At 71.3% G+C, this 57,011-nt stretch carries 50 protein-coding genes and 1 pseudogene (1 of these 51 running past the window's edge); 30 read left to right on the plus strand and 21 right to left on the minus strand.

Translation table 11 applies throughout. The annotated features are described in order from the left end of the window. The first annotated feature begins 814 nt into the window (after positions 1-814). The 3 genes from ACFOY2_RS18725 to ACFOY2_RS18735 all read left to right on the plus strand — a co-directional run bounded on the left by ACFOY2_RS18725 (position 815) and on the right by ACFOY2_RS18735 (position 3,350). On the plus strand, positions 815-1,648 hold the full coding sequence (locus ACFOY2_RS18725) for a helix-turn-helix domain-containing protein (protein WP_379529329.1): 834 nt from the start codon (positions 815-817) through the stop codon (positions 1,646-1,648). Continuing rightward, positions 1,645-1,875, plus strand: coding sequence for a DUF397 domain-containing protein (locus tag ACFOY2_RS18730; protein WP_379529330.1), 231 nt, complete (start codon positions 1,645-1,647; stop codon positions 1,873-1,875). Before ACFOY2_RS18725 ends, ACFOY2_RS18730 begins: the two co-directional genes overlap by 4 nt. Positions 1,876-2,162: 287 nt before the next feature. Continuing rightward, complete coding sequence (locus ACFOY2_RS18735) at positions 2,163-3,350, plus strand: protein-L-isoaspartate O-methyltransferase family protein (protein ID WP_379529331.1); 1,188 nt, start codon at positions 2,163-2,165, stop codon at positions 3,348-3,350. Positions 3,351-3,445: 95 nt separating this feature from the next. On the opposite strand, the pseudogene ACFOY2_RS18740 reads toward ACFOY2_RS18735, so the two are convergent. Continuing rightward, positions 3,446-3,841: pseudogene (locus tag ACFOY2_RS18740) on the minus strand (transposase); the annotation flags it as partial. 88 nt (positions 3,842-3,929) lie between these two features. Between ACFOY2_RS18740 and ACFOY2_RS18745 the strand changes: the two are divergent. Then, entirely contained in the window at positions 3,930-4,319 is a 390-nt protein-coding gene (locus tag ACFOY2_RS18745) for a hypothetical protein (RefSeq protein WP_379529333.1), read from the plus strand. Between the two features lie 185 nt (positions 4,320-4,504). Here the strand turns inward: ACFOY2_RS18745 and ACFOY2_RS18750 are convergent, their stop codons facing one another. Further along, a complete protein-coding gene (locus tag ACFOY2_RS18750; RefSeq protein ID WP_379529334.1) occupies positions 4,505-5,302 on the minus strand; it encodes a FadR/GntR family transcriptional regulator in 798 nt (265 codons plus the stop codon). A 78-nt stretch (positions 5,303-5,380) separates the two neighbouring features. On the opposite strand from ACFOY2_RS18750, the gene ACFOY2_RS18755 reads away from it, so the two are divergent. From ACFOY2_RS18755 to pucD, 6 genes are read left to right on the plus strand one after another with little or no spacing between them, the layout of a single operon-like run. Then, complete coding sequence (locus ACFOY2_RS18755) at positions 5,381-6,403, plus strand: LLM class flavin-dependent oxidoreductase (RefSeq protein WP_379529335.1); 1,023 nt, start codon at positions 5,381-5,383, stop codon at positions 6,401-6,403. Continuing rightward, positions 6,400-7,581, plus strand: coding sequence for a peptidase dimerization domain-containing protein (locus tag ACFOY2_RS18760; RefSeq protein WP_379529336.1), 1,182 nt, complete (start codon positions 6,400-6,402; stop codon positions 7,579-7,581). The genes ACFOY2_RS18755 and ACFOY2_RS18760 overlap by 4 nt, the downstream gene beginning before the upstream one ends. A gap of 5 nt (positions 7,582-7,586) precedes the next feature. After that, positions 7,587-8,855, plus strand: a complete 1,269-nt coding sequence (locus tag ACFOY2_RS18765) for an MFS transporter (RefSeq protein WP_379529337.1) — start codon at positions 7,587-7,589, stop codon at positions 8,853-8,855. Then, positions 8,852-9,721, plus strand: a complete 870-nt coding sequence (locus ACFOY2_RS18770; RefSeq protein WP_379529338.1) for an FAD binding domain-containing protein — start codon at positions 8,852-8,854, stop codon at positions 9,719-9,721. The genes ACFOY2_RS18765 and ACFOY2_RS18770 overlap by 4 nt, the downstream gene beginning before the upstream one ends. Continuing rightward, positions 9,718-10,182, plus strand: coding sequence for a (2Fe-2S)-binding protein (locus tag ACFOY2_RS18775; protein WP_379529339.1), 465 nt, complete (start codon positions 9,718-9,720; stop codon positions 10,180-10,182). The genes ACFOY2_RS18770 and ACFOY2_RS18775 overlap by 4 nt, the downstream gene beginning before the upstream one ends. Beyond that, positions 10,179-12,491 carry a xanthine dehydrogenase subunit D gene (gene pucD / locus ACFOY2_RS18780; protein ID WP_379529340.1) on the plus strand — a complete coding sequence of 771 codons (2,313 nt, stop codon included), beginning with the start codon at positions 10,179-10,181 and terminating at the stop codon, positions 12,489-12,491. The genes ACFOY2_RS18775 and pucD overlap by 4 nt, the downstream gene beginning before the upstream one ends. Before the next feature lie 145 nt (positions 12,492-12,636). On the opposite strand, the gene ACFOY2_RS18785 is transcribed toward pucD, so the two are convergent. From ACFOY2_RS18785 to ACFOY2_RS18800, 4 genes are read right to left on the minus strand one after another with little or no spacing between them, the layout of a single operon-like run. Further along, positions 12,637-13,659 (minus strand): FecCD family ABC transporter permease, encoded by a 1,023-nt coding sequence (locus ACFOY2_RS18785; protein ID WP_379529341.1) that lies wholly within the window; start codon positions 13,657-13,659, stop codon positions 12,637-12,639. Continuing rightward, positions 13,659-14,669 (minus strand): FecCD family ABC transporter permease, encoded by a 1,011-nt coding sequence (locus tag ACFOY2_RS18790; RefSeq protein WP_379529342.1) that lies wholly within the window; start codon positions 14,667-14,669, stop codon positions 13,659-13,661. The genes ACFOY2_RS18785 and ACFOY2_RS18790 overlap by 1 nt, the downstream gene beginning before the upstream one ends. Further along, positions 14,666-15,685: an iron-siderophore ABC transporter substrate-binding protein gene (locus tag ACFOY2_RS18795; protein ID WP_379529343.1), complete on the minus strand. Its 1,020-nt coding sequence runs from the start codon at positions 15,683-15,685 to the stop codon at positions 14,666-14,668. Before ACFOY2_RS18795 ends, ACFOY2_RS18790 begins: the two co-directional genes overlap by 4 nt. 11 nt (positions 15,686-15,696) lie before the next feature. Next, positions 15,697-16,575, minus strand: coding sequence for a siderophore-interacting protein (locus ACFOY2_RS18800; RefSeq protein ID WP_379529344.1), 879 nt, complete (start codon positions 16,573-16,575; stop codon positions 15,697-15,699). A 134-nt stretch (positions 16,576-16,709) separates the two neighbouring features. Here ACFOY2_RS18800 and ACFOY2_RS18805 point away from each other — a divergent pair, with 134 nt between their 5' ends. The 4 genes from ACFOY2_RS18805 to ACFOY2_RS18820 all read left to right on the plus strand — a co-directional run bounded on the left by ACFOY2_RS18805 (position 16,710) and on the right by ACFOY2_RS18820 (position 21,390). Continuing rightward, the gene (locus ACFOY2_RS18805; RefSeq protein WP_379529345.1) at positions 16,710-17,123 is read left to right on the plus strand and encodes an ArsR/SmtB family transcription factor; all 414 of its coding nucleotides are present in this window, start codon (positions 16,710-16,712) and stop codon (positions 17,121-17,123) included. After that, the gene (locus ACFOY2_RS18810) at positions 17,123-18,022 is read left to right on the plus strand and encodes a cation diffusion facilitator family transporter (protein ID WP_379529346.1); all 900 of its coding nucleotides are present in this window, start codon (positions 17,123-17,125) and stop codon (positions 18,020-18,022) included. The genes ACFOY2_RS18805 and ACFOY2_RS18810 overlap by 1 nt, the downstream gene beginning before the upstream one ends. 110 nt (positions 18,023-18,132) lie before the next feature. After that, a complete protein-coding gene (locus tag ACFOY2_RS18815) occupies positions 18,133-19,320 on the plus strand; it encodes a DUF1266 domain-containing protein (protein WP_379529347.1) in 1,188 nt (395 codons plus the stop codon). A gap of 156 nt (positions 19,321-19,476) precedes the next feature. Continuing rightward, positions 19,477-21,390: a S41 family peptidase gene (locus ACFOY2_RS18820; protein WP_379529348.1), complete on the plus strand. Its 1,914-nt coding sequence runs from the start codon at positions 19,477-19,479 to the stop codon at positions 21,388-21,390. A 189-nt stretch (positions 21,391-21,579) separates the two neighbouring features. Here ACFOY2_RS18820 and ACFOY2_RS18825 read toward each other — a convergent pair whose 3' ends face one another. The 4 genes from ACFOY2_RS18825 to ACFOY2_RS18840 form a co-directional block, all read right to left on the minus strand. Continuing rightward, the gene (locus ACFOY2_RS18825; RefSeq protein ID WP_379529349.1) at positions 21,580-22,386 is read right to left on the minus strand and encodes a peptidoglycan recognition protein family protein; all 807 of its coding nucleotides are present in this window, start codon (positions 22,384-22,386) and stop codon (positions 21,580-21,582) included. A 285-nt stretch (positions 22,387-22,671) separates the two neighbouring features. After that, on the minus strand, positions 22,672-23,880 hold the full coding sequence (locus ACFOY2_RS18830) for a lanthionine synthetase C family protein (RefSeq protein ID WP_379529350.1): 1,209 nt from the start codon (positions 23,878-23,880) through the stop codon (positions 22,672-22,674). After that, positions 23,877-24,038, minus strand: a complete 162-nt coding sequence (locus ACFOY2_RS18835) for a hypothetical protein (protein WP_379529351.1) — start codon at positions 24,036-24,038, stop codon at positions 23,877-23,879. Before ACFOY2_RS18835 ends, ACFOY2_RS18830 begins: the two co-directional genes overlap by 4 nt. Before the next feature lie 522 nt (positions 24,039-24,560). Next, entirely contained in the window at positions 24,561-24,950 is a 390-nt protein-coding gene (locus tag ACFOY2_RS18840; RefSeq protein ID WP_379529352.1) for a hypothetical protein, read from the minus strand. Positions 24,951-25,099: 149 nt separating this feature from the next. On the opposite strand from ACFOY2_RS18840, the gene ACFOY2_RS18845 reads away from it, so the two are divergent. From ACFOY2_RS18845 to ACFOY2_RS18860, 4 genes are all read left to right on the plus strand, one after another. Then, positions 25,100-26,641, plus strand: coding sequence for an AMP-binding protein (locus ACFOY2_RS18845; RefSeq protein WP_379529353.1), 1,542 nt, complete (start codon positions 25,100-25,102; stop codon positions 26,639-26,641). Positions 26,642-26,724: 83 nt separating this feature from the next. After that, on the plus strand, positions 26,725-27,921 hold the full coding sequence (locus tag ACFOY2_RS18850) for a cytochrome P450 (RefSeq protein ID WP_379529354.1): 1,197 nt from the start codon (positions 26,725-26,727) through the stop codon (positions 27,919-27,921). A gap of 32 nt (positions 27,922-27,953) precedes the next feature. Next, on the plus strand, positions 27,954-28,586 hold the full coding sequence (locus ACFOY2_RS18855) for a TetR/AcrR family transcriptional regulator (RefSeq protein WP_379529355.1): 633 nt from the start codon (positions 27,954-27,956) through the stop codon (positions 28,584-28,586). Positions 28,587-28,687: 101 nt separating this feature from the next. Then, a complete protein-coding gene (locus ACFOY2_RS18860; RefSeq protein WP_379529356.1) occupies positions 28,688-29,893 on the plus strand; it encodes a sialidase family protein in 1,206 nt (401 codons plus the stop codon). Between the two features lie 10 nt (positions 29,894-29,903). Here ACFOY2_RS18860 and ACFOY2_RS18865 read toward each other — a convergent pair whose 3' ends face one another. The 5 genes from ACFOY2_RS18865 to ACFOY2_RS18885 all read right to left on the minus strand — a co-directional run bounded on the left by ACFOY2_RS18865 (position 29,904) and on the right by ACFOY2_RS18885 (position 33,865). Beyond that, a complete protein-coding gene (locus ACFOY2_RS18865; RefSeq protein ID WP_379529357.1) occupies positions 29,904-30,035 on the minus strand; it encodes a hypothetical protein in 132 nt (43 codons plus the stop codon). A 177-nt stretch (positions 30,036-30,212) separates the two neighbouring features. After that, positions 30,213-31,139 carry a hypothetical protein gene (locus ACFOY2_RS18870; protein WP_379529358.1) on the minus strand — a complete coding sequence of 309 codons (927 nt, stop codon included), beginning with the start codon at positions 31,137-31,139 and terminating at the stop codon, positions 30,213-30,215. Continuing rightward, positions 31,132-31,884, minus strand: coding sequence for an ATP-binding cassette domain-containing protein (locus ACFOY2_RS18875; RefSeq protein WP_379529359.1), 753 nt, complete (start codon positions 31,882-31,884; stop codon positions 31,132-31,134). The genes ACFOY2_RS18870 and ACFOY2_RS18875 overlap by 8 nt, the downstream gene beginning before the upstream one ends. After that, a complete protein-coding gene (locus ACFOY2_RS18880) occupies positions 31,881-32,873 on the minus strand; it encodes an ABC transporter permease (protein WP_379529360.1) in 993 nt (330 codons plus the stop codon). Before ACFOY2_RS18880 ends, ACFOY2_RS18875 begins: the two co-directional genes overlap by 4 nt. Next, positions 32,870-33,865: a sugar ABC transporter substrate-binding protein gene (locus ACFOY2_RS18885; protein WP_379529361.1), complete on the minus strand. Its 996-nt coding sequence runs from the start codon at positions 33,863-33,865 to the stop codon at positions 32,870-32,872. The genes ACFOY2_RS18880 and ACFOY2_RS18885 overlap by 4 nt, the downstream gene beginning before the upstream one ends. Before the next feature lie 160 nt (positions 33,866-34,025). On the opposite strand from ACFOY2_RS18885, the gene ACFOY2_RS18890 reads away from it, so the two are divergent. The 11 genes from ACFOY2_RS18890 to ACFOY2_RS18940 all read left to right on the plus strand — a co-directional run bounded on the left by ACFOY2_RS18890 (position 34,026) and on the right by ACFOY2_RS18940 (position 46,514). Continuing rightward, the gene (locus ACFOY2_RS18890; protein ID WP_379529362.1) at positions 34,026-35,708 is read left to right on the plus strand and encodes a thiamine pyrophosphate-binding protein; all 1,683 of its coding nucleotides are present in this window, start codon (positions 34,026-34,028) and stop codon (positions 35,706-35,708) included. 2 nt (positions 35,709-35,710) lie between these two features. Continuing rightward, a complete protein-coding gene (locus tag ACFOY2_RS18895; RefSeq protein ID WP_379529363.1) occupies positions 35,711-36,895 on the plus strand; it encodes a CaiB/BaiF CoA transferase family protein in 1,185 nt (394 codons plus the stop codon). Between the two features lie 34 nt (positions 36,896-36,929). Next, positions 36,930-37,637: a GntR family transcriptional regulator gene (locus ACFOY2_RS18900; RefSeq protein ID WP_379529364.1), complete on the plus strand. Its 708-nt coding sequence runs from the start codon at positions 36,930-36,932 to the stop codon at positions 37,635-37,637. Continuing rightward, the gene (locus ACFOY2_RS18905; protein WP_379529365.1) at positions 37,634-39,136 is read left to right on the plus strand and encodes a xylulokinase; all 1,503 of its coding nucleotides are present in this window, start codon (positions 37,634-37,636) and stop codon (positions 39,134-39,136) included. The genes ACFOY2_RS18900 and ACFOY2_RS18905 overlap by 4 nt, the downstream gene beginning before the upstream one ends. Positions 39,137-39,242: 106 nt before the next feature. Then, positions 39,243-40,568 carry an MFS transporter gene (locus tag ACFOY2_RS18910; protein ID WP_379529366.1) on the plus strand — a complete coding sequence of 442 codons (1,326 nt, stop codon included), beginning with the start codon at positions 39,243-39,245 and terminating at the stop codon, positions 40,566-40,568. Beyond that, on the plus strand, positions 40,565-41,536 hold the full coding sequence (locus ACFOY2_RS18915) for a hypothetical protein (RefSeq protein ID WP_379529367.1): 972 nt from the start codon (positions 40,565-40,567) through the stop codon (positions 41,534-41,536). Before ACFOY2_RS18910 ends, ACFOY2_RS18915 begins: the two co-directional genes overlap by 4 nt. Continuing rightward, positions 41,533-42,678 carry a CaiB/BaiF CoA transferase family protein gene (locus ACFOY2_RS18920; RefSeq protein ID WP_379529368.1) on the plus strand — a complete coding sequence of 382 codons (1,146 nt, stop codon included), beginning with the start codon at positions 41,533-41,535 and terminating at the stop codon, positions 42,676-42,678. Before ACFOY2_RS18915 ends, ACFOY2_RS18920 begins: the two co-directional genes overlap by 4 nt. 121 nt (positions 42,679-42,799) lie before the next feature. Beyond that, positions 42,800-44,557: a 3-oxosteroid 1-dehydrogenase gene (gene kstD / locus ACFOY2_RS18925; protein WP_379529369.1), complete on the plus strand. Its 1,758-nt coding sequence runs from the start codon at positions 42,800-42,802 to the stop codon at positions 44,555-44,557. A gap of 71 nt (positions 44,558-44,628) precedes the next feature. Then, entirely contained in the window at positions 44,629-45,177 is a 549-nt protein-coding gene (locus ACFOY2_RS18930) for an RNA polymerase sigma factor (protein ID WP_379529370.1), read from the plus strand. Then, the gene (locus ACFOY2_RS18935; RefSeq protein ID WP_379529371.1) at positions 45,174-46,019 is read left to right on the plus strand and encodes a hypothetical protein; all 846 of its coding nucleotides are present in this window, start codon (positions 45,174-45,176) and stop codon (positions 46,017-46,019) included. The genes ACFOY2_RS18930 and ACFOY2_RS18935 overlap by 4 nt, the downstream gene beginning before the upstream one ends. Positions 46,020-46,085: 66 nt before the next feature. Continuing rightward, on the plus strand, positions 46,086-46,514 hold the full coding sequence (locus tag ACFOY2_RS18940; RefSeq protein WP_379529372.1) for a MarR family winged helix-turn-helix transcriptional regulator: 429 nt from the start codon (positions 46,086-46,088) through the stop codon (positions 46,512-46,514). Between the two features lie 4 nt (positions 46,515-46,518). Here the strand turns inward: ACFOY2_RS18940 and ACFOY2_RS18945 are convergent, their stop codons facing one another. Further along, positions 46,519-47,820, minus strand: coding sequence for a mannitol dehydrogenase family protein (locus ACFOY2_RS18945; RefSeq protein ID WP_379529373.1), 1,302 nt, complete (start codon positions 47,818-47,820; stop codon positions 46,519-46,521). Between the two features lie 289 nt (positions 47,821-48,109). Here ACFOY2_RS18945 and ACFOY2_RS18950 point away from each other — a divergent pair, with 289 nt between their 5' ends. Continuing rightward, positions 48,110-50,140, plus strand: a complete 2,031-nt coding sequence (locus ACFOY2_RS18950; RefSeq protein ID WP_379529374.1) for a WD40 repeat domain-containing protein — start codon at positions 48,110-48,112, stop codon at positions 50,138-50,140. Positions 50,141-50,162: 22 nt separating this feature from the next. Here the strand turns inward: ACFOY2_RS18950 and ACFOY2_RS18955 are convergent, their stop codons facing one another. From ACFOY2_RS18955 to ACFOY2_RS18975, 5 genes are all read right to left on the minus strand, one after another. After that, positions 50,163-51,107, minus strand: coding sequence for a phosphotransferase family protein (locus tag ACFOY2_RS18955; protein ID WP_379529375.1), 945 nt, complete (start codon positions 51,105-51,107; stop codon positions 50,163-50,165). 123 nt (positions 51,108-51,230) lie between these two features. Continuing rightward, positions 51,231-52,496: an amidohydrolase gene (locus ACFOY2_RS18960; protein WP_379529376.1), complete on the minus strand. Its 1,266-nt coding sequence runs from the start codon at positions 52,494-52,496 to the stop codon at positions 51,231-51,233. Further along, positions 52,493-54,643 carry a hydantoinase B/oxoprolinase family protein gene (locus ACFOY2_RS18965; RefSeq protein ID WP_379529377.1) on the minus strand — a complete coding sequence of 717 codons (2,151 nt, stop codon included), beginning with the start codon at positions 54,641-54,643 and terminating at the stop codon, positions 52,493-52,495. Before ACFOY2_RS18965 ends, ACFOY2_RS18960 begins: the two co-directional genes overlap by 4 nt. A 2-nt stretch (positions 54,644-54,645) precedes the next feature. Continuing rightward, positions 54,646-56,991, minus strand: coding sequence for a hydantoinase/oxoprolinase family protein (locus ACFOY2_RS18970; RefSeq protein WP_379529378.1), 2,346 nt, complete (start codon positions 56,989-56,991; stop codon positions 54,646-54,648). Beyond that, positions 56,988-57,011, minus strand: the 3' portion of a protein-coding gene (locus ACFOY2_RS18975) for an ABC transporter permease (RefSeq protein WP_379529379.1). It continues 777 nt past the right edge of the window; 24 of the gene's 801 nt are visible here — the last part of the coding sequence; its start codon lies beyond the right edge, outside the window; the stop codon is at positions 56,988-56,990. The genes ACFOY2_RS18970 and ACFOY2_RS18975 overlap by 4 nt, the downstream gene beginning before the upstream one ends.

The following is a 57,011-nucleotide window of genomic DNA, read 5'->3' on the forward strand; positions in this document are numbered from 1 at the left end:
TCACCTTTCAGATTCGGGTAAGCCATCAGGCCCAGGAACCTCCCTTCAGTTCCTCCCGGCTCAACCGGGGATACAACAGAGCGCCTCGTGGCGCACTGGCGTTCGAGGTCAACTCGCTAACGATCAACTGCGCGTTGTCCACGTCCTGGTGCCCCGCACCCGACAGGATCGCTGCGACGATGCGCCGAGTCACCGGTACCACCCACGTCTCACCGGGGAAGACCATCTCGCTCAGAAACCGCTCCGTCACTGCGCCTCCTGCCAGATCTGTGAAACCGCGTCCTCGTCGTACGCAGCCACCCACCGGCCGCGACCATGCCCCCATGTGAAGATCCAGTTCTCACCTCTCAGCGCGGCCCGCACCCGCAAAGCCCCCCGCGCCCGAGGAATGGATATGTACGGCTCGTCCTTTCGAGGACACTGCACCGCCAGCGCTACCCCGAGCCGAGACAGATCCCACGTCAGTCGCATTAAGTGAACAAACCGTTCCTCATCGTGATCGATGTAGTGCATGCGTAGACCTCCCTTGCTAATTGGGGCAAGAGACTGCTTCTCGGGTCTGGTCGCCCGCCTTCAAGTGCCTCTCTGCCGGAACGAGGGCCAAATGGCCTGCGCTCCGACCTCGGAGAGGCAGCTTCAACGAGCTACGGCAATGATGCATCTCGCCGCATGCAATTGGCAATATCCATAATGGATGAGTCAGTTTGCTTGTTGCTCGCAGGTGCGCGACCCTCGTAGGGTTCGCGAACTTGAGGCCGATGTCCGTGCAGCTTGGGGTGGACCAATGACAGGTGAAAGTGGAAGCAGCCCCACCGTGAGGCGACGCCGGCTGGCGGCCGAGTTGAGGCGTCTACGCAAGGAATCCACTCTCACCGCCGAGCAGGTTGCCGAACGGCTGGAGGTGTCCCAGTCGTCGATCAGTCGCATAGAGAGCGGCCGTCGAGGCATCAAAGCGTCCGATCTCCGGCTACTCCTGGAGATCTACGGCGTTGACCACACCAAAGCAGAGGAACTACTCACGCTCGCGCGCCAGTCCCGCCAGAAAGGTTGGTGGCAAACTTACGGAGACGTCCTTCCAGAGTGGTTCCAGGTCTTGATCGGACTGGAAGTCGAGGCAGAAGGACGGCGATCGTACGACGTGGAATTGATTCCCGGCCTGCTCCAAACAGCCGACTACTACCGCGCATACCTTGCCACCCAGCCAACCAGTTTCAGCGCGGCCGAGATCGATCGAAAGATCGCGTTCAGAATGGCCCGGCAAGAGCGGATGCTTCAGGACGAGACCCGCAAGCTCTCCTTTGTCCTCAACGAGGCGAGTCTGCGGTGGGTCGCGGCAGCCGCAAGCACGGGCCCCCAGGCCCAGCTCAAGCGACTGATCGAGCTGTCCCAGCTTCCGCATCTGACCTTGCAGATTCTCCCGTTCGACGCAGCTATGCACGCTGGGATGGGCGGCGGCTTCGTCATCCTGAGCTTCACATCCCCCGACCCCGACGTGGTCTACATCGAGAACGAGGTCAGTGGTCTCTATCTTGAAGAACCGGCCGATGTAGACAGGTATAACCTGGTCTATGACCATTTAATAGCGAAGGCTCTCAACCCGGGACAGAGCCGGAGCTTTATCGCGAAGCTAGGCAAGGAAGCGTCATGAACGATACCCCCAGCATCGATGGTGACCCAACGCCTCTCATTTGGCGCAAGTCGAGCTTGAGCAACGCCAGCGGCGACTGCGTAGAGATCGCAACGTTGCCCAATGGCGGAGTTGCCGTGCGTGACAGCAAGAACCCTCAAGGGCCACACCTTCGGTTCAGCGCGTCCGAGTGGGGCGCTTTCATCGGGGGGGCGAAGGCAGGCGAATTCGACTCGCCGTCTGCCTAAACAGTGCGTCAGCCGAAGAGCGCCCGATCGTCTGTACGGCGATCGGGCGTGTTCGTGTGTGTTTGAGGGAAGCCAAAAGAGGCTGGATTACGTCTTGGCCAGGGGCTCCGCTGCGGAGTAATGGTCTCGCGCTCCAGGCGGCAGGGCTGTAGCCGACGCGGCGGAGGTGATCATTCCGTCTGCCCCTCGGCCGAACGTCTCGCCATATCCCCGCCCCCGCCGTAGTCCCCTGCCGCCCGTCTCGCCACCGTATTAAGGCACGGTCAGGCACTGGAGAAAGGCCCTTCATGGTCGAGATCGCGCAGCCGGACGCGCAGATGGTCAAGCAGCTGTCTGCGCGTCTGGTCGAGGACCTGCGCGCCCGGGGGCGGCTCACCACCCGCGAGTGGGAGCAGGCCCTGTACGCGGTTCCCCGATACCGGTTCGTGCCCGCCACGGCTTGGGTCGTGGCCAACCATGCCGGCGCGCCGACGGGCCTCATCGACGCGAGCAAGGACCGCGACGGCTGGCTGGAGGCGATCTACTCCGACACCTCCGTGATCCTGCAGGAGGACGACGGGGCAGGCGATCCGACGGCCGGAACAGGGAACTTCACCTCCTCGGTGTCGGCACCCGGCATCGTCGTGCCGTTCCTTGAGCTGCTGGAGCCCCAGCCCGGCGACCGGGTCCTGGACGTGGGCACGGGATCGGGCTGGACAGCCGCACTGCTGTCGTGGCGGGCGGGCCAGGACGGGGTCACGTCCATCGAAGTAGACCCCGAGGTCGCGGGTCAGGCGGAGGCCAACCTGCGGGCGGCCGGGTTCGCCCCCCACCTGCTCGTCGGCGACGGCCTCAAGGGATGCCCAGACCGGGCCCCGTTCGACCACGTGCACGTCACGGCCGGGGCAAGCCGGATCCCCATCGCCTGGATCGAACAGACCAGGCCGGGTGGGACGATCGTGCTGCCGTGGCACGTCGGCGGGCGCGTCGGCCATATGGTGCGGCTCACGGTCACAGGCGAGTCCACGGCCGTCGGCTCGTTCCACGGACCGGCCAGCTACATGATGGTCCGCTCCCAGCGGTACAACACGACCTGGAACGCCCACCACGACGGCGAGGCCGACCGAACCACCACGCGCATCGATCCTCGCAGGGTGATCGAAGCGGACGCCGGCGCGTCGCTCATGAGCGCGGCGCTCGCGCCCCGAATCGGCTGGCACGCCAAGACCGGGCCGACCGGCACGTCACTGATGCTGTTCGAGCTGGACGATCAGAACGGCTCATGGGCGGCGTGCTACCGGCAGCCCGGCCGCGATGACAATGAGGTACTCCAATACGGTGAGCGGCAATTGTGGGATGAGGTCGCCGACGCGTATCTGCAGTGGCTGGCACTGGGCAGTCCCGGCGCCGAACGCTTCGGCCTCACCGTGAACCCGGACGGGGTACACGTGTGGCTCGACCACCCTGGCGGCCCGTCGTGGAGCCTGCCCACATAGCGACATCAGCCCTCTTGCCGCTGTGTGTCCCCCCAGTGCATGCAGCGGGTGAGTACCCTATCCTTCAGCACCTGCTCGAAACGCCAAGATGATCTATTCCAAGCAGTCAGTGATCGTAGGGCGGTTTGTCCGGTGGCGTCGTTGTGCCAGATCGCGGCGGTCAGCGCGAGGATGCGTTGCATGACGCGGGCTATGACCCCTCCGGGTGTGCGCCCTCGGTGCCGTTCGAGGTCAAGCTGTCCTTTGAAGGTCTCGTTGATCGATTCGATGACCTGCCGCAGTGGCTTGAACAGGGCTGCAGGCCGTTCCCGTTCACCTTTACGGGCCGGCCGCAGCAACTGGACTCCACGCTCGGACAGTTCGCGTTCGAAACCACGGCCGAAGTAGTTCTTGTCGCCGATGAGAGTCTGTCGGGGGCGCTCTCGCAGAAGCTCGCATTCGGCTGCCAGGAGGTCAAGGAGGGTCTCGCGTTCGTCGGCCTTGGCCCCGGTGTCCACGCCGTTCGCCATAAGACGATCTTGGACGCCCTCGTTCTCGTCTCCGCAGGCACCCCTTGGACCACACCACCAGGAGGAATCAGTGTCATACCCGCAACTGCTCACCCCCGAGGAGAAGCTCGCCGACGCGAAGAAGCTGTTGAGCCTCCCGCGTATCGTCGTGATCTGCGGCTCCACCCGTTTCATGACCGAGATGAACGAGGCCGATCTGCGGGAGACCAAAGTCGGAAAGATTGTCGTCAAACCGGGCTGTGACATGAAGTCGGCGCACGAACTTTGGTCCGATCCTGTCGAGGCCGAGGCGCTGAAGGTTCGACTCGACGATCTGCACCGGGCGAAGATCCGGCTTGCTGATGAGGTGCTCGTAGTCGGCGACTACATCGGAGACAGCACCCGAGCCGAAATCGCCTACGCCCGGTCGCTGGGCAAGCCCGTGCGGTTCACGCACCCCGAAGTCGACCCTGACGCCTGACCGCCCACCCCCACACCCTCCGCAGGCACCCCTTGGAACTGATCATCTGGGGCTGATCAGCCCGCGCTCGATTTCGTCGTGCCCCCGACATTCACGTGCGGGTTCGGCAGGCAACCTCCTGGAGATCTCTTGCCGGTCGGCCCCAGTGCCCCATCCTGGCCCCGGACGACCGCCGGCGGGCTCGGTCAGGTGAAGTTGGCGAGGATGGTGGCGTAGTCGAGCATTTGCCCGGCCGCCTGGCGTCCCGTTTCCACCGTGCCCGCCGCCTTGACCTCGCCGTAAAGCGCCCCGATGTGCTGCACCACGGCTTCTCGCACCGCTGCGGCGTCGCGTTTGACGAGGCCGGCGAGCATGGCGCGGTGGTGGGGGTCGAAGCGTTCGTCGGCATGGCCGAGTGCGAGCGTGTGCGCCCGGAACTCCCTCATCTGCGGCACCAGCGCCAGGTACATCTGCAGGAGCAGGTCGTTGTGCGCCGCGCGGATCAGGCTCTCGTGGACCTGCTCGTCGGTGTGCACCAGCACGTCGAGGTCGCCCTTGCGGCGGGCCGCCTCGTGTTCGCGGCAGCGGGCGGCCACCGCGTCGATGTCGGCCTGGGTGGCGCGAACGCAGGCCAGGCCCGACGCTGCCAGTTCAAGCCCGATCCTGGCCTCGAGGACCTCGCCGATGGCCGGGCCCTGGGTGGCGCTCCAGTGCACGAACTGCGGCGTCGGCTCCGGCTCCGTGCGGTGCCGGACGAACGTGCCGCGCCCCCGCACCACGTCGAGCACGCCCAGCGTGTGGAGTTTGCGGATGGCCTCGCGCAGCGAACTGCGGCCGACCTGGAGTTGGCGGGCCAGCTCGGGCTCTGAGGGCAGCCGGTCGCCGGGACGCAGGGTGCCGGAGTCGATCTCGGCCAGCAACTGCTCGGCGATGACGTCGGGCAGGGGGGTGCGAGCGAGCGGCTCGTACCGAACAACCTGGTCATGTGTCTGCTCGGTGCTCACCGGATCATTCTGCCATATCCGTTGACTGATGTCAGACAACAGACTAGTTTGCCTGGTTAATCCGGAAGGGGTGATCTCGTGATCAAGGTCGGTGTCCGCTTCCCGCCCGCCACCAGGGCGGATCAGATCGCCGAGGAGGTGCGGCGGGCCGAACGCCACGGGTTCGACGTCGCCTGGATCGCCGACTCCCAGCTGTTGTGGCGTGACGTGTACGCGGCGATGGCGGTCGCCGCCACCAGGACGGAACGCATCGCGCTCGCCACCGCCGTGACCAACGTCGTCACCCGGCACCCGACCGTGGTGGCCTCCGGCATCAACACGGTGGCGGAACTGGCCCCCGGGCGCGTCATCCTGGGCCTGGGCACCGGCGACAGCTCGGTCAAGCCCATGGGCGCACGTCCCTCGAAGCGGGCCGAGCTCCGGGCGGCGATCGAGCAGATCCGCGCCCTGCTGGGCGGCGGCGAATGGCAGTACGGCGAGCGCCGCCTGCGCCTGCGTGACGCCGGAGGTCCGGTGCCCGTGCACATCGCGGCCAGCGGACCGCGGACGCTGGAGCTGGCCGGGGAGATCGCCGACGGCGTGGTCACCCTGGCCGGGATCTCGCCGGAAACCCTCGCCCAGACCAGGCAGGCAGTGCTCAAGGGCGCTGAGAGCCGCCCGCAGGGGGAGGGCGGCTTCGAATTCACTGTCGGGGCGTTCTGCAAGGTCACCGACGACCTCGAACGCGACGCCGCCGTGCTCAAGCCCATATGCCTGCACATGGCCACCATCGGCGGCCAGGACTTCCTGCGGATCGCGGGCATCGACCTGGCTCCGCCGCCGCACATCCCCGAGGTCTATCCGGACATGGTCCACGCCGAGGACTGGGAGCTGGCCATCCGGCACGCGTCCAAGTGGGTGACGGACGAGATGGCGGTACGGTTCGCGCGCACGTTCTGTCTGTTCGGCACCGTGGACGACATCGTGGAGCGGGCCAGGCGGGCGGTCGAACTCGGCGCCACCGGCTTCTACCTTCGGCACGTCGGCAACTACACGCTGCCGAGCGAGCTGATCGAGAGCTTCGGCGGCGACGTCCTCCCACGCCTGCGGGAGCTGACATGAGCGGCGAGCGGGGTGCCGGCGTGAGCGGTGAGTACGTCGTGGACGTGCTGGCCGAGTTGGCCCGTGTGCCCTCCGCTGTCCCCCTGGGCGCCGACACGCTGATCGCGCCCGACCACCCCATCCTGGTCAACTACGTCCGCAACCACCTGCGTCCGATGTTCGTGGAGACGGGTGCGGGCGACATCATCGACCTGCCTGCGGGCCAGTTCGCCGTCCGGTTCGGCGACGGCGACGGCCCTGTGCTGGCGCTCATGGCCTACACCCCGACCCAGCACCACAACCTGATGACCGACCCCTGGTCGGGCGAGATCAGGGAGTTCGACGGCGAGCCCTGTCTGTACGGCCAGGGCGTGTCGCAGAACAAGGCCCACCAGGCGTGCCTGCTGGACCTGGCGCGCTGGCTCGTCCAGGAGCGGGTGGAGCTGCACGGGACGCTGCTGCTGTGCGTGAACAACGAGGGCCGCAGCAGCCACGACTGTTCGCGGGCCATCCTCGACGCCCTCCCGCACCGCCCCGACCTGGTCATCCAGCTCTTCTGCACGGGGTTCGAGGTGTCGGTCGGCAATCGCGGCCGGGTGGACGTGATCGTCGACATCACCGGCACCGCGACCCACTCGTCGTCCCCGCCGGATCAGGGCCGGGTCATCGACGTCGCCGCCGACGTGGTGACAAGGCTGCGCGAGCTCGACGCGGTCGTCAAGGCCCGCGCCAAGCACCCGCGACTCGGCCGCGAGCAGGTGGTGCCGTACCTGGTCAGCTACGAGCCGCTGGCCCCGCACACGCTGCCCGCCACCGCGCGCATCACCGTCGACCGGCGGCTGCTGCCGGGCACCGACCCGCAGCAGGCGGCCGAGGAGATCGCGGCGGCGCTGGCGGGGATCGACGGCTGCCGGGTCAGGCCGGGGGTGACGATGCTGCCCGCCTACCTGCCGCCCGAGCGCCGCGACGTGCTGGCCGCGCTCGACTCCGCCGTCCGCGACCGTCTGGGGGAGGTCAGGCACGGCGTCTACGGGGGGTCGTTCGACGCGGGAGGACCGTCGGAGCGCGGCATTCCCACCGTCATGTTCGGGGTGCCCGCCGAGGGAGACCTGCTCGGCGACGACTTCGTCCGGCTGTCCGCCGTACGAGACGAGGCCGCCGTGCTTCGTCAGACCGTCACCCGCTTCCTGAGGAAGTGACCGCCATGGCCCAACCGTCAAGCTCCACCCGGGTCGTCCTGGCCAGCCTGGCCGGGACCACGATCGAGTGGTACGAGTTCTTCATCTACGGCACCGCCTCGGTGCTGGTGTTCGACAAGTTGTTCTTCCCCAGTTACGACGACATGGTCGGCACGCTGTTGTCGCTGTCGACGTTCGCGCTGGCGTTCGTGGCCAGGCCCATCGGCGGCGCGCTGTTCGGGCACTTCGGCGACCGGCTGGGCCGCAAGTCGATGCTGGTCGTCACCCTCTGCCTGATGGGCGGCGCGACGCTCTGCATCGGCCTGCTGCCCACCTATGAGGCGATCGGGGTGGCCGCGCCGGTCCTGCTCGTGCTGCTGCGTGTGGTGCAGGGCCTGTCGCTGGGCGGCGAATACGGCGGCGCCGTGCTCATGAGCGTCGAGCACGCGGCCCAGAGCCGGCGCGGATTCTTCGGCGCCCTGGTGAACACCGGCGCCGCGTGGGGTCTGCTGCTCGCCAACCTGGTGTTCCTGCTCACCTCGCAGCTCTCCGACGACGCCTTCCTGTCCTGGGGCTGGCGGGTGCCGTTCCTGCTGAGCGCGGTGCTGGTCGGCCTCGGCCTGCTCATCAGGCTCAAGCTGGCCGAGAGCCCCGACTTCCAGGAGGTCAGGGAGCGCGGCGAGGTCAGGCGGGCGCCGATCGCCGAGGTGCTGTCGAAGCACTGGCCGCGCGTGCTGCTCATGTGCCTGGCCTACATCCCGGCCGGCGCCACCTTCTACATCGCCACCGTCTACTCCCTCAGCTACGGCGAGAAGCAGCTCGGCCTGGATCGCGACCTGATCCTTGAGCTGGTGCTGCTGGTCAACGCGTTCACGATCGTGGCCATCCCGTTCTTCGGCTGGCTGTCGGACCGGGTGGACCGCAAGCGCATCTTCTGGACGAGCATCGTGGTGATGGCGGCGCTGCCGTTCGTGTGGTTCCCGGCGTTCCAGAGCGGCTCCTTCGGGCTGATGTTGCTCGGGTTCGTGCTGCTGTTCATCCCGTATGCCGCCAACTACGGCACGATGCCGACGTTCTTCGCCCACGTCTTCCCGCCCGCGGTGCGCTACACGGGCATGTCGGTCGGCTACACGCTCGGCACGGTGTTCGGCAGCGGCCTGGCCCCGATCATCGCCACCTGGCTGCTCGACAGCACGGGCACCTGGGTCGCGATCGCGCTCTACATGACCGGAGTGGGCGTGGTGGGGACGGTGGCGGCGCTGTTCCTGTCAGAACGCGAAAGGGTGACGGCGTGAGACGGTTCCTGACGGCGGCGGACCTGCGGGAGGCGTGCGAGCTGAGGGCCGCCCACCCGGAGGCCACGCTGATCGCCGGCGGCACGGACGTCATGGTCGGGCTCAACTTCGGCCACTGGACGGCCTCGGCGCTGCTCGACCTGTCCCGGGTGCCCGAGTTGCGCGAGTGGTCGCGCGACGGCGACACGGTCAGGCTCGGCGCCGGCGTGCCGTACACGCGGATCGTCGAGGAGCTCGGCGGCGAGCTGCCGGGGCTGGCGCGGGCCGCGCGCACGGTCGGCTCGGCGCAGATCCGCAACCGGGCGACCGTCGGCGGGAACGTCGGGACGGCCTCCCCGGCCGGCGACGCGCTGCCGCCGCTGCTGGCCGCCCGCGCCTCGATCGAGCTGGCCTCGGTGCGCGGTGAGCGCTCGGTGCCGGCCCGCGAGTTCTTCCTCGGACCCGGGCGCTCCGCGCTGGCCGGCGACGAGATCGTGACCGCGGTGCGGGTGCCTGTGGGCACGGGGCAGTTCGCCAAGCTCGGGCCGCGCAACGCGATGGTGATCGCGGTCGCGTCCGTGGCGGTGACGCTGGACGGGCAGCGCCGGCTGGCGGGCTGCGCCGTCGGCTCGGCCGCGCCGACGCCGGTCGCCGCTTCGCACGCCGAGGAGTTCGCCGCCGCCGAGCTGGACTGGGACGGCGGCCGCCCGCCCGGCCCGGCGCTGCTGGCCAGGTTCGGCGAGCTGGCGGCGCGGGCCACCGCCCCCATCGACGACGTGCGCGGCAGCGCCGATTACCGCCGGCACGCCGTGGCCGTGCTCGCCCGGCGCACCCTGGCATGGGCCTGGCAGGAACACCGAGTCAACACTGGAGGAGCTGACGGATGAGGGTCGATCTGGAGGTGAACGGGGTTCGCCGGAGCCTCGACGGGGTGGAGCCGACCGAGAGCCTGCTCTTCCTGCTGCGCGAGCGGGCAGGTCTTCCGGGCTCCAAGAACGCCTGCGAGCAGGGCGAATGCGGCTCGTGCACGGTCTACCTCGACGACGTTCCCGTCTGCGCCTGCCTGGTCGCGGCGGGGCAGGCCGAGGGGCTGCGGGTGCGTACCGTCGAGGGGCTGGCCGACGGCGACCGGCTCGATCCGGTGCAGGAGGCGTTCGTGGCGGCGGGGGCCGTGCAGTGCGGGTTCTGCACGTCGGGGCTGCTGGTCGCCGTGCACGACCTGCTGGCCAGGCACGATGACCCGGACGAGCCGGAGATCCGCGAGGCGCTGGCCGGCAACCTGTGCCGCTGCACCGGCTACGAGAAGATCTTCGAGGCGGTACGCCTGGCCGCGAGGCGGTCCCGATGACCACGACGCGACCCGACACATCCGACGGCGTCGCCCGGCCTGTCACGGCGGACGGTGTCGGCGTCTCGGCGCGGCGGCCTGACGCGGTGTCCAAGGTACGCGGCGACTTCGTGTACTCCTCCGACCTGTGGCACGACGAGATGGTGTGGGGCGCGACCGTCCGCAGCCCGCACCCGCACGCGCGGGTCCTGTCCGTGGACGCCTCCGCCGCGCTGGCCATGTCCGGCGTGCACGCGGTGCTCACCGCCGCCGATGTGCCCGGCGTCAACCGGTACGGGCTCGAACGGCGCGACCAGCCGGTCCTGGCCGATGATGTCGTCCGCTACGTCGGCGAGCCGGTCGCGGTCGTCGCCGCCGACACGCCCGAGCTGGCCCGCCGCGCCGCCGCCCGCGTCCGCGTCGCCTACGCCGAGCTGCCCGCGGTCACCGACCCGACACGGGCACTGGCGGGGCCCGGCCTGCACGAGGGCGGCAACCTCGTCCGCCACCTGCGCATCCGCCGCGGCACCCCACGCCCGGCGGACGTCGTCGTGACCGGAGAGTACGAGGTGGGCATGCAGGACCAGGCCTTCCTCGGCCCTGAATCGTGCCTGGCCGTGCCCGCAGGGGACGGCGTGGACCTGTACTGCTCGACGCAGTGGTTGCACATCGACCAGGACCAGCTCGCCGACTGCCTGGCGCTGCCGAAGGAGAGCGTGCGGCTGACGCTGTCGGGCGTGGGCGGCGCGTTCGGCGGCAGGGAGGACCTGAGCGTGCAGGCCCACGCCTGCATGCTGGCGCTGCGACTGGGCCGCCCGGTGAAGATGAGCTACGGGCGCGAGGAGTCGTTCTCCGGACATGTGCACCGCCACCCGGCCAGGATGCGTTACGAGCACGGCGCGACCAACGACGGCAAGCTCGTCTACGTCAAGGTCGACATTCTGCTGGACGGCGGCGCGTACGCCTCCACCTCGGCCGCCGTGACGGGGAACGCGGGCTGCTTCGCGATCGGCCCCTACGAGGTGCCGGCCGTCGAGGTGGACTGCCGCGCGGTCTACACCAACAACCCGCCCGCGGGCGCGATGCGCGGCTTCGGCGCCGTGCAGGTCTGCTTCGGCCACGAGTCGCAGATGGACAAGCTGGCGGCGGCGCTCGACATGGACCCCGTCGAGCTGCGGCTGCGCAACGCCGTGGACACCGGCTCGGTGATGGCCACAGGACAGCGGGTCGAGGGGCCCGCGCCGGTGGCGGAGTTGCTGCGCCGCGTCGCGGGCAAACCGCTGCCGCCGCCGGCCTCCGACGACCTGCGGCTGCTGCCGGGCGGCACGTCGAACGCCACCCGCGCCGAGCACCTTGTGCGCGGCGTCGGCTACGGGCTGTCGGTGAAGAACATCTGCAAGTCGGCGGGCTACGACGACTACGGCACGGCCCGGGTGCGGATCTACGCCCACGAGGGCGAACCGGCCGCCGAGGTGCACACCGCCGCAGCCGAAGTCGGGCAGGGACTGGTGACCGTGCAGGCGCAGATCGCCAGGACCGAGCTGGAGGTCAGGCGGGTGACGATCCTGCCCGCCGACACGGCGGTCGGCGACGCCGGCACCTCCTCGGCCTCGCGGCAGACGTGGATGTCGGGTGGCGCCGTCCGCGCGGCCTGCCTCGCCGTGCGGGCCGCGCTGCTGGAACGGGCCGCCGCCCGGTTCGGCGAGCCCGCGCGGGACCTCGTCTACGGGCCCGTGGTGACCGCTCCGTCCGGCCGCTGCGTCACCCTGGCGGAGCTGCTGGAGGACGGCGACGTCGACGAGACCGCCGTCTTCCGTCACCGGCGTACCCAGGTGCTCGATCCGGAGACCGGGCAGGGCGACGCCCACGTGGCCTACGCCTTCGCCGCGCACCGGGCCGTGGTGGACGTGGATCCGGAGCTGGGCTCGGTGCGCGTGGTGGAGATCGCCTGCGCGCAGGACGTCGGGAAGGCCATCAACCCGGTGGCGGTCGAGGGGCAGATGCACGGCGGCATCGCGCAGGGGCTCGGGCTGGCCGTGATGGAGGAGATCCAGGTGCGTGAGGGCCGCATACTCAACCCGTCCTTCACCGACTACCTGATCCCGACCACGATGGACATGCCGCCGACCGCGCTCGACATCCTGGAACTGCCCAGGGCCGACTCGCCGTACGGGCTGACCGGGGTGGGGGAGCCGCCGCTGTTGTCGGCGCCGGCCGCGATCGCGGCGGCGATCAGGGACGCGGTCGGGGTCGCGCTCGACCGCATCCCGATCACGCCGGAGACCGTCGCCACCGCCGTCCTCGACTATTGCCCCGACCCGATCCCCTGACCAACCCCAACCTTGACCAGGCCCGACCTTGACCAGGCCCGACTCCGACCGGCCCGACCCTGACCAACCCCGGTCCCGATCGGGACCGCCCTGATCAAGACCGGGCCGACCAAGAAGCCGGCGGCGGGTGCGTCCCCGCAGGTGGTCAGCGGCGGCGGGAGCGGGCCAGGAGCCACAGCAGCAGGGGTGCGCCCAGTACGCCGGTGACCACCCCGACGGGCAGTTCCACGTCCGGGATCAGCAGCCGGGCGACCAGGTCGGCCGCCACCACGATGAACGCCCCCGCCAGCCCGGCCGCCAGCGGCGGCGGCCAGGCGGTGCGGGCCAGCCGCTGCGCGATCTGCGGCGCGGCCAGCGCCACGAACGCCACGGGCCCAGCCGCAGCCGTCCCGAACGCGACCAGGGCCACGCCTGCCGCCAGCAGCGTCAGCCGGGCGGCCTGCACGGGGGTTCCGAGCACGACGGCGACCTCGTCGCCGAGTTGCAGCACCCGCGTCCAGCGCCCCAGCATCAGCGTGACGGGCATGAGGACGGCCAGGGCGAGCGCGAGCGGCCCCACGTGCCCCCAGTCGCGACCGTTGAGGTTGCCGAACAGCCAGCCGAGCGCCTGGTGCGCCTGGAAGTCGCCGCTGGTGACCATCAGGTATTCGGTGGCGCTCGTGCACATCCACGACACGCCCACGCCGACCAGGACGATCCGGTATCCGGTGGTGCCGCGCCGCCAGGCCAGCAGGTACGTCAGCAGCGCGACGGCCACCGCCCCCGCGAACCCCAGCACCTGCAGCCCGCCGCCGAAGCCGAGCACGATCGCGGCCACGACGGCCAGGCCCGCGCCCTGCGTGACGCCGATCATGTCGGGGCTGGCCAGGGGGTTGCGCGTCATCGTCTGGAACAGCGCGCCCGACGCGCCGAAGGCGACGCCCGCCAGCAGCCCGGTGAGCGCCCTGGGCAGGCGCAGCTCGCGGACGACGAACAGGGTGCCCTGGTCGCCGGCGCCGACCAGCGACTGGATCACCTCGCCGAGGCCGAGCGGCACTTCGCCGAGCCCGACGCCCAGGCAGAACGCCAGGAACGTGGCCGAGGCCAGGCCCAGGCAGACCAGGATGAGCCGGGGCCGCAGCACGCCGGAGACGGGCGGCACCGACAGGCGGAAGGTGAGCTGGCTCATCAGATCTCCGCCAGCCGTCTGCGGCGGGCCAGCACCACGAAGAAGGGACCGCCGATGAGTGCCACCAGCAGCCCGGCCTGCACCTCGGTGGGCGGGGCCACGATCCGGCCCACGACGTCGGCGGCCAGCAGCAGGCACGGCCCGATCAGCACCGCCAGCGGCAGCAGCAGGCGGTGGTCGGTCTCGGCCCGGCCGTACCTGGCGACGAGCCGCGCCAGGTGCGGCACCACGAGCCCGACGAACACGACGGGCCCGATGGCCGCCACGGCGGCGCCGGTCAGCAGCATCACGGCCGCCGCGGCGCGCAGCCTGATCAGGCCGACGCTGCGGCCGAGCCCTCTGGCGACGTCGTCGCCGAGCGCGAGGCTGTTGAGCGCGGGCCCGCAGGTGAGCGCGAGCGCCGTCCCGGCCAGCACGAACGGCAGCAACTGCGGCAGCAGGTCGGTGCCCGTGCCGGACAGCGACCCCGCCGACCAGAACCGGTACCTGCTCAGCGACTCGGGGTCGACGAGCACGAACGCGCTGGGCACCGAGCTCAGCAGGAACGTCACCGCGACCCCGGCCAGCGCCAGCTTGACCGGCGTCATCCCGTCGCGGCCCAGCCCGGCCAGTCCGTAGACGACGACGCCGGCCACCAGCGCCCCCGCGAAGGCGAACCAGACGAACCCGGTCAGCGCCGTGATGCCGAACAGGCCGATGGACAGCACCACGGCGAACGCGGCGCCGGCGCTGACGCCGAGCACGCCGGGGTCGGCGAGCGGGTTGCGGGTCAGCGCCTGCATGAGGGCGCCCGACAGGCCGAGCGCCGCCCCGGCCAGGACGCCGATCAGCGTGCGCGGCACCCGTACCGACCAGATGACGTCGAGGGTGTCGCGGTCGGTGACCGTTCCCGCCAGCGCGCCGACCACCTGGTCCAGGGGGAGTGCGCGGGCGCCGAGCGCGAGTGAGAGCAGGCAGACCAGGACGAGCGCCCCGGTGGCCAGCGCGAGCGGCCGGGCCGGCCGGATCACGAGGGGAGCTCGACCTTGGTCGCCGGGTCGCCGTCCACTGCGGCGGCCAGCCGGGGCACGAGGGTGTCGAGCACGTACGGCAGGCTCAGCACGGTGAGGAAAGCGACGGCGTTGCTGGGGTCGGTGTTCTCGGGCAGGTAGACCTCCCTGCCTTCCTTGACCACGTCGAGCGCCTTGTAGACGTTGTCGCCGTGCAGCGTGGCCTGGCCCTTGGCGAGGTCGGCCACGCTCCAGACGATCACGCCGGTGTCGAGGAGGTCGAGGCGTTCCCTGCTGATGTTCGCGCCGAACTTGTCGCCGATGGCCTGGTCGAGGCCGCTCGGGAGCTGGAAGCCGAGCGAGCCGAGCAGGCGCGAGCGCGGGTCCTGGCTGCCGAAGACGAAGTAGCCCTCGTAGACGGTGGCCATCAGGCCGCTCTTGCCCTTGAACTCGGGGTGCTCCTGCGCCGTCTGCGCGATCTTGCCCTCGACCTGCTTGACCAGGGCGTCGGCTTGGGAGGCGCGGCCGACGGCGGTGCCGACCTTCCTGGTGATCTCCTGCCACGGGATGCCGTAGTCGATGTACTCCTTCGGCTGGGCCACGGTCGGGGCGATCTTGGACAGCGTGCTGTACTGCTCCTGGGTGAGCCCTGAGTACAGGCCCAGGATGAGGTCCGGCTTGAGGGCGGCGATCTTCTCGAACTGGGGGCCGCCGCCGGTGTCCTTGAGGACCTGTGGCAGGGCGGCAGAGCCGAGCTTGTCCTTGGCCCAGGGGCCGATCGCGCCCGGATAGCCGCCGAACCATTCCGTGGTCGCGACCGGTGTCACGCCGAGGGCGAGCAGCGCGTCCTGCTCCAGCAGCCCGACGGTGACGATCCGCTTCGGGGCGGCGGGGACGGTGGTCTGGCCGTATTTGTGCGTCATCGTGACGGGAGACCCGGCGGCGTCGTCCGCGGGGTCGGTGGGGGCCGGGGCCGTCGAGCCGCAGCCGGCGACGGCGGTCAGCACGAGCGCCACGACGGCGATCGTTCGTCTCAAGGGGAAGCTCCTCACTCGTTGTGCTCGGCCCGGCCCTGCCGCCAGTAGCCCATGAAGGCCACGGCGCGCCGGTCCATGCCCCGTTCCGCGACCAGGTGCCGCCGCAGGGCCTTGATCACGGCCGCCTCGCCGGCCAGCCAGGCGTACAGCGGCTCCCGCACGGCCCGTTCCTCGGGAACCTCCCAGAGCTCCTCCACATCGACGTCCACGTCGTCGAAGGAGTCGGGCGCGGGCAGCGGCGGCAGCAGCCGTTCCGCGGCCGCGCGTACGGCGGGCAGCAGCAGGTCGCCGCGCTCGCGGCCGTCCCTGGCCAGCCACTCGACCCGGACGCCGCCGGCCGTGCGGACGTCGAGGAAGTCCTCCTCGCAGGGCACCTCCATCGCGGCCACGCCCTCGAACCCGGCAGGCAGCCGTTCGAGGATGGCGCAGATCGCGGGCACCGCCGTCTCGTCGCCGGCGATCAGCACCCGTCTGGTGCCCTCCGGCGGCTGGAAGACCACGTTCCCGTGCGGCGCCGGGTGCCTGGAGTCGGCCCCGAACAGCACCGCGACGTCGTCCGGCCGCACGTCCTTGACCCATCGTGCGACGGGGCCGTCGCCGCCGGGGTGCAGGACCACGTCGATGTCGACCTCGCACGCGTCCTGGCGGACCAGCCTGGCCGTGTACGTGCGCAGGGGGTTGCGCCTGCCGTCGTCGAGCCCGCGCCAGCGCGGGAACCAGCCGGGCCCGGTAGGCAGGTGGGCCAGGCCGTGCTCGGGCAGCGGCAGGATCAGCTTGATCCGCTGGTCGTACCCGTTGTCGGCGAACACCCGCAGGTCCTCGCCCGCGAACGTCACACGCAGGAACGAGGGGCTCAACCGTTCCAGCCGGGCCACGCGCACGTCGAACATGCGAAAAGGCTCCACCAAACCCGCCCTCCAACCTTGATTTTAGGCGAGGCTAACCTAACTTATTGCCTTCGCCAAGACCAAAGCGGACGATTCCTCTTGACGGGCCGCTCCTGTCGGGCGCTACAGTTTGATATATGAATAGCTCTTCAGATGAAACCGTGTTGACGTTGGACGGGTGCGCCGTCCGGGTGGTCGACGCCGACCGCGTCACCTCGGTGTGCGAGCGGATGCCCGCCTCCGAAGACCTCGCCGACACGGCCGAGGTCTTCGGCCTGCTGTCGGACCCGAACCGGCTGCGGCTGCTGGTGGCGCTGCTGGACGGCGAGCTGTGCGTGTGCGACCTGGCCGCGGTGACCGGGCAGAGCGAGTCGGGCGTCTCCCACGCGCTGCGCCTGCTGCGGGCGCACCGCGTCGTCGTCGCCAGGAGGGCCGGACGGATGGCGTACTACCGGCTGGCGGACCCGCACGTGCGGATGTTGCTGGACCTGGCGCTCGCCCACACCGAGCACACCGAGGCCATGCACCCGGAACGGGACGGAGGCCGCTGATGGGCGCGGGACACGGCCACGGGCACGCGAGCGGCCGGCACCGGTGGCGGCTGGCGGTCTCCTTCGCCCTGATCGGCGGGTTCTTCGTCGTCGAACTCGTCTATGCGCTGACGTCGGGCTCGCTGGCCCTGCTGTCGGACGCCGGGCACATGGCGGCCGACGTCGTCACCCTCGGCGCCGCGTTGATCGCCACCCGCATCGCCACCCGCCCCGACTCCACCGGCCGGCGCAGCTACGGCTCCTACCGCGCCGAGGTGTTCGCGTCGCTGCTGGCCGTGCTCATGATGCTGGGCGTCGCGATCTACGTCGTCACCGAGGCCGTCGGCCGCATCGGCGGCACCGCCGAGGTCTCCTCGGGGCCCATGCTCGTCGTCGGCGCCCTCGGCCTGGTCGTCAACCTGATCGCCCTGGCCCTGCTGCGGGCCGGCGCGGGCGAGAGCCTCAACGTCAAGGGCGCCTACATGGAGGTCGTCGCCGACACCGCCGGCTCGGTGGGCGTCATCGTGGCCGGGTGGCTGGTGGCCTCGACCGGGCAGCCGTTCTGGGACACGGCCGTGGCGCTCGCGATCGGCGCCTTCGTCGCCGTGCGCGCGATCTCGCTCGGCCGCCAGGTCTTCGCCGTGCTCGGCCAGCACGTGCCAGAAGGGCTGGACGCCGCCGTGGTGGCCGCCGACCTGTCGGCCATCCAGGGTGTGCGCGGCGTGCACGACCTGCACCTGTGGACGCTCACCTCCGGCATGAACGTGGCCACCGCCCACCTGGTCACCGGCGACCCCGGCGACCACCACGCCGTTCTCGACCAGGCCCGCGAGGTGCTCCTGCGGCGCCATGGCGTCGCCCACGCCACGCTTCAGGTCGAGCCCGCCGACCACACCGGCTGCGACGAACTCGGCTGGTGAGGGCGGTCCCGCCGCCGGAGTTGACCGGGAGTCTCCAGATGGGGGCGCAGGATGGCGGGACCGTCCAATCCAATGTCAGACATATCGCCCTTTCGCTAGGGTTCGCCCCCATGGGAATGCCGATCAGAAACGTGCCAGGCCAGGGGCCTGCCTGGGTGCCGCCGACCGACGTGGAGCGGGCGCTGTTCGACGCCAAGGCGCGCGGCGACTGGGACGCCTACATCATGGTCCTCATGGGCGCGGGCACCTTCTCCTACAAGCCGAAGGACCTGGTCGATCGCCGCAAGCTGGTCGTGAACTGGCTGACGGAGAAGAATCCGGAAGACAAGGACAGCCTGGTCGTCTACACGCGCGGCGAGCTGCCCAGACGGCGGCATGACGCCGTTGCGTGCGCGGTCTCGCTGCCGTTCCCGCCGGAGGAGTGGTGGGGCTCGGAGTTGCAGGGGCTGCTGGTCAATCCGGGCAGCCCGTCGGGGGCGTACTTCCCGGACGCCAAACGCAGCCGCAGGCATTGGAAGTCGCTGAAGAAGAACGTCCCGATGAAGGGGCACGACGCCGACCAGTTGCTCACCAAGTACACCGGGGCGCTGCACGGGGCCGTCGCCCACGGGCTGGCCTGCGGCGCTCACCTCGCCGTGCACAACGGGGTCATCTGGAACGAGATCGGCGACGTCTACCTCAACTACCAGGACGACGTGGAGACCCTGCGCGAGGCATGGGGCGTCACCGACCGGCGCAACTGGCAGGTGCAGGTGATGGCGCTGCTGGAGGGGCGCAACAGCCCGAACGAGCCGGAGCTGCTGCTGCGGCTGCGCGACGAGCTCGCCCGGCAGTACCCGGGCTCGCACCGGGACCCGTCCCTCTGGCAGCAGGCGGCGGCGGACGCCTTCGCCCAGCAGGGTCTGGGGCAGGAGGGCATCGCCTTCCTGATCGGGTTGATCGGGAAGATCAGCCGTTACGAGGAGCGTTTCCGCGCCGACGGCATCCTGCCGCCCGACGGGTACGTGACCTCGGCGTTCGGCTACGACTTCGGACGGGCGGTGAACTTCGCGCGATGGGGGCTGAGCGCCCGCCTCGCCGAGCCCGCCGAGGTGGAACAGGTCGTGATCAAGGCCGGTGAGCTGGCCCGGCAGGTCTACCGGACGTGGGAGGAGTATTCGGCCGGGTACATCCTGGGGCGGGTGCTGCGCTTCGACGAGGAGTCGTTCGGGCACATGTACGACTCCGCGCTCACGCCGCACCGCGTCCTCACCCAGGATCCGGCCAGCCCGTGGCGCAACATCCCGTTCACGGGCTGAGCTCAGCCCTGGCCCGTCATGTCAGCAGAAAGCTCCACATCGCCGGCTCCACAGCCCTGACTAGGGAAATTCCTAGGCCGAATCCCGGGGCGCGGCCCGTCACGCCGTGCGATTCTGAGGCGTTTCATCGGCGCCGACGAAGTGGGTGGGGAAGAAATGACCGAGGCATCGGGCCGGATGGCGCAACAACTCGCCAAGTCAGTCGAGCTCCCGGACTTCCTGCGTACGGCGGGCACGCTGACGCCGGCCGACCGGCAGGTACTCGTCCAGCAGGCGCTGGTTCTCATCGAGCAGAACTACGTGCACCTGCCGCTCAAGATCGCCATGCACGCGGTCAATCCGGTGCAGCGGCTCCGCCTGCTCGGCCTGCGGCTCAGCCGTCAGAGCGACGCCACCATGGACGCGGAGTGGCGCTTCCACGCCGAGATGTCGGAGATCTTCCACTCGGTACGCGACCTGCACACCAACTACCTGCTCCCGCAGCCGTTCGCCGGCAAGATCGCGTACCTGCCGTACCAGATCGAGGAGTACTACGACCAGGGCACGCGCCACTACGTGGTGACCAGGGTCGTCGAGGGCTTCTCCGCCCAGGGGTTCGGGCCGGGCGTGGAGGTCACCCACTGGAACGGCATCCCGATCGAGCGGGCCGTGGACGTCAACGCGGCGCGCTACGCGGGCGGCAACCCGGCGGCCCGCCACTCGCGCGGCCTGCAGTCGCTGACCATCCGCCCGCTTCGCATCCACATACCGCCCGACGAGTCCTGGGTCACGCTCAGCTACGTCAACGCCGACGGCATCGCGCAGGAACTACGGGAGAAGTGGCGCATCACCGACAACCTCCCGCCCTTCGTCAACGCCGACGAGCTCAGCTCCGCCGCCGTGGCTCAGGGGCTCGACCTCGGCACCGACGAGATCGGCCGCGCCGTCAGGATGTTGTACGTCCCGCAGGCCATCACCTCGCAGGAAAGCGCCGACGTCGCCGAGCTCACCACCGAACCCGCGGCGGGAGCGGCCGAGGTGCCGACGTCCATGCCGGGGATCTTCCGCGCCAGGAGCGTGGTCACGGCGTCCGGCACGTTCGGCCACATCCGCGTGTTCAGCTTCAACGTCAACGACCCCGACGGGTTCGTGCGCGAGTTCATCCGCCTCATCGGGCTGCTCCCGCAGGACGGTCTCATCCTGGACGTTCGCGGCAACGGCGGCGGGCACATCTACGCCAGCGAGTTCATGCTGCAGACCCTCACACCCGACGCCATCACCCCGGAGCCGACCCAGTTCATCACGACGCCGCTGAACGTCCGCATCTGCAAGCAGCACCAGGAGAACCCCACCCAGCAGATCGACCTCGGCCCCTGGGCCCCGTCGATGAACCAGGCCCTGGAGACCGGCGCCGTCTACTCGGGCGGCTTCGCCATCACCCCCGCCGACGGGGCCAACGCCATCGGGCAGCGGTACTTCGGGCCGGTCGTCCTGATCACCGACGCGCGCTGCTACTCGGCGACGGACATCTTCGCCGCCGGCTTCCAGGACCACCAGATCGGGCCCGTCCTCGGGGTCGACGACAACACCGGCGCCGGCGGGGCCAACGTCTGGACCCACCAACTGCTCAAGGCCCTGCTCGAACTGCCCACGCCCGTGCCCGACAGCCCGTACAAGCAGCTGCCGGGGGAGGCGAACATGCGGGTGTCGATCCGGCGTACGCTCCGGGTGAACTCCCTGGCCGGCACGCCCGTGGAGGACCTCGGCATCGTGCCCGACCACCGCTACCACCTGACCCGCCGCGACCTCCTCCAGGACAACGCCGATCTGCTCGAACGGGCGGGGCAACTGCTCTCCGGGCTGCCGGTGCGCCGGCTCGACGTGGAGATCTCCGGCGACTCTCTCACCCTGCGCACCCACCTCCTGGACCGCGCCGACCTCTACCTGGACGGCCGGCCCCGGCTGTCCGCGGACGTGGGGGAGTCCGGGGTCGTGACGGTCACCGTGCCCGGGCTCGGGGCGGCGGGGGTGGTACGCGTGGAAGGCTTCCAGTCCGGCCACTTCGTCGCCGCCCGCACCGTCACGGCCTGACCCGGGAACGAGGGGCCTCACCCGGGGGCGAGCATGCTCCCGGGACGATGGAGGGATTCGTCCCGGGCGGCGATGCGCGGAGCCGCCCCCGGGTGGGGCGGAGGGGTGTCCCACCCCGGGCTGTGGAGGGGCGCCCGGGGTGGGGGCGGAGGGGGGTGTCACAGGCGGCGACGCGCCGCGGTAACGGGGTCAGACCCGCAGGAGGGACGGCCAGGTCTTGGGGCCGATGATGCCGTCGTCGGAGATGCCCTCGTCGCGCTGGAACAGCCGTACCACGTCCACGAGCCCGTCATCGCAGCGGGTCGACTTCAGCCACCCCTCCAGCCCGTCCTCGACGGCCTCGTAAACGGCCGGGGGCACGTGGCCGCGGGCGAACAGGCATCCCCTGACGGTCTTGACGTCGTAGTTGTCGTCACCGAGCCGGATCATTGGCAGGGCCTTCACGATCTCCTCCGTCCAGGACGGCGCGGGCCCGCCCTCGATGAGGGCGGCGACGGCCGCCCGGAACTCGTTCATGTCGATGGCGTGGGGGTCGGGCTTGGCCGTGTTGACCTCGCGGTGCGCCTTCACCCGTGAGGCGGGAAGCCGGAACTCCCTGCACAGCTCCGCGCACAGCCGGACATAGGCCTCCTTCTGCACTTCGGGCCACGGCTGGGTGCCGTCGTTCTCGGCTTCGATGCCGAGCGAACTGGAGTTGGCGTGCGCGGCCGAGGTCGAGGGCGCGTTGTGCCAGCACCGTCCGGCGGCGATGACGTAGATGTGGCCGGACCTGCCGAGCCCGAACTGGGACAGCGGCCCGTCGAGCCCCGGCCGGCCGTCGCGCACCACGGCCAGCGAGGGGTAGTCACCCCCGCCCGGCGGCCCCGCCGTGTGGTGGCAGACGATGCCCTTGACCTCGGGCTGCGGCCCGTGGCCGCGGGACTGCCATCCGGCGACCTCTGTCACGGGGTGACCGGTGCGCCGGGCGACGTCCGCGAGCTGCGTCAAGTAAGGCATCAGGGACCTCCGTTGAGCGTTTCGATGAGTTTCACATCCCCGGGTTGACGAAAAGTAGTCGAGTTATTGCAGTGAGTGATCATCGCTGGATGTGCTGTTTGCCTTTGACGCCCCTAAAACGGGGCTTACAGATCTCTACCACGCGTTGCGCATGGGATTCCGGAGAATCGTGCAGGTCATCGTGGCGGATGGTCCGGTGGGGGCACCGGCCGCACCCCCGCCTGAAACCGCCCGCCCGCGCCACTTCCGGAGGACGGGTGGCCGCGCCCGCCGTTTCGCGGGAGGTCAGTTCAGCAGCAGGGCGGCGTCCCAGCCGGTCGAGGGGGGTTCGCCGCCGGCGTGGCAGTGCAGCGCGAGCGCGATCCCGGCCGCGCCTTCGAGCAGGCCGACCCGGTCGAGCGGGGCCTCGGCGCCGTCCGTGGCGGCGTAGTCGAAACCGAAGGGCGCCTGTGGCCTGAACGCGTCGACGACGCGGCGGGCGAGCCCGTCGGCCGCCTCAAGGAGCGCTGTGTCGCCGGACTCGCGCGCCACACGGGAGGTGATGTGGAGCATCCCGGCCCAGCCGTGGCACAGGCTCGCGTCGACCATGCCCCAGGTGTCCCACGGACGGGCGAGGGCGGCGCGCAGCGCGCGGACGGCGGCCTGCCGCCACTCGGGCCGGCCGAGGGCGTCCCCCGCCAGGAAGAGCGCCCGCGCGACGCCGCCGGCGCCGGAACACCACGCGGGCCTGATGGGCGGGGCCTGCGGGACGGCGCCGTCGAGCTCCTGCCGCAGCGTCACGGCCGGCGGCCACGACCAGCCGTCGGCCCAGCCGAGCAGCCAGGTGACGATGCGCTCGATGGCCCGCTCGTGCCCCGGCAGCCGGTACCCCTCGCGGTAGGCCAGGGCGAGCAGCGCCAGCGGGCCGGGGATGCCATGGGCGAGGCCGAGGTTGAAGTGGCCGTCGCCGTTCGGCTCGCCTCTGACGCAGGCGTGCGGGACCAGCCAGCCGGGCACGGGCCGCCCGTCCACGGTGATCGGCTCGGTCAGGGCGATCAGGTAGGAGATCGGCTCGGTGTCGCCGTAGGCGAGAGCCAGGCGTCCCAGGCCGCTGAGGCCCTCGATGACGTCGTACGCGGCGAACCGCACCGCCCTCGAGGTCGTCTCCGCCTCGACCCGCTGCTTGATCAGCGCCCGTACGGCCGGTTCGGCCCTGCTCAGCAGGCCGCCGTGGTCGCCGGGACGTGAGGCCGCCGCCCGCGCCGCGAACAGCAGCGCCGGCAGCCCGTCGACCAGCCCATGACGGCCCGGCCGGGCCTGGGCGGCGGCGGCCAGGAACGCCTGGGCCTCCTCGCGGCGGCCCAGTTCGCTGTGCAGGAGCGCGACGCCGAGACAACCCTCGTTCAGCGACATCGGATGCCACGCCACCGCGTTGGCCAGCTTGGCCACCTGCGCGGGGTCGGCCAGCCGCCCCGCCACCTCTTCGACGATCTCCGCCGCCCGCGCCGCCGTCATCGGCCGAGCCTCGCGCGCTCGCGGGGCGTTTGGACGGCGTCCCGCACGACGACCTCGACGGTGGTGGGCCTGGGGATGGTGTGCGTGATCGCCTGGAACGCGCGACGTTGTTCGGCGCGGGCGACATCGGTCGTCACGAGTCCTGCCACGTCGGTCATCCTGCTTCCCTCGTATCGCAATCGGCCGACAATTGGTGCTTGGACCAGGTTGACTCAGGACGTTACCATCGCTTTTCTCATCCGTAAAAGACTTTCAACTTCATCGAAGCGTGTACGCGCCGGCATCGGGGTTCTTCCATGGGGAAATCGGTTCATGGAAAGGAAGATGAAGTGAGGTCATCGGCCGGGTCGACCTCGCCTGCGGGGCAGGTCTCATGGAGTGGAACGCGAGATTGCGGCACGTGTTCGCCCACTTACGGAGCCAAGCCTCCCGGATGTGCCTTCGATCGCCGGTGCGTGCCGGGCCGCCGCCCTGTGGCGAACGTGGTCTCGTTCCCGCTCTGTACCGAATTATGCGAAATAGTGCCAAATTTCGGGCGGCAACTCATCGGCCATCGAATGCACCGAGAAAGTATGGCTGAGGGTATTGACAATACGTGCGGTCTTTTCTCTGGCGGCGCCGCAGGAAAGCGCGGTCGTCGAGCGTGGCACGCCCGACGACCGCATACGGGTGATGTTTCGTCACACGTGGGTTACCAGGAGCGTGACCCCCATTTCGCCGCCGCAGTCCACGAAGACCGGTCCGACGCCGTTGCCGATCGTGGAGCGGAGCGTCGCGGTGGCCTTGAACCCCTTGGGGTTGTCGTCCAGGATGCGGACGTCCTCCAGGATCGACTTGCTCTGGATGCCGCCGATGACGGCCTTGAGGCCCGTGCCGCCGCCGCAGTGGCCGGTGATCGTCAGTTTCTCGCCCCGCTTGGCGGTCGGGTTGGGGCTGACCTCGACGACCGCCCTGGCGCCCTTCGGCGGGCGCTTGGCACTCGCCTCGGCTTCGGTGGCGGATGCGGAGGCGGCGGTCGCCCCGGTTGCCAGGACTGCGACGGCGATCATCGCGAGCAGTTTCTTGGTCATGAGGACTCCTTCGAGTTCGGGAGAGCGAGTGTGCCGCTTCGATCGGTGAGTAGCAGGGGTGATCGCCGAGGGTTCTGATCCGGCGGGGATGTGATGGAGATCACGGGATCGTACGATCGAGACAGCGCCCACGCGTCCCGGGAGGGTCGATGCCCGCTCTGTCCTTCGAGCCGATGACCCCGACGAGCTTCCTCGAACGTTCCGCGACCGTGTTCGCGCACCGGCCGGCGGTCGTGGACGGCGATCTCCTGCTCACCTACGCCGAGTTGTGGGAACGCGTCCAGTCGCTGGCCGGAGGGCTGGCCGCGGCGGGTGTGCGGCCGGGTGACCGGGTGGCGGTGCTGGCCGCCAACGGCCACCTGCCGTTGGAGGCGGTCTTCGGCATCCCGGCGGCCGGCGCCGTCATGGTGCCGATGAACATCCGCCTGTCCTCCGGCGAGCTCGCCTACATCCTCGACCACGCCGAGGTGTCGCTGCTGCTGCACGACGACGAGCACGCCCCGCTCGCCCGCGCGGCCTCGGCGGCCAGCGGGGCGCGCCCGCGCACGGTGCCCTCCCGCGAGTACGAGGCGCTGATCGCCGGCTCGCCGCCGCTGCTGGTCAGGGTGGAGGACGAGTTGTCGCCGCTGTCGATCAACTACACGAGCGGGACGACCGGCCGTCCGAAGGGCGTCGTCTACCACCACAGGGGCGCCTATCTGCAGGCGCTGGCCATGGCCATGCACACCGGGCTGAACGCCTCCAGCGGCTACCTGTGGACGCTGCCGATGTTCCACTGCCACGGCTGGTGTTTTCCCTGGGCGGTCACGCTGGCAGGGGCGCGCCACGTCTGCCTGCGCAAGGTCGAGTCGGCGTCGGCCTGGCGGCTGATCGGCGAGCACCGCGTCACCCACCTGTGCGGGGCCCCGACGGTGCTGACGTCGCTGCTGGCCCATCCCGACGCGCCCGCCGAGGCGTTGGAGCCGCGGCTGCTGGCCTGCGTCGGCGGCGCGCCGCCGAGCCCGGCGCTGCTGGGACGGGCGCTGCGGGCGGGCGTCGAGGTGATCCACCTGTACGGGCTGACCGAGACCTACGGCCCGGCCGTCATCTGCCAGCCGCAGCCCGAGTGGGGCGGCCTCGGCGCGGAGGACCTGGCCGCGCTGACCGCACGGCAGGGCGTGGCCAACGTGATCGCCCAGCGGGTGCGGGTCGTGGACGAGGACGGCGCCGACGTGCCCGCCGACGCCACCACGATCGGCGAGATCGCGGTCCGCGGCAACGACGTCATGCTGGGCTACCACCGCGACCCGGAGGCGACCGCCAAGGCGGCGCCCGACGGCTGGTTCCGCACCGGCGACCTGGCCGTCATGCACGCCGACGGCTACCTGCGGCTGGTCGACCGCGCCAAGGACGTGATCATCTCAGGCGGCGAGAACATCGCCTCTGTCGAGGTCGAGAACGCGCTGATGAGCCATCCGGCGGTGCGGGAGGCCGCGGTCGTCGCCAGGTCCGACGCGTATTGGGGCGAGGTGCCCGTCGCCTACGTGAGCCTCGCCGACGGGGCAGGCGCCGCCGAGGACGAGCTCATCGAGCACGTACGCGCCCGGCTTGCGCACTTCAAGGCGCCGAAAGCCGTCTTCTTCTGCGAGTTGCCGAAGACCTCAACGGGAAAGGTCCAGAAGGCTGTCCTGCGCGAACGCGCCGCGCGCTGACCTTCTCGCTCACCCGCCCAAGTGATGGGCTACTCTCGTTTTTGAAGGGCGTTTTCGGCACATCGGCCTCTCCAGGAGATGACATGAGCGATCCTGTGACCCTGCCCCTGCATATGCGACGCACAACGTTCGACCCGGTCCCCGAGCTCGCGAAACTCCGCGACGGGGCAGGCGTCGAGCGGGTGTCCACCCCGTTCGGGCTCGACGCCTGGCTCGTCACCCGCCACTCCGACGTCAAGGAGATCCTCGGGGACGCCGAACGGTTCAGCAACAAGCGCCCCTCCCACCTCCCGGCGCCCGGCATGGAGGACCTGAGCCCCGAGCAGATCGCGAAGATGCAGGCGGGCAACCTGCTGCTGTTCGACCCGCCCGAACACAGCCGCCTGCGCAGGATGCTGACCCCGGAGTTCACCATGCGCAGGATGCGCCGGCTGGAGCCGCGCATCCACGACATCGTCAACGACCACCTCGACGCCATGGAGCGCAGCGGCTCGCCGGTCGACCTGATCCAGACCTTCGCGCTGCCCATCCCCTCCCTGGTGATCTGCGAGCTGCTCGGCGTCCCGTACGAGCACCGCGAAGACTTCCAGCGGCGCACCAACACGCTGCTCGACATCTCCAAGCCCCCCAAGGAGCGCACGGCGGCCTCGCTGGAGTCGCGCGCCTACATGTCCGAGCTGGTCTCCCGCGCCAAGGCCGAGCCTGGCGAGGACATGCTGGGCATGCTGGTACGCGAGCACGGCGACGACCTGTCGGCCGACGAGCTGGCCGGCGTCTCCAACCTGCTGCTCCTGGCCGGTCACGAGACCACCTCCAACATGCTCGGCCTCGGCACCCTGGCCCTGCTGCGCCACCCCGACCAGCTCGAACTGCTCATGAAGGAGCCCGAGCGGATCGGCGCCACCGTGGAGGAGCTGCTGCGCTGGCTCAGCATCGTGCACTCGGGCGTGATCAAGGTGACCACCACCGACGTCAAGGTGGCGGGGCGGCACATCCCGGCCGGCGAGCTGGTGATGCTGGCGCTGCCCTCGGCCAACCGCGACCCGGAGTTCATCTCCGACCCCGAGCGATTCGACATCTCCCGCGGCGAGATGGGCCACGTCGCCTTCGGCCACGGCGTTCACCACTGCCTGGGCGCGCCACTGGCCAGGATGGAGCTGCGCATCGCCTTCCCCGCCCTGTTCGAGCGTTTCCCCGGCCTGCGCGAGAGCGGCGCTCCCGCCGAGTTCCGCTCCTTCCACATCGTCTTCGGGCTGACCAGCTTCGAAGTCGCCTGGTGAAGTGGGTGCGCGTCGGCTGCTAGCGTTCACGTGTGCACGAGCAGCGACAGCGAGCCGACGCGCTGCGTAACGCGGACAAGATCGTCCGGGCCGCCATCGCGAGTCTGCGCGAGCATGGCCCGGACGTCTCACTCGACGAGATCGCCCGGCACGCCGGCATCGGCAGCGCCACCGTCTACCGCAGGTTCGGCGACCGCGACGGCGTGATCAGGGCCGCCTTCCAGACGTACTTCGCGGAAGAGGTCGAACCGCTGGTGCTGGCCGCCCGCGACGCCGACGACGCGGGACGGGCGCTGACCGAGGCGCTGACCGCCGTGGTCGAGACCCTCGCGGCTCACCACGGGCTGCTGCGGGCGGCGAAGGTGTCGGGCGCGTTCACCATCGACATCGCCGTGCGCTTCATGGGGCCGCTCGGCGTCGTGCTGGTCAGGGCCCAGCGAAAGGGCGAGGTGCGCCACGACCTGATCGTGCGCGACCTGGCCGCCATCGTGGTCATGGTGCTGGCCACCACGCATCCGGGCGACTCCGATTGCGGCGACGCCCGCCGCTACCTGGCGCTGCTGCTGTCGAGCCTGCGTCCGTCGGCCGACGAACTGCCCGCCCCCTCCGCCAGGCCGCACCACATCCTCGACTCCTCCGGGGCGCAGGAAGAGATCGGCCCCTGATCCGGCGTCGGTAGGACAAGAACCGGCGACTCCGTGTCATAGATCACAGTCGCCGATGGTGAGAGCATGTGGCCGTCCCGAACCGGCTATCGGAGGCATTCATGCGCTTATTTCGGACGTTCGGTGCCGCGATGGCGGCGGTGCTGGCCGTCGTCATCTCCGCCTCTCCCGCCGCCGCCGCGCCACAGGCGCCGACGTACCGCTTCAACAAGAAGACTCTGTGGAAGTCGAGCGGTGACCCGGCGACCTGTTACCGGCTCCCGGCGGTCGTGAAGACCAAGAAAAACGTGCTGCTCGCCTTCGCCGAACGGCGCAACAGGAACGACTGCAGCGATTACGGCGCGTTCGACATCGTCATGCGGCGCTCCGTCGACGACGGCCAAGAATGGCAGGACAGCAAAGTCGTCCTGGCCAGCGAGCCGGGGGCGATGCTCCAGGGCAACGCCACGGTGGTCGCTGACTCGGAGGGCCCGGTGTTCCTGTTCAGCACCTCCGAGCCGAGCGCGACCGTGCACCGGCCGCGCACGCCGAAGGTCCAGGTCAGCACCGACGACGGGGTGACGTGGTCGGAGCCGAGGGACCTGTCGAACGTCATCAAGGCCCCGGCGGGCGCGGGCGACTGGTTCGCCGTCGGCCCCGGCCACGGCATCCAGCTCACCAGGGGTGATCATGTCGGACGGCTGGTGGTGCCGGTCTACTTCACGGTGGGCACCCAGCAGAGTGTGCGGCTGATCTACAGCGACGACCACGGCGCCACGTGGAAGACCGGGGCGACTGCGACGTACAACAAGGACACGACGCTGGAGTTGGGCGAGCAGACCCTGGTCGAGCAGGCCGACGGCAGCATCCTGGTGATCGCCCGCAACAACCGGGTCGACAACCCCGCGACCTCCGTGCGCGGCATGGCCCGCGGCGTCAGCAAGGACGGCGGCGAGACGTTCGACGGCGCCTTCCGCGTCGACGGCGCCATCATCGCGCCGCCCACCCACCCCGCCCTGCTGCGCCAGCGCTGGCCGGAGCAGAGCTACAGCCGCATCCTGCTCTCGGCCCCCGCGACCCCCAAGACGAACAACAACGCCAAGGGCATGAACGTCCGCTCCTCCTTCGACGAGGGCGCGACCTGGCAGAACTGGAACAACAAGGTCGACAACTCCGGTATCCAGATTGACGACCACCATGCCGGATATTCCGACATGGTGCTCATCGGCAACGGCGCGATCGGCGTCCTGTACGAGGCGGGCGAGAGCAGATTCCGTGACGAGATTCGCTGGAACTGGTTCTGGGAGAGCGCGATCGGGCTACGCTGAGCCCTGACGTTCACAACGACACCGGGCAGGCGGCCCAGCCCACCGTGCTGAGCCGTCTGTCCGCCCGCCGCACCCACACCTCCAGCTCGGCCGTGCGCCGCCCGTCCGCCCCCGTGGTCACGGCGGTGACGACGCCGCCCACGCTGAGCGGCTCGAACCGGGATGCGCCGCGCCTCGGCCAGGGCCAGCGCCGCCCGGCCCGCGCCTGACCTGTTGAGCCCCCGGGTGACCGGCGAGATCGACGAGTCTCGCCCCTACGCCGTCACGGCCACCGGCGGCGTCGAGCCGGGCACGCCGCTGCGCCCGCTGGAGAAGGTCATCACGCAGGAGCAGGCGTCGGTGTTCTCGCGGACGGGCGAGTACGTGCGCAACATCCACAGTGACCTCGACGTCGCCCGCGCGGCGGCTCGAACACGGCGACCGGCTGGACGAACTTGCACCTGATCCACCCGTCCGTCAGCCACGCCGGGCCGAAGAAGCCGGTGAGCAGGTCCAGGATCAGGCAGCACTGCTGCTGCCCCTGCACGATCGGGATCGCCAGCCCCGCCGCGCGGGCGACGTCGAGGTCACTGTGGATGTTGCGCACGTACTCGCCCGTCCGCGAGAACACCGACGCCTGCTCCTGCGTGATGACCTTCTCCAGCGGGCGCAGCGGCGTGCCCGGCTCGACGCCGCCGGTGGCCGTGACGGCGTAGGGGCGAGACTCGTCGATCTCGCCGGTCACCCGGGGGCCGCTCCCGCCGCCGCTGCCCCGGCCCGCGACCTCGCCGGGCACCGTGCGCAGGATCTCCACGCCGCGGTGGCGCACCAGCGTGCGCCCGTCCTCTCCGTGGGCCTCCGCCTCCATCACGACGTAGCCCTGGCCGCGTCGCTCGTAGGCCTCCACGTACCGGCCGCGCAGCGTGACCTGCTCGCCCACCCGTACCGGCGAGCGGAACCAGAGCTGCTCCTCGGTGTGCAGCCCGACCGTGCGGCTGGCGGCGTACTTGGTGGTGAAGAGCTGCACCAGGTCGTTGGTGAGCAGGCCCGCCTGCCCGATCCGGTGGCCGAACGGGCTGTCGCCGAAGTGCCAGGGCCGGTAGTCGTCCTGGGTGAAGGCGAACCGCTTGACCTTGTGGTCGTCCACGACGATCGTGACCGGGCCGAAGTCCTCGGGGATCTCCAGGTTCTCGAAGATCGGCTCCTTCAGCCCGGCCTCGGGGTCGACGCCCTCGGCCCGCGCGGCCGGGTCGGTCAGGTCACGCATGATGCCTCTCCTTGGCTCCGGTGATCAGGGCGACGATGTCGTGCTCGGTGACGCCGTCCGCGGGCAGGTCGGCCGCCTTGGCGCCCTTGCGCAGCACCACGATCCGGTCGGCCAGCCGCATCACCATGGGGATGTCGTGGCTGATGAGCAGGATCGCGGCGCCGTCGCCGCGCAGGTCGCCGATCGTGGCGACGACCCGTTCGCTCTCCTGCACCCCCAGCGCGGCGGTGGGCTCGTCGAGCAGGACGAGCCTGCGCCGCCACAGCCGGCACCGGGAGATCGCGACCGCCTGCCGCTGGCCGCCGGACAGCTGGGCCACCTTGGCGTCCGGCGGCGGCACGTTCACCGACAGGCCGCCCAGCGCCTGCGCCACCTCGGCGGCCATCCGCCGCCGGTCCACGCGCCGCCACGGGCCCCAGCCGAGGGTGGGTTCGCGGCCGAGGTAGATGTTCTCGGCCACGGTCAGGTTCTCGCACAGGCCCAGGTCCTGGTAGACGGTCTCGATGCCGAGGTCGCGGGCGGTGGCGGGGGAGTGGGCCGCGACCGGGCGGCCGTCGCAGGAGATCGTGCCGGCGGTCGGCTGGATGACGCCGGACAGCGCCTTGACGAACGTGCTCTTGCCGGCGCCGTTGTCGCCCACGAGCGCGACCAGTTCGCCGGGGTTGATCTCGAAGTCGACGCCGCGCAGCGCGTGCACGGCCCCGTAGCGCATCTCCAGCCCCGTGGTGCTCAGCAGCGCCGTCATGTCCGCCTCCCGAATCCCGTGCCGCGCTGCCGCAGCCCGCTCCACAACACCGCGCCGATCACGACCAGGCCCTGGCAGATCAGGAACACATACGACGACACGCCGATCAGCGTCAGCCCGTTGCCCAGCACCGAGATGAACAGGATGCCCAGCGCCGTCCCCGCCAGCCGGCCCGTGCCGCCGAACAGGCTCACGCCGCCCACGACCACGCCCGCGATCACGTTCAGCTCCATGCCGCGGCCGATCGTGGCGTTGCCGGAGTCGAGCTGCGCGGCGTACAGCAGGCCGCCGAGCACGGCCAGGCACTGGACGACGACGAACGTGCTGACCCGCAGCGCGTGCACGTTGATCCCGTAGCGGCGGCAGGCTTCGGCGTTGCCGCCGAGCGCGTACAGGTGGCGGCCGTACCTGGTCTGGCGCAGCACCCACATGCCGGCGGCCACCGTGCAGATCATGATCCAGACCGGGGTCGGGATGCCGATCAGGCTGCCGTCCCAGAGCGGGCCGAGGCCGTCGGGGATGGGCGAGACGGTCACGCCGTCGCTGATCGTGAACGCCACACCCTGCAGCGCGGACAGCAGGCCGAGCGTGATGATGAAGGAGGGGATGTTCCAGATCACCCGCAGCAGGCCGGTGAACAGCCCGATCAGCACGCCGCCGGCCAGCACCGCGGCGACCGCGACGGGCAGCGGCAGCCCGGCCCGCACGGTCAGCACCGCGACCAGGACCGTGGTCAGGCCGACCGAGGAGCCGACCGACAGGTCGATCTCGCCGGTCAGCACCACGAACGTCTGCCCCACCGCCACGATCATCAGCACCGACATCTGCTGGAGCAGCACGGTCATGTTGGTGAGGGTGAGAAAGTTGGGCGCGACCGCGATCCAGAGCAGCACCAGCAGCACCAGCCCTGAGCCGACCCCGGCCTCGGTGCGCCAGCCAGTCAGGATCCTGCCGGGCGGTGTGAGCGCCACGCTCGCCGGTGCGGTCACTTGGCACCCGCCTTGCCCAGTTCGGCCAGGAACGCGTCGATGGCCTTGGCGTCGCCGGCCGAGTACGTCGCGGGCGGCACGCCGGTCGCCGCCGCGCCGGCGCCCTTGGCGGCCTTGATCGCCAGCGTCACGCTCTCCTTGCCCACGTCGTAGGCGTGCTGGTCGGCCACCGCCTGCACCGGCGATCCCGGCGCCCGCATGATCTGGGCGACCTGCTTGCTCATGTCGATGCCGAAGATCTTGACTTTGGACTTGTGCCGCTGGGCCGCGACGGCCGCGCCCTGCATGGCGGCACCGTTCCAGGCCCACACGACGTCGATGTCGGGGTTGCTCTGCAGCACGGTCTCGAACGCCTTGGCGCCCGCTTCCGGCGAGCCGACGGCCTCGGCCGTGGTGGCCACCTTGCCGCCGGGCACCTCCTTGAGGAAGGCGTTCTTGCGCACGGTGCCGTTGGGCTCGGTGTCGCCGGTCAGCAGCGCCATCTTGGCCCGGCCGCCCAACTCGGCGTCCACGTACTCCTTGGCCAGTTTGCCGACCGAGCGGCCCAGTTCGGCGTTGTCGACGCCGACGAAGTGGGTGAAGGTCTCCTCGCTCGCCTTGGAGTTGTACTGGACGACCGTCATGCCGTACTGGTCGGCCTTGCGCAGTGTGGCGACCGAGGCGCTGTTGTCGAGGGGCGCGATGACCAGCACGTTGTCGCCGCGCGCGTGCAGGGTGTCGACGAGCTGCGCCTCCGTGGCGAGCTGCCGGTTGGACACCTCCACGTTGATCTTCACCCCCGCCGACCGCGCGGCGTCCCGCATCCCCGCCTCGACGAGCTGCCAGAACTCCAGGTCGCGGGCGAACATGACCGCGCCGATCCTGATCTCCCCCTTCTGCGCCTTCGCTCCCGCGCCGGCGTCGTCCTCCTGCCCTGTGGAGCATCCTGCCAGCGCCACGACCAGGGCGAACAGCAGCGCGAGCGAGCGGCGGGGCGGGTCGATGGAGGGCATCGCGACCACCTTCAATCTGACTAGACAACTAGCCTTATCGTGGTTTCGGGTCAGTCTGAGGTGCCGTCGGCGGGCGCGTCAAGGGGTTGACACATCTCCGTAATTCCGTCGAAACTTCTAAATCAGTCTAGACAACCAGACAGAATGGATTTCGATCTTCATGGCTGACAAGATCACCGGTGGTGAACTCGTTGTCCGGCTCCTGGTGTCCCTGGGCGTCCGGCACGTGTTCGGCGTGCCGGGCGGGCAGACGCTCGCGATCACCGACGCGATCCTCGACACCCCGGAGGTGGACTTCGTGACCGCGCGCCATGAAGGCGGCGCCGCGGTCATGGCCGACGCCTACGGCCGGCTCACCGGCACCCCGGGCGTGTGCCTGGCCACCACGGGACCGGGCGCGACGAACCTGATCACCGGCGTCGGCGGCGCGCTGCGCGACTCCAGCCCCGTCCTCGTGATCACCTGCAACAACAACGGCGAGAACATCGACAAGGACGACGCCCAGAACGCCGACCACATCTCGCTGTTCCGCCCCCTGGTCAAGCACGGCCGCCTGGTCGCCCACGCCTCCTCGCTCCGGCAGGCCATCGAGGAGGCATACGTGCGGGCCATGACGGGCAACCCCGGGCCCGTGCACCTCGACTTCGCCCGCGACGTCATCGAATCCCTGGTGGACGAGCCTGCGGACGTGCCGCCCGCGCACCCGCTGCGCGACTGGGTCGGCCAGCGCCCACGCCCGGACGCCGCCGCCCTGGCCGCCGCCGCCGAGCGCATCGCCGCCGCCCGCCGTCCCGTGCTCTGGCTCGGCAACGGCTGCAACAGGTCAGGCGCGGGCCGGGCGGCGCTGGCCCTGGCCGAGGCGCGGCGCATCCCGGTCGTGACCACGTTCAACGGGATCGGCAGCGTGCCGACCACGCACCCGCTGGTCTTCGGCGCGCTCAGCCGCATGGGCACCAACCTGTCCACCCGCGTCGTCGCCGAATCCGACCTGGTCATCGCGGTCGGCAACAGCCTCAATGCCATCTCGACCAGCCGCTGGAGCCTGCCGCTGCCCGAGATCGTGCAGATCGACGTCGAGCCCGCCACCGTCGGCCGCTACTACGGTTCGCGCACGCTCGGCGTGATCGGCGACGCCAGGTTCACCCTCGAAGCCCTGGCGGAGGCACTCGACGGGCCCGTGCGGGCCGACGAGGAGTGGCTGGCCGCCCTGACCGAGGCGCGCACCCGCTGGTGGGACGACGTCCCCGAGTCCGGCGGGCAGGCCGGGCTGTCACCCGCCGGCATCGTCCGCCGCCTGCGCGAGGTCGCCCCCGAGGGCACGCTGCTCCTCCCCGACGCCGGCAATCCCGGCGTCTGGTCCTACCTGTGGGAGATCCGCGAGCCCGGCACGTACCTGAAGCCCGTCGGGTTCGGCAACATGGGCTTCTCGGTGCCCGCCGCGGTCGCCGCCGCCGTCACCGACCCTGACCGGCCGGTGCTGGTGCTGGTCGGCGACGGCTCGCTCGGCATGAGCCTGGCCGAGCTGGAGACTCTCGTCCGGGTCGGCGGCCGGGTCTGCGTGGTGGTGCTGAACGACGCCGGTTACGGCAACATCCGCCAGGAGCAGATCGTCAAGTACGGCCCCCGCACCATCGGCGTCGACTTCGGCCCCGCCGACTACGCCCAGGTCGCCGCCGGGCTCGGCCTGTCCGCCCAGCGCGTCACCGACCTGGACGAACTGGCCGCCAGGGTGAGTGAGACGCTGGCAGGGCGGACGCCCGCACTGTTCGACGTGCCGATCGACCCCGAGGTCAACGCGTGGACCTACCCGGCGTTCCGCAAGTACGAGCCTGAGGAGGGCTGAGCTTGACCGCGAACACGCCGCTGGACGGCATCAGGGTGCTGGACCTGTCGAGGTTCATCGCCGGGCCGCTGTGCTGCCAGATCCTCGGCGACATGGGGGCGGAGGTCGTCAAGGTCGAGCGTCCCGGGGGCGAGGACGCCCGCAAGCACGCCCCCTTCCATCGGGGCCAGAGCGTCTACACCATGATCTACAACCGCAACAAGCACGGCGCGACGCTCGACACCCGCCACCCGGCCGCCCGCGACCTGCTGGAGCGCCTGGTGCGGATCAGCGACGTGGTGGTGGAGAACTACCGTCCCGGCACGATGGAGAAAATGGGGCTCGGCTACGAGCGGCTGCGGGAGTTGCGGCCCGACGTCGTCCTGGTGTCGATCTCGGGGTTCGGGCAGAGCGGGCCGCAGTCGGGGCGGGCGCTGTTCGACGCGATCGCCCAGGCCACGACCGGGCTGATGAGCGTGACGGGGACCGGCGAACCCACGCTGACCGGCACGTACATCGCCGACTACGTCGCCGCCTACCACGGCGCGATGGGCGCGCTGCTGGCCCTGCTGCACCGCGAGCGCACAGGCGAGGGCCAGCACGTGGACGTGGCCTCGTTCGACGCGCTGTTCGCGGCGCTGGGCACCCGGCCGAGCGCATACGCGATGCTCGGCGAGACCAGGGGCCGCAACGGCTCGCGCGACCTGCTCACCGCGCCCGCCAACGTGTTCCCCGCCGCCGACGGCTTCGTCTACGTGCACGCCGGCACCGACCCGCTCTTCCCGCGCCTGTGCGCGGCCATGGGCCGTCCAGAACTGGCCGCCGACGAGCGCTTCCGGGGTGTGCCGGCCCGCATGGCGCACGTCGAGGAGCTGGAGAAGGCGGTCACCGAGTGGACCTCCACCCGCTCCTGCGAGGAGATCGCCGAGACGCTCACCGCCGCCGGCATCCCGTTCGGCAAGGTCGCCGAGATCCCGGAGGTCGTGGAGTCGCCGCAGGTCGCCGCGCGCGACATGCTGCTCGACGTCGAGCATCCCACGCTCGGCACGCTGAAGCTGCCCGGAATCCCGATCAAGCTCTCCGGCTCCCCCGGCGCGGTGCGCAAGCCGCCGCCCCTGGTGGGGGAGGACAACGCCTACGTCTACGGCGAACTGCTCGGCCTCGACGAGGCCGAGATCGAGCGGCTGCGTACGGAAGGCGCGATCTGAGCGGGATGATGGTGGGCGTGAGCGAGGAGGTGGCGTGAGCCCGGTCCCCATGTACGAGGTCATCTACGGTGACCTGCTGTCCCAGATCAAGGCCGGCGCGCTGGCCCCGGGCGACCGGCTGCCCAGCGAGCCCACCCTCGCCTCGCAGTACGGCGTCAGCCGCATGACCGTGCGCCAGGCCCTTGACCAGCTCGAGGCCGAGCACGTGGTGGTGCGCAGGCGCGGTTCCGGCACCTACGTGGCCCAGCCGTCCTCCACCTACCGCCGGATGAACCGGCTCGGCTCCTTCGGCGAGGAGATGGGCGTCTCGGAGGTGTCGACCGAGATGAAGTTCCAGGGCGCGGTGGTGGCTCCCGACGAGGTCCGGACCCGCCTGGGGCTCAAGCCCCGCCAGAAGGCGACCCGGCTGCTGCGGGTGCGGCTGGTGTCCGGCAGCCCGGCGGCCGTGCAGGAGTCCTGGCTGCCCTACTCCCTGGCGCCCCAGCTCGCCCGCGAGGAACTCGTCGGCGGCTCCCTCTACCGGACGCTGTTCGAACGGTGGGGGGTGAAGCTGAAGTGGGCAGAACAGACGATCTCGGCGGTGGCGGCAGACGCGGAACGGGCCGGGTGGCTGGGGGTGGCGCAGGGCAGCCCGCTCATCTGGATCACCCGGGTGGCCTTCGCCGACGACGGGACGCCGATCGAGCTGGCCCACAGCTGGACCAGGCCGGAGTTCCCGCTGCTGGCCCGGCTGGAGACATGACCTGCGCCGCCGGGGAGGCGGTCGTGTGCGCGATCGACGTCGGGACGTCCGGGACCCGCGCGGCGATCGTCAGGCCGGACGGCACGATCGTGCGTGAGCTGCGCCGCGACCACCCGCCCGCCCCCGGTGGCGGATTCGACCCGGCCGGCCGCTGGCACGCGCTGGCGGCGCTGCTGCGGGAGCTCACCGCCGGCCGGGACGGGCGGCTGGTCGCGGCCGGGATCTCGGGCCACGTCGGCTGCGTGCTCACCGGCCGGGCGGGCGAGCCCGTGATCGAGGGCGCGAGCTGGTCCGACTCGCGCGGCATCGACCTCGTCCGCCGCGCCTGGGGTGACACGTCGGCGCGCGGTGGGCAAGAGGCCACCAGGCGCGGCGGACAAAGCCGCCTGGAAAAGGCGCTGAGGGTCACCGGCAGGCCGGAGCCCAGCGGCGGCGCGGTGCCGCTGCTGGCCTGGCTGGCCGCGCGGCACCCCGAGGCCGTCCGGCGGGTCCGCTGGGCGCTCAGCCCCAAAGACGACCTGATCCTGCGCCTGACCGGCGTGGCCGCCACCGACGCGACCAGTGCCGCCTACACCCTGGGCTTCGACGTGGCGGCCCGCGACTGGGCCGCGGAGCTGATCGCCGCCGCGGGGGTGGACCCGGCCCTGTTCCCGCCCGTCCACGACGCCTCGGACGTCGTCGGCACGGTCACCGCGCAGGCCGCCGCGGCCACGGGGCTGCCGTCAGGGCTGCCGGTCGTGGCGGGCGGCCCCGACGGCACCACGGGGGCGGCGGCCGTGCTCGGCGCCAGAACCGACGTGATCGTGGACGTGGCGGGCACCACCGACGTGCTCAACCGGGTGCTGACCGACCCGGGCGGGGTGCCGGCGGGCGTCGCGGTGCTGAACCCGTACGTGCTGCCGGGCCACTGGTCGTGGGGCGGGCCGACCGGGATGACCGGCGGCGCGGTGGCCTACCTGCTGCGCCTGCTCGGCCTCGGCGAGCTGGCCGAGCCGTCTCTCACGGCGGCCATGGCGGCGCTGCCGCCGGGCAGCGACGGCCTGTCGGTGGTCCCGCTGATCAGCGGCGCGCGTTTCCCCGACTGGCGGCCCGCGGAACGCGGGGCGCTGTGGGGGCTGGACGAGCGCCACACGCCCGCGCACGTGCTGCGGGCGGCCCAGGAGGGCGCGGCCTACGTCGTCCGGGCCGGGCTCGACCGCATCGACCCGTCGGCGAGTCTGCCGGTGCTGCTGGCGGGCGGTGTGGCCCGCTCCGCCGACCTGTGCGGGCTGCGCGCCGACGTCACGGGCAGGCCCGTGCTGGCCACCGCGCGGCCCGACGCGAGCCTGCTCGGCGCGGCGCTGTTCGCCCTGGCCGGAGCCGGTGTGTACGCCGACGCGGCCGAGGCCCAGGCCCGTACGGCGGCGCCTGTGCGCCGCGTCGACCCCGACCCGGAGCGGACGGCCCGCTACGGCGAGCTCTACGAGCGCTGGTTGCGGACCCGAGCGGCACTTCCGTAGTTTTTCTACCCTATTGACATGGGGTTTCGGTCAGGTAAATTACTCCCTCATAGAGTCTAGTTGTCTAGACAGACTGCAGGACAAGGCGCAACGGGAAAGAGGCGCGATGGCCACCGACGCAGTTCCCCAAAACGCCCGCAGAGCGGCACTGGCCTCGCTCGTGGGCACCGCCATCGAGTGGTACGACTACTTCATCTTCGGTTCGGCGGCGGCGCTGGTCTTCGGCGACCTGTTCTTCCCCGGCACCAGCCCCATCGTCGGCACGCTGTCCGCGTTCGCCGTCTTCGGCGTCGGCTTCCTGGCCCGCCCGCTCGGCGGCATCATCTTCGGCCACATGGGCGACCGGGTCGGAAGAAAACGCGCCCTGGTGATCACGCTGATGATCACCGGCCTGTCCACCACCGCGATCGGCCTGCTGCCCACCGCGGAGACCGTCGGGATCCTGGCGCCGATCCTGCTGGTGGCGCTCCGGCTCATCCAGGGCTTCGGCGTCGGCGGCGAGTGGGGCGGCGCGGCCCTGGTCGCGGTCGAGAGCGCGCCCGAGGGCAAACGGGGCCGCTACGGGGCCTTCCCGCAGATGGGCAACGCGATCGGCGTGGTGCTGTCCACCCTGGCCTTCGGCGCGGCCAGCGCGCTGCCCGACGAGCAGTTCAGGGCGTGGGGCTGGCGGCTGCCGTTCCTGGCGAGCCTGCTGCTCGTCGTGGTCGGCCTGGTGATCCGTCTGCGGCTGATGGAGACCCCGTCGTTCCAGCGCATCCGCGACACCGCCCAGGTCGTGCGCTCGCCGCTGAAGGACGTGCTGGCCACGCACCGCCGCTCGCTGGTGCTGGCCACCGGCATGCGGATCTCCGAGAACGTCCTGGGCTACATCATCCTCACCTTCACCCTGTCCTACGCGACCCAGGAGATCGGCCTGGGCCGCTCCTCGGTGTTGTTCGCCACGGCGATCGCCGCGACCGTGGGCATCGGCAGCACGTTCCTGTTCGGGGCGCTGTCGGACCGGGTGGGGCGCAAACCCGTGTTCCTGTTCGGGGCCGCGTTCACCGCCGTCATGGCCTTCCCGTTCTTCCTGATGCTCAACTCGGGCAGCGCCCTGCTCGTGCTGCTCGGCATCGTGGCCTACTACGCGATCGGCGTCGGCGCGCAGTACGGCATCGAACCCGCCTACTTCGCCGAGCTCTTCGACACCCGCGTGCGCTACAGCGGCATCTCGATCGCCTCGCAGGTCGCGGGCATCATCGCCGGCGGCCTCACCCCGACCGTCGCCACCGCGCTGCTGGCCTGGGCAGGCGGCCACTACTGGCCGGTCGCGCTCTACATCATCGGCGCCGCGGTCATCACCGCCGTCGCGATCGCGTGCGCCAAGGAGACGGCCGGGATCAGCCTCGACAACGTACGGACACCTGACAGCGTAGGGAGTTCCACCGTATGACCATCACCTCTCCGGCCCTGCCCGGGGCAGGCAAGAAGGAAGCCCGCTACGAGCTGGTCGAGATCCCCGAGCCGCTCGGCCCGGTGCGGGTCGTGCTCGACGAGGCCAAGATCCGCTCGTACGCGTTCAGCCAGGACGACTACGGCTCGTGGTACTTCGGCCCCTCGCCCTTCGGCGGCCCGGTCGCGCACCCGCTGGCGCTGGCCAACGACCTGCTGTTCCTGTTCTACGACAAGTACGACGGCAACACCGCCCAGGGCCTGCACACCCACGAGCGGCTCGACTTCCACAACCCGGCCTTCGCGGGCGAGCAGGTCACGGTCACCGGCGCCTACGTCGAGAAGTACGAGCGGCGCGGCAACGGCTACGTCGTGCTCGAAGCCGAGGCCAGAGGCGAGGACGGGCGGCTGCTGGTGAGCCACCGGGGCGTGGAGATCATGCGCGTCGTGGCGGGCAACGTCGTCGGGCGCGGCAGCGCCACGCCGGGCGGGCGCAGGGTCGGCGGGCAGGCGCGTGCGGACCTGCCGGTCGCCGCCCGCGCCGCGCACGGGCTGGAGCGGCTGGCCCCGCTGCCGCCGCTGGCCAAGCGCTTCACCCAGGACCAGATGAACGTCTTCTCCTGGGCCGGGCAGCACTACTCCAACGTGCACACCAGCATCCGGCGGGCCGCCGATTCCGGGCTGGACCGCACGATCATCCAGGCCCAGCAGCAGACGGGGCTCATCACGCGGGCGATGACGGAGTTCTTCGGGGCGTCCTGGTTCACCACCGGCCGGCTCGACCTGCGCTTCGTCGCGCCGGCGTACTGCGGGGACACGCTGACCGTGCGCGGCGCGGTCCTGGAGGAGAGCGACGGGCGGCTGGAGCTGGAGGTCTGGGTGGACAAGGACGGCGGCGGCAGGACCGCGCTGGGCTGGGCGAGCGCCGCGATCGACGGCGGCGCCGAGCGTCCGGAGCAAGTTCTGTGAGCGGGCCCTTGGAAGGGCTGCGGGTGCTGGACCTGTCGCGGTTCATCGCCGGGCCGTACTGCGCGATGCTGCTCGGCGACCTCGGCGCGGACGTCGTCAAGGCCGAGAAGCCCGGCACCGGCGAGGAGGCCAGGCTGATGCGCCCGCGCGCCGGCGATGAGAGCTTCTACCTGCTGGCCTTCAACCGCAACAAACGCGGCATCACCGTGGACTTCCGCGACCAGGACGACCAGCGGCTGCTGGCCCGTCTCGCCGAGCGCGCCGATGTGCTGGTGGAGAACTTCCGGCCGGGCACGCTGGAGAAGATGGGCCTGGCCCCGGACGAGCTGCTGCGGCGCAACCCCGGCCTGATCGTGGCCCGCTGCTCCGGCTTCGGCCAGGACGGCCCGCAGGCCGGGCGCACAGGGTTCGACGCGATCGCCCAGGCGGAGTCGGGGCTGATGAGCATCTCCGGCGAGCCGGGCGACAAGCCGATGTTGTCGGGCACGTTCATGGTGGACTACTCGGCCGGCATGCAGCTCACGATCGGCGTCCTGGCCGCGCTCGCCGACCGGCGGCGCACGGGCAGGGGGCAGGTCGTGGACGTGGCGCTGCTCGACACCGCGTTCTCGCTGATGATGACCTCGGCCACCGAATACCTGATGCGCGGCGAGGAGACCGGCCAGGTCGGCAACCGCGACAGGTACGGCGCTCCCGGCAACACCTACCGCAGCGCCGACGGGTGGGTGCACGTCGTGGGCGGCAGCGACGCCCACTTCCCCCGGCTGCTGGCCGCCATGGGCCGTCCCGAACTGGCCGATGATCCGCGTTTCCGCACGCTGGAGGACCGGCTGGCCAACCGGGACGCCATCGACGCGATCGTGGGCGAGTGGACGGCGGGGCTGTCCTGCGACAAGCTCGTCGCGGTGCTGGAGGCGGCGGGCGTGCCGTGCGGCCGGGTCAACGGCGTGGCGGGGGCCGTGGGCCATCCGCAACTGCGCCACCGCGAGATGGTCGCCGAGGTCGAGCACCCGGCGCTGGGCCCCGTGCCGCTGCCCGGCGTGACCGTGAAACTGTCCAGGACGCCGGGCGCCGTCCGCCTGCCGCCGCCCCGGCTGGGTGAGCACACGGACGAGGTGCTGGCCGACTGGCTGGAGGCTTGACACCCTAACCAACCAAGCGCATGCTTCGTGAGGCGAGGGGCCGCGCGACTCGCCGTCCGCTTTCGCACGGCCGTGGCGTCAGGCGCGAGGCGCCATGGCCGCTTCCCGAAGGGATCGCCTCATGGAGTCTGTCGCGCCTTCGTCTCCCAGCCGCCGCTCGCTGCTCGTCGCCGGCGGGATCCTCATGACCGGTGCGGCGCTGGGCCAGACCCCGGCCGCCGCCGACGCCGAGTACGACGTGGTGGTCGTCGGCTCGGGGGCCGCGGGGATGACGGCCGCGCTCACCGCGGCCAAGCGGGGCCTGAGCGTCGTGGTGATCGAGAAGGCGCCGACGTTCGGCGGGTCCGCGGCCCGCTCCGGCGCCGGCATCTGGATCCCCAACAACGAGGTCATCCTGGCCGCCGGAGTCCCCGACACCCCCGCCAAAGCCGCCGCCTACCTCGCGCGCGTCGTGGGCGACACGGTGCCGTCAGCCAGGCAGCAGGCGTTCCTGGCGGCGGGACCGAACATGATCTCGTTCGTGATGCGGAACAGCCCGCTGCGCTTCCGGTTCATGGAGGGCTACTCCGACTACTATCCCGAGTTCCCCGGAGGGATGCCGGCCGGGCGCTCCATCGAGCCCGACCAGCTCGACGGCAACATCCTGGGGGCGGAGCTGGCCCGCCTCAACCCCTCCTACATCCCCGTCCCGGCCGGCATGGTCGTCTTCAGCGCCGACTACAAGTGGCTGACGCTCAGCCTGGTCAACGGCAAGGGCCTGGAGGTGGCCACCGCGTGCCTGCTGCGGGGCACGCAGGCGGCGCTGCGCGGCGAGAAGCCGCTCACCATGGGGCAGAGCCTGGCCGGCGGCCTGCGCGCCGGGCTGCTGGCCGCCGGGGTGCCCGTGTGGCTCAACACCCCGCTGCAGGACCTGCGGGTCGAGTCGGGCCGCGTCACCGGCGTGGTCAGCTCCAAGGGCCTGGTCAAGGCCAGGCACGGGGTGATCGTCGGCTCGGGCGGCTTCGAGCACAGCGCGGCGATGCGCGCGGAGTTCCAGCGCCAGCCCATCGGGACGAGCTGGACGGTCGGCGCCAAGGAGAACACCGGCGCCGGCATCGAGGCGGGCGAGCGCGTGGGCGCCGCCCTGGACCTCATGGAGGACGCCTGGTGGGGGCCCGCCATCCCGCTGCCCGACGAGTCGTACTTCTGCCTGGCCGAGCGCACCCTGCCCGGCTCCCTCATGGTCAACGGCAACGGCGTGCGCTTCGCCAACGAGGGCGCGCCCTACAGCGACGTGGTCCACATCATGTACGACCGCAACACCCCGTCTGCGCCGCACATCCCCGCCTGGCTGATCACCGACCAGAACTACCGCAACCGCTACCTGTTCAAGGACATCGCCCCGCTGCTGCCGCTGCCCGACTCCTGGTACGACGGCGGCGCCGTGCACAAGGCCTGGACCGTCGAGCAGCTCGCCGAGAAGATCGGCGTCCCGCCCACGGCCCTGCGCGGCACGATCAACCGGTTCAACACCTTCGCCCAGAACGGCAAGGACCCGGACTTCCACCGCGGCGACAGCGTCTACGACCGCTACTACACCGACCCGTCCGTCAAGCCGAACCCCTGCCTGGCACCGCTCTGGCTGCCGCCCTTCTACGCCTTCAAGATCGTCCCTGGTGACCTCGGGACCAAGGGCGGCATGCGCACCGACGCGCGGGCCCGCGTGCTGCGGGTGGACGGCTCGGTCGTCCCCGGCCTGTACGCGGCGGGCAACGCCAGCGGCGCCGTCATGGGTCACAGTTACGCGGGCGCGGGCTCGACCCTCGGCCCCGCCATGACCTTCGGCTACGTGGCGGCCAACGACATCGCCGACGCCGCCGGGCGGCCTGCGCCGCGCTGACGTCCTGTCACATCGGGAAAGATCCGGACACCTACTGTGTTGTGAGATTCCCGTATCGGAAGGACGACGACGTGGGCGCAGCCGACCCCCGGCGCCGCTTCGAAGAGCTCTACACGGAGCACTATGCGGCCGTCTCGGGCTACGTCCACCGGCGTACCGACCATCCAGACGACACCGCCGACGTGATCGCCGAGACGTTCACGACGGCCTGGCGGCGGCTCGGCGACGTGCCGGCCGGCGATGCGGCCAGGCTCTGGTTGTACGGCGTGGCCAGGCGCGTCCTGGCCAACCACCGCCGCGGCGAGTCCAGAAGGACCGCCCTGGCCCAGCGCCTGCGCGAAGAGCTCGCCGAGTGGAACGACCCGGCGGGGCGGGCCCCCGCCGCGCTCGGGGAGGCGTTCGCGCGCCTGTCCGACGACGACAGGGAGCTGCTGGCGCTGGTCGGCTGGGAGGAGCTCGGCACCGCGGAGATCGCCAAGGTGCTGGGCTGCTCGCGGATGGCCGTGCGGCAGCGCCTGCACCGCGCCCGCAAACGGCTGGCCGCCGAACTGGCCGCCCTCGATGAGGACCTCGACAGGTACGGCGTGCGCGCCGTCAAACTCGCCAAGGAGAACGCGTGAACGTCGACGAAGCCGTCCGGCGACTGGCCCCCCACCCGGGCCCCGGCCTGACCCCGGGCGCGCGGGAGATGCTGGACCAGATCATGGAGACGGAGGCCGTGCCCGCTGTTGCCAGAAGCGGCAGGAGGTGGCGCGTGTACGCCGCGCTCCCCGTCGCCGCGGCGGTCGGGGCGGCGGCCTGGGCGGTGCCGGCGCTCCTGCACACCCCGCCCGCGGCCGCGCTCGACATCAAGGAGCAGGGCGACTTCTGGATGATCGAGGTCAAGGACCTCTACGCCAACGCCAAGGTGTACGAGGACGAGCTCAAGGCGAAGGGCATCGACGTCATCCTGCGCGTGGCGCCGGTGACGCCGAGCAGGGTCGGCGAGATCATGCCCATGGCGGTCGAAGACCAGCCACCCGGCCCGTTCATCTACGCCGACCAGATCAAGACCATCGACCGGCCGGAGAAGTGCACGTGGACGCGGAGCTGCCCGGTCGGACTCATGATCGCCAAGGACTTCTCCGGCAGAGCGGAGATCATGCTCGGCCGTAAGGCCCGCACCGGCGAGAATCTCGAGGTCATCACCGGCATCGACATGTCCGGAGAGCCGATGCACTGCGTGCCCTACTACAACAAGCGCGTGCCCGAGATGCGGGTCCTGCTCAAGGAGCGCGGCCTGAGCGTCGACCAGTTCGTGGTCGGAGAGGGGGACGACTCGAAGGAAGTGGCGTCGGTGCCCGATTCGATGTACGTGACCGGGGGCTACATGGTCAAGGGCGGCATGGTCGCCGTGCGGGTCGCCGACGAGCCGATGCCCGCCGAAGTGGTCGCCGAGCAGAACAAGAAGTATCGCTGCTGAATATGTGGCTTGCCATGTATAGTCCATGGCACGCCATATAAAGCAGGACCGTGCGAAGGAACGTGTGTGAGCTCACTGCCCCGGCAGTCGTCCCTCGGCGACCAGATCAACCACCTGGCCCGGCTGCTCGGCAACGGGCTGCGGGTCAGCATCGCCGGCACCGGCGTCACGCCGGGACAGTTCGCCCAGCTCCTGGCCCTGTACGAACGGGACGGGCTCACCCAGCAGGAGCTGTGCGAACGCGTCAGGATCGACCAGTCGACGATGGCCCACACGCTCAACCGCATGCGGCGCGACGGCCTGGTCATCCGCACCACCGACCCCGACGACCGGCGGCGCTCCCGCTACACCCTCACCGAGCGGGCCCGCGCCATCCAGGCCGAGCTCACGCTCGGCGCGCGGGCGGCCAACGTGCGTGCCCTCGACGGCATCTCGCCGGAGGAGTACGAGGCCTTCATGGGCACGCTCAGCCGCATGATCTCCAACCTGGAGTGACGCTCTAAAAGTCCCGGAGGCGATCTCCTACACGGGTCCGCAGGTCGTGGTCGTCGGCGAGGGCCGGGTCGAGGAGCGCCAGCATGCGGGCGGCGGCCTCCTGAGGCACGCCGCGCGCCGCCCGCGCCAGCCGGGGGCCGAGCGGGTCGTCCGGGGCGACGCCCGCCCGCCAGCACGCGATCCACGCGGCAAGCTGCTCCACGACGACCTGCTCCACGGCATTGCCGTTGAGGAGGGGCAGCACGCGCACGCGGAGCTTCTCGGCGGCGTCGGTGGCGATCTGGGTGAGCCGGTGTTCGATGCGAGCGTTGCGAAAACGCTCCAGCACCGCCCGCTCGTAGGCGTCGACCTCGGGGGCGGGGAACGGCAGCAGCGGGCGTACGGCCTGCCACCAGGCCGTGAGGAGTTCGAGGAGCTCTGGACGGGCGATCGCCCCGGCGACAGTCCTGACGTCCTTGAGCAGGCCGGTGTGGGCCAGAAGCGTGTGGGCGCCGTTGAGCACGAGGAGCTTGCGCAGCTCGTGGCCCGCGACCTGCGAGGTCAGCACGGCCCCCGCAACCTCCCAGCGGGGGCGTTGCGCGGGGAAGGCGTCGTCGAGCACCCACTCGGCGAACGGCTCCGCCACCACGGCGGCCGGGTCGTCCACGCCCGTGAGCGCGCGCACCTGGGCCAGATCCTCGGGCGTGGCCGCGGGCGTGATCCGGTCCACCATCGAGGAGACGAACCCGACGTTCCCGCGCACCCACTCCGACCGGCCCGGCACCGCTTCCAGCATGCCGAGCACCGCCCGCTCTGCGAGCCGCCCGTTACCGCGCAGGTTGTCGCAGCCGACCACCGCGACGGGCGCGTCGGGGGCGCGGTCGGCGCGCGCGAGCAACCCCTGGGCGAGGCGGCCGGGAGCGGTCCGCGCGGGCGCGCCGAACGGGGCGGTACGCAGCAGTTCGACGTCGGCGCGGACGTCGGCGTCGTCCAGATCCAGGGAACCGGACGGGGTCAGGCGATAACCCTTCTCGGTGACGGTCACCGTCACGACATGCGTCGAGGGGGACGCGCACGCCTCAAGCCAGGCCGCCAGATCGGCGCCGACGTGCACCCCGGCCAGGACCTCCACGCGTTCGGCCGCGTCGTGATCGGGGTGGCGGGTCAGGACGTGGTAAGCGCCACCATGTCGGCTGAGCAGACGCGCGACACCGGGCCCGCGACCCGTGAAGCCGATCATGCGCCAGCCGGTGTGCCGGGTGTACCAGGCCGTGTGCGAACGGGCGAACGCACCGAGACCCAGGTGGACGACGTACCGATCAGTCACTCCGCGCCTCTTTCCTGGAACGCCGCGACGTCACTCATCCGGTCACCGCGGCATCTGCCTCGGGCGGACATCCTCGGCTGGGGATCATGAACCCCTTCCTACCAGAGCACCGAGGTCAGTCGGGCAGGGGACCGAGGGGGCGGGTCAGGCGGATGGTCTCCTCCTTGTAGCCCAACGGACACCACACCGACCACCTCGCCGCCGTCCTCGGCCACGAACACCGCTCCACGCTGCTCCTGTGCGGCCGGAAGCTCGGAACCAAGGAGCCGGGTCCGGCATCCAAACCAGCATGATCTCGATCGCCCGCCGTCTGACGGAGTTCATGGCCGTTGGCATGTGCCTGTCGCTGCTGGGTGGCTCAGGTGCGTTGTCCGGCGACACACCCCGGGCGTGGCCCACGCCAGGCGTCTGCCCGCCGCCCCACCCGGCCGAGCCCACGCTCGGCCGGGCGGTTCCCTTGTCCGCGGGCGGCCACGGCGACGTCAACACCGTCGGCTTCGGCCGGTTGGGCGGACGGCCCATCGCCGTCACGGCGGGTGCCGAGGGCACGGTCAGGTTCTGGGGGCTTCCGGGCTTTCAGCCGGCGGCGGAGCCTCTGGAGGGCACTGCCGCCGCCTTTGTCGATCTGGGCGGCCGTTCCGGCGTCCTGACGTCGGGCGAATACGGCACGCGGTTGTGGGATCTGGCCGCACGTACGATCCTGCTGCGCTTTCCCGCAGGTTCGGCCGTCTTGCCCGGCTCCTACCGGGGCGTCCCTGTCCTGTTCGCGGGCGGCGAGCGCGCCGTGCGCGTCATCGATCCGGTCACCCGCCGCACCGTGCGTGAGCTCCCCGTCCCCGGCGGACGTGTGATCGCCACGGGGCGCCTGCGGGGCAAGGAGATCGCGGTGGTCGACGAGGGCGAGGAGAGCCCGATACGCGTGTGGGACCTGGCCTCGGGACGGGAGGCCGGCCCGCCGATCTATCTGGAGGAGGAGAACGCCACGGCCGACTGGGCGGCCATCACCGAGGTGCGCGGGCGCGCGACTCTCCTCATCCGCTCTTACGCCGGCGTTCGCAGCTTCGATCTGGCGACCGGAAAGAGCGGGCCCCACCTGCGCGTCAACGACGATGAGACCGCGCAGTACACCGCCTCCACCGTGCTCACCGGCACCGCGCCGGCCACGCTGGCTCTGGGCTTGGCGGCCGAAGGAAGCGAGGCCGTCATCGCCGTCCGCGAGCTCGGCGGACGCTCCACGGGCACGCTGACCGGCCACGACGACGTGGTGACCGCGCTGGCCACCGGAACGCTCGACGGCCGGCAGGTCCTGCTGAGCGGCAGCGCGGACAACAGCGTCCGGCTCTGGGACGTACGCACGCGCAAGCAGATCGGCCGCCAGGAGCCCGCCACGGTGATGGATCGGGTCGTGGCGGCCAGGCCCGTCGAGGTGGACGGGCGGCAGGTGGTGGTGAGTTCGGAGAAGAACGGCACGCTGCGTACCTTCGACGCCGCCACCGGCCATCCTGCGGGCCTGCCCGCCCGCCACCCGGTCCCGCCCGGCGACGCCCTGGCCCACCTGGCCGTCGCCGACCTCGACGGCAACACGGTCGCGGTCACCGCGACCCAGCGCGGCTCGATCAAGCTGTGGGACCCGCGTACGGCCACCGGCCTCGGAGCCCTGGCTCTGCCCGCACCACTCGGTCAGGACGAGCACGTGGCAGGGCTGGAGCCGGTACGGCGGGTGAGCGGAACGACGGTGTACGCCTTCGTCGCCGCGTCCGAGCCCGGCGTCGTGTACGCCTGGGACCTGCGCACGCGCCGGCTCCTGCGCACCGCCCGGCTGGAGACGGACAACCGCTGGCCCGGCGCCCGCGAACTCGCGGTCGTCGGCGGACGACCTCTGGTCTCCGCCTACGACGACCAGGGCCGGGTCAGGATCTGGGACGCCACCACGGGACGGGTGTTGTCGTCGTTCACCATGACACCACCGCCCGATTTCACCGGCCTGGGGCTCTTCGGCTGTAGTCCGGCGCTGTTCGCCGGGCGCGACCTGCAGCGCGAGACACGCGTGCTCGACCCCCGCACCGGCCGCGACCAGGCAGCGCCGATCACCGTGCCGGTTCCGAAGCGCACGGCGACGGTCCGTGGCAGAGCCATCGCGCTGGTCGCGGACTTCGCCGAGGGCACCGCGTCCGCGCAGGTCTGGGACCTCACCTCCGGGCGCGTGATCGGCAGGTCGGTGGCGGAGGTCGGCGCGCTGCCGTTGGCGGCCGGCGATCGCTACGTCGTCGCGGGCGAGCGTGGCGAGCAAGCGCTGGTGTGGCCGCTGGCCTGGCCGTGACGGCTCTGATCAACTGCGCCCATCAGTCGGGTACGCCGCGTGTCACCCACTGCCGGATCTGCTCGGCGGCCTGGTCCGCCACGGGATGGCCGACAGGGCGGGTGACGAGGTCGCTGAGGGCGAACATGTCCAGCACCCGTCCGAGGTACGCCCAGTCCTCCGCTACCGGCAGATCGTCGGGCTGGTGCTCGGCGAAGGCGGTGCGGAAGCCGTCAACGAAGGCGGGTGGGTAGTCGGCGCCGAACCGGAGCATGTTCGCGGCGTCGCCGTACGGGCAGCCCACGTAGCTGAACTCCCAATCCAGTACGGCGTCCACGCGCCAGCCGTCCCGCGCCAGGGTGACCAGGAGATTTTTGGGGTTGATGTCGGCGTGGACGAGCCGGGCGTGGTCGTCGACGCTGACCAGCGCGGGAGCGTGGGCCGCGCACAGCTCCACCCACGCCTCCCTGGTGGCCGGGGCCAGGCGGGACGGGGGAGTGGCGGTCATGCAGGTTTCGGCCATCTCGGGGAGCTGCTTGGACCAGGGACGTTCCGGGCGGACGGTGAGGTTCTGACCGGAGAAGAAGCCAGGACGGTCGAACGTCGCCGCGCCGATACCCGCGACCACCCGCCCGACCTCCGTGCCGAGCGCACCCACATCCGCAGCGCCCGCGGTGTCCACAAGGTCCTCGCCGAGGACGTGGCTGAGTGGGGTGCCGGCCACGTACTCGAGCACCATGGCCGGTCGGGAGCCCTTCGTGGCGGGCAGGACGAGCAGGACCTGGGGGACGGGCGCGTACCGGCGGGCGGCGGCCATGACCGCGGCCTCGACGGCGGGATCGGGGCCGCCGAGCCTGGCCACCACGGGCGGCCCCTCGGCCAGGGTGAGCAGGCAGGTTTCGTGGGAGAAGCCGCCCGCCAGCGTGCGGGTCGCCACCACCTCGCGGCCCAGCGCCCCGGCTATGTCGTGAATCTCCTCTGGCAGCATTCGCCCAAGTCTCGCACAGCTGAACGAACCCCCTACCGCTCGGCGAAGGCGGCGCGGAAGCCAGCTGGCTCCTGCCGTTCAGGATGCCAGGCGGTTCTTGCCGTTCGGGATGCCAGGTGGCCGCTACCGTTCGGGAAGCCAGGCCAGTGCCGCCGTCACCAGGGCCTCGACACCCGTCGGCAGTGTGGGGAGGATGACGGGGGCGAAGGCGGGGGAGTGGTTGCCCGGGATGTCCTGCGACAGGCTGCCCTCTCGCTCCGCCTGCGCGTACCGGTCCGGGTCGGCGCCGCCGAGGCCCCAGAAAACCGAGGGGGTGCCGGCTTCGGCGCCGAAGACGCCGAAGTCCTCGCTGCCCATCAGCGGCGCCATCTCCGTCACCCGCTGCGAGCCGAAGCGGCGCGTGAAGGCGTCGTGGACCGTGGCGGTCGCGGCCGGGTCGTTGCTGGTGAGGGGGAAGGCGTTGAGGGTGCGCAGCTCGGGTGGACGGGGTGCGCCCGAGGCGGCGGCCTCGGCGTTGACGACGCGTTCGACGGCGGTCAGCAGCGTGCGCCGGACGTCGGGCGAGAACGAGCGGAGGTTCACGGTGACGGTGGCCTCGTCGGCGATGACGTTCTCCTTGTGGCCCGCGTGGATCTGGGCCACCGTCAGCACGGCGCGGTCGAACGGCGAGATCTCGCGGGAGACGACCGTCTGCAGGCGCATGACGGTGGCGGCGGCCAGGACCACCGGGTCGACGGTGCGTTCGGGCTGGGAGCCGTGCCCGCCCCGGCCGTACAGGCGGATTTCGAGGCTGTCGGCGGCGGCCAGGACCTCGCCGGGGCTGACGAGCACCGTTCCCGCCGGGTTGGGGAAGACGTGCTGGCCGAGGACGACGTCGGGGCGGCCGATCAGGTCGAGCACGCCGTCGTCCACCATGGCCCTGGCCCCGGCGGCGATCTCCTCCGCCGGCTGGAACAGCGCGACCAGCGTCCCCCGCCACCGTTCGCGGCCGGCGGCCAGCAACTCCGCCGCGCCCGCCAGGCAGGTGACGTGCATGTCGTGGCCGCAGGCGTGCATGAGCGGCACCTGCCGGCCCTCGGCGTCCCTGTAGGTGTCGGTGCTGGCGTACGGCAGGCCCGTCGCCTCCAGCACCGGCAGCGCGTCCATGTCGGCCCGCAGCGCGACCGTCGGCCCGTCGCCGTTGCGCAGCACGCCCACCACGCCCGTGCCGCCGATGCCCTTGTGCGTCTCGAACCCGGCCGCCCGCAGCCGCTCGGCCGCGACGCCCGCCGTGCGTTCCTCCTTGAAGGCGGGCTCGGGGTGACGGTGCAGGTCGCGGTAGAGGGCGGCGAGGTCCTTGCGGGCCGCGTCGTCGAACCCGTCCATGACGGCGTCGGTCAAGGTGCTCATGCGTGTGCCCGTTCCAGTGCGAAGATCTCGTCGGCGAGTGTACGGCGGGCGGTGTCGATCTGCCCGGCCGTGGGCGGAGTCCTGGGGAAGCCCTCGGGGAGTGTGTCGAGGACGCGGGTGTAGACGGCACGGCGGCGCGGGGTCCTGGCCGGTCCCGGGAGCTGGAAGAGGGCGGTCACCAGGCGATCGACGGCGTCGACGTCGAAAACCGACTCCCATGCGAGCCGCTCAGGACCGCCGCCGACGAAGCCCTCCCGCGGCACCGCGCCGAGAGAGTCGCCCGGCCGGGCGGCCTCCGGCGACGCGGCGGTCAAGCCATTCGGAGCTGCGGCGTCCGAAGTTGCCGACCGGCCGCCTCTGCTCGCCGCTGTGGCCGTCTCTGGAGTTGCGGCGTCCGAGGTTGCCGACTGGCCGCCTCGGCTCGCCGCCGTGGCCGCCGCGTCGATCGACAGGCCGCCGTCGTCCGCCTCGCGCACCACCACCCCGTACGCCCGCTCAGCCCCCTCCCGAGACACCACCCCGCGCTCCACATCCCGCAGCACGGCCTCGGGATCGCGCGTGTACGGGTCGCCGTAACCTCCCGCGCCCGAGGTCAGCAGGCTCACGACGTCCCCCGGCTCCAGCGACAGCACGTCGATCTTGAAGTGCCGCCGTTCCCGGGCCGTGCCCGGATTGACGATCAGCTCGGTGGGCGTCCCCGGCCCGCCGCCCCGCACGCCCCACGGGCGGAAACACATCCGCTCCAGCCCCCGGGCCAGCAGCTTCGACCCCTCCCCGAGCACGCGGAAGGTGAGTTCGAGCCCGCAGCCGCCACGCCACCGCCCGGCCCCGCCCGAGTCGGGACGCAGCCCGTAGGTGAGGATCTCGACCCCGATCTCCGTCTCGACGGTCTCCACGGGGTTGTTGGACAGGTTCGAGATGCCGCTGTCGCGCCCGTCCACCCCGTCGGAGCCCTCGCGCGCGCCGGTCCCGCCCACCATCGGCTCCAGCACCTGCACGTTCTGGCCGCTGCCGCGCGGCTCGGCGACCACGACCGGCACCACCAGCCCGCTGGAGGCGGCCGGCAGGACGTGCGGTGCGGCCAGCCCGAGCGCGCCCCCGACGGCGTCGTTGACGCGGTTGGCCGAGGCGTGCCGCACGCCGACGGCGGCCGGATGCACGGGGTTGACCAGCGAACCCTCCGGCGTGGTGACGCTGATCGGCGCGATGAGCCCCGCGTTCAGCGCGATGCCGGGGTCGAGGGTGCAGATGAGCGCGAGCACGCGGGTGGTGATCCAGGCGTGCGGCCGGCCCAGGGTGGCGATGTTGAAGGCGGCCGCCACCTGCGGGTCCGTGCCGGTGAAGTCCAGGTGCAGGTCGCCGGCCTTGAGCGTGGCGGTGACCGACAGCCGGACCGGGATGCCGGAGACGGCGTCGTCGTCGAGGTAGTCGACGAAGCGGTACGTCCCGTCGCCGAGCCCGGCCAGGGCGGCGCGGGCCTTGTCCGCGCTGTAGTCGACCAGGTCCCCCTGCGCGGCCAGCACCGTGTCCACACCGTGCTGCGCGATCACGCCGGCCAGCCGTTCGCCGCCGGTGCGCAGGGCGGCCCGCATGGCGCGGATGTCGCCCAGGTTGGCTTCGGGCGTGCGGCTGTTGGCCGAGATCAGCGCCTCCACGTCCCGTACGGGTTCGCCTGCGCGCACCAGCCGGACCGGCGGGATCTGCAGCCCCTCCTGGAAGATCTCGTCGTTGATCGGCGACAGGCTGCTCGGCACCCGGCCGCCGATGTCCGAGCAGTGGATGAACGCCCAGCCGTACCCGATCAGCTCCCCCTCGTGGAAATAGGGCTCGATGAGCTGGATGTCGGTCAGGTGGGTGGCCAGGCCGCCGGACCGGTACGGGTCGTTGGTGATGATCACGTCGCCGGGCTCCAGCGGGCCGGCGGCGCGCACGGCGGTCAGGACGTTCAGCCCGACGAAGCCGGAGACGCCGATCCCGCGCGGGTAGGCGACGAAACCGCCGTCCAGCCCGGCGAACGCGCAGCAGAAGTCCGCGGTCTCCTTGACGTACAGGGACCGGCTCGTCCGCTGCAGGGTCAGGCACATCTCCTCGGTCATGGCCGTCAGCCGGTTGCCGACGATCTCCAAGGTGACGGGGTCGAGCCGCACGTTCAGGCCTTTCGACGGAGGTGGAGGTTGCCGGCGCCGTCGACGTCCCCCGACCAGCCGGGCGGCACGACCACGGTGGTGTCGTCCTGCTCGACGATCGCGGGGCCGTCGAACGCGTCGCCCACACCCAGGGACGGCCGCTGGTGCACGGCGGCGTCGTGCCAGGCGCCGGCCAGCAGGACGGGCCGCCGTCCCGAGTGCAGGGGCGCGCCCGTTCCCCGCGGGACGGGGACCGGCGGCAGCTCGGCCACGGGGCCGACGACGCCGAGCCGGGCGGTGCCCAGCTCGATCGGGGCGTGCTGGTCGCGGAAGCCGTACAGGCGCTCGTGTTCGGCGTGGAACGCCTCGGCGATCGACTCGACGTCGAGGCCGCTGGGGTCGAGGGGGACGCGCAGCTCGTACGCCTGGCCGGAGTAGCGCATGTCAGCCGCCGCCGACAGCCGCGCCACCGGCCCGTCGCCGTGCTGCTCGACCAGCGCGTCGCGGGGCTGTCCGGTCTGCGAGTCGTGGGGCCTGGTCAGCGGGTTGCGGGGCTGTTCGGTCTGCGGGTCGTGGGGCCTGGTCAGCGGGTTGTGGGGCTGTTCGGTCTGCGGGTTGCGGGGCCCGGTCAGTGGGTCGCGGGGCTGTCCGGTCAGCGAGTCTCCTTGCTCGGCCAGCCAGTCGTGGGCCTGGGCGGACAGTTCGGCGAGCACGCCTGTCAGGCGCTCGGCGCTGTCGGGGTCGAGGGTGCGGCGCAGGCTGCGGGCGAAGTCGCGGCGCAGGTCGGCGCCCGCCGCGCCGAGCGCGCAGAATGTGGCGGCCGTCGGCGGCACCACGATGTGGCTGATCCCGACCTCCTCGGCGAGCATGGCGGCGTGCGTCGGCCCCGCCCCGCCGAACGGCACCAGCGTGAACCCGCGCGGGTCGAGCCCGCGCTGCGCCATGATCTTCTGCAGTTCGGTGGCCATGCCCGCGGTGGCCACCCGCAGCGCGCCCGCCGCCGCGGTCGCTGCCGTGCCTGCGGCGGTGGTTACGCGCAGCGCGCCGGCCGCCGCTGCGGTCGAGGCCGTTCCCGCCACCGCCGTGTCGGGCGCGGACTGCCCGTCGCCTCCCGGCAGGAGGCCGTTCAGCGCCTTGGCCGCGGCGTCGGCGTCGAGCGGCATCCGGCCGCCGAGGAACGTCGCCGGGTCGATCAGCCCGGTCACCAGGTAGCAGTCGGTCACGGTCGGGCGGTCGCCTCCCCGGCCGTACGCCACCGGACCAGGATCGGCGCCCGCGCTGCCCGGACCGACCTTGAGCACGCCCTGGCCGTCCACCCAGACGACCGAGCCGCCGCCCGCGCCGATGGCGTTCACCGCGACGACCGGCACGATCAGCGGCAGCCCGCCGACCGTGGTGTGCGTGGCCAGCTCGGGGGAGCCGCCGACCGTCACGGCGATGTCGCTGCTGGTGCCGCCCATGTCAAAGGTGACGATGCCGCCAGTGCCGCCGACGCCCTCGACGTTCCCGGCGCTCTTGACGTCCCCGAGATGGCGTGCCAGCCGTGCCGCCGCGGCCACACCGGCCGCCGGGCCCGACAACACGGTCTCGATGGGACGTTCGGCGGCAGAACGCAGGCTCATCGAGCCGCCGTTGGACGCGCTGATGAAGATCGGCGCCGCCACCTCCAGGCCGCGCACCCGGCGCTCCAGGCGGGTGAAGTAGTCGCGCATGAGGGGCTGGATGTAGGCGTTCATGCAGGCGACCAGGGCGCGCTCGTACTCGCGCACCTCCGGCCAGACGGTCGCCGACGCGGTCACCGGCAGCCCTGGCAGCCGCTCGCGCAGGCTCGCCGCGACCCCCTCCTCGAAGTCCGGGTCGGTGTAGCCGTGCAGGACCACGACCGCCGCCGCGTCGGCGCGGGTCGCGCGCAGCCGCTCCGCGACGCGGTCCAGTTCGGCCGCGTCCGGCACGGCGGCGGGCTCTCCGCGGGGGCCGAGCCTGGCCGGGATCTCGACGATGAGGTTGCGGGGGACCAGCGGCTCCTCCTTGCCCGCGTACAGGTCGAAGGAGGACGGCATGCGGCTGCGGCCGATCTCCAGCAGGTCGCGGTAGCCCTGGGTCACGACCAGCGCGATCCGCGCGCCTCGGCGCTGGATGATGGCGTTCAGGCCGATCGTGGTGCCGTGCGTGATGCCCGCGACGTCCTCGGGCCGCAGCTCCGCCCGCGCGAGGACGGCCGCCAGGCCGTCGGCGACGGCCCGCGAGGGGTCGGCGGGCGTGCTCGGCTCCTTGTGGTGGACCACCAGATCGCGCTCGGGCAGGACGGCGACGAGGTCCGTGAACGTGCCCCCGACGTCGATCCCGATCCGCGCCGTTTGTCCGGTCACAATGCCTCCGAGATACGAGC

Source organism: Nonomuraea purpurea (genome assembly GCF_042650645.1).
Classification (GTDB): domain Bacteria; phylum Actinomycetota; class Actinomycetes; order Streptosporangiales; family Streptosporangiaceae; genus Nonomuraea; species Nonomuraea purpurea.

Bases quoted from the DNA above. Each gene is read 5' to 3' on its own strand.
- ACFOY2_RS18870 (WP_379529358.1), bottom strand. From the start codon at position 31,139: ATGCGTGACCTGACCGACCCGGCCGCGCGGGCCGAGGGCGTCGACCCC.
- ACFOY2_RS18910 (WP_379529366.1), top strand. From the start codon at position 39,243: ATGGCCACCGACGCAGTTCCCCAAAACGCCCGCAGAGCGGCACTGGCC.
- ACFOY2_RS18805 (WP_379529345.1), top strand. From the start codon at position 16,710: ATGAATAGCTCTTCAGATGAAACCGTGTTGACGTTGGACGGGTGCGCC.
- ACFOY2_RS18730 (WP_379529330.1), top strand. From the start codon at position 1,645: ATGAACGATACCCCCAGCATCGATGGTGACCCAACGCCTCTCATTTGG.
- ACFOY2_RS18810 (WP_379529346.1), top strand. From the start codon at position 17,123: ATGGGCGCGGGACACGGCCACGGGCACGCGAGCGGCCGGCACCGGTGG.
- ACFOY2_RS18775 (WP_379529339.1), top strand. From the start codon at position 9,718: ATGAGGGTCGATCTGGAGGTGAACGGGGTTCGCCGGAGCCTCGACGGG.
- ACFOY2_RS18955 (WP_379529375.1), bottom strand. From the start codon at position 51,107: ATGCTGCCAGAGGAGATTCACGACATAGCCGGGGCGCTGGGCCGCGAG.
- ACFOY2_RS18885 (WP_379529361.1), bottom strand. From the start codon at position 33,865: ATGCCCTCCATCGACCCGCCCCGCCGCTCGCTCGCGCTGCTGTTCGCC.
- ACFOY2_RS18890 (WP_379529362.1), top strand. From the start codon at position 34,026: ATGGCTGACAAGATCACCGGTGGTGAACTCGTTGTCCGGCTCCTGGTG.
- ACFOY2_RS18785 (WP_379529341.1), bottom strand. From the start codon at position 13,659: ATGAGCCAGCTCACCTTCCGCCTGTCGGTGCCGCCCGTCTCCGGCGTG.
- ACFOY2_RS18765 (WP_379529337.1), top strand. From the start codon at position 7,587: ATGGCCCAACCGTCAAGCTCCACCCGGGTCGTCCTGGCCAGCCTGGCC.
- ACFOY2_RS18840 (WP_379529352.1), bottom strand. From the start codon at position 24,950: ATGACCAAGAAACTGCTCGCGATGATCGCCGTCGCAGTCCTGGCAACC.
- ACFOY2_RS18735 (WP_379529331.1), top strand. From the start codon at position 2,163: ATGGTCGAGATCGCGCAGCCGGACGCGCAGATGGTCAAGCAGCTGTCT.
- ACFOY2_RS18800 (WP_379529344.1), bottom strand. From the start codon at position 16,575: ATGTTCGACGTGCGCGTGGCCCGGCTGGAACGGTTGAGCCCCTCGTTC.
- kstD (WP_379529369.1), top strand. From the start codon at position 42,800: ATGGAGTCTGTCGCGCCTTCGTCTCCCAGCCGCCGCTCGCTGCTCGTC.
- pucD (WP_379529340.1), top strand. From the start codon at position 10,179: ATGACCACGACGCGACCCGACACATCCGACGGCGTCGCCCGGCCTGTC.
- ACFOY2_RS18915 (WP_379529367.1), top strand. From the start codon at position 40,565: ATGACCATCACCTCTCCGGCCCTGCCCGGGGCAGGCAAGAAGGAAGCC.
- ACFOY2_RS18820 (WP_379529348.1), top strand. From the start codon at position 19,477: ATGACCGAGGCATCGGGCCGGATGGCGCAACAACTCGCCAAGTCAGTC.
- ACFOY2_RS18760 (WP_379529336.1), top strand. From the start codon at position 6,400: ATGAGCGGCGAGCGGGGTGCCGGCGTGAGCGGTGAGTACGTCGTGGAC.
- ACFOY2_RS18960 (WP_379529376.1), bottom strand. From the start codon at position 52,496: ATGAGCACCTTGACCGACGCCGTCATGGACGGGTTCGACGACGCGGCC.
- ACFOY2_RS18825 (WP_379529349.1), bottom strand. From the start codon at position 22,386: ATGCCTTACTTGACGCAGCTCGCGGACGTCGCCCGGCGCACCGGTCAC.
- ACFOY2_RS18850 (WP_379529354.1), top strand. From the start codon at position 26,725: ATGAGCGATCCTGTGACCCTGCCCCTGCATATGCGACGCACAACGTTC.
- ACFOY2_RS18830 (WP_379529350.1), bottom strand. From the start codon at position 23,880: ATGACGGCGGCGCGGGCGGCGGAGATCGTCGAAGAGGTGGCGGGGCGG.
- ACFOY2_RS18835 (WP_379529351.1), bottom strand. From the start codon at position 24,038: ATGACCGACGTGGCAGGACTCGTGACGACCGATGTCGCCCGCGCCGAA.
- ACFOY2_RS18950 (WP_379529374.1), top strand. From the start codon at position 48,110: ATGATCTCGATCGCCCGCCGTCTGACGGAGTTCATGGCCGTTGGCATG.
- ACFOY2_RS18860 (WP_379529356.1), top strand. From the start codon at position 28,688: ATGCGCTTATTTCGGACGTTCGGTGCCGCGATGGCGGCGGTGCTGGCC.
- ACFOY2_RS18845 (WP_379529353.1), top strand. From the start codon at position 25,100: ATGCCCGCTCTGTCCTTCGAGCCGATGACCCCGACGAGCTTCCTCGAA.
- ACFOY2_RS18815 (WP_379529347.1), top strand. From the start codon at position 18,133: ATGGGAATGCCGATCAGAAACGTGCCAGGCCAGGGGCCTGCCTGGGTG.
- ACFOY2_RS18905 (WP_379529365.1), top strand. From the start codon at position 37,634: ATGACCTGCGCCGCCGGGGAGGCGGTCGTGTGCGCGATCGACGTCGGG.
- ACFOY2_RS18875 (WP_379529359.1), bottom strand. From the start codon at position 31,884: ATGACGGCGCTGCTGAGCACCACGGGGCTGGAGATGCGCTACGGGGCC.